Here is a 43,986-nt window from a genome sequence, read left to right as displayed (position 1 = left end):
CTATATTCCTGATTTTTGTTTTTGTCAATACCCTTAACTTATTGGCATTGGTTCATTTCTTCTCTTTTTTTATATTATATAACACTTTCTCTTGTATAATCTGTCAGGGTATCTGGCAGTTTTTCTAATAGATCATGGACACGATAGGTATGATCTACGATTGCTTGAAGTTCTTGATCCTGCATACCAATCAGCTGTACAAATTGTACTTTGCCATTTGGGGTATCAATTTCGCCTGCTTCATCTAAGGTAGTGATAAAGCCTGTAATCTTACTTTCAGCTTTTACATCCATACCGGTTTTCTGCCCTGTATAGATATATTCTTCAGGTTGAAAGATATCACCATGTTGAAAGGTTTCTCTGGCTAATGCCTGAAGGATACCACAGATGCCTTTGATTTCAGCTTCATCATCAGATAAACCTGCTTTTTTTAGTTTTAAGGTCAACTCAAAGCCATAACCGCTATATTCTTTATTTTCAAATTCTTTTTCATACAGCTCACTAAAACCATAGGTTACAAAGTGATAATAATCACTTGCTTCATAAATACTGATACCTTGTAAAGGATCATTGCCGCCTAATCGCCATGGAATCAAAACACCATAGTGTCTGGGATCCTTCTGATCTGGATAAAGCTTTTCAAAAGCTTGTGTAATTGCATGCCATCCAGTTGCATCCAATTCTTCATCTTTTACTTCTTCAACAGCAGGTTGTATTTCTTTTTTCGCTTTTTTCTTAGAAAACAGTCCCATAAGCTCCTCCTTATTTCTGATGAACCATATGTTCATCAATCAGTTGTTGAATATAAGCAGCGTCTGGATCGATATAAATAGTTTTATAGGTACTTAAAGATACAAAGCTGCCTTTACTGCCAGGTATTTTTTTCAATTGTTTTACTAAACAGTAATTCACAGGAACACTGGATGAAAAACGTCCTTTGCTATACCATGCCGCAAGCATGGCAGCATCACGAATCAACTGTTCATCTGGATCAGGGGTTGTGATAATCACATGGGCACCATGTAAATCTTTGGCATGAAACCATGTATCATTCTTTCTTCCAAGCTTCCATGTAACATATTCATTTTGCAGGTTGTTTTTTCCCAGATACAATGTAACGTCTTCAAACTGAAATGTATCATAATGGGGCAGTTCCTGTTTCTTCTTTTTACGTATCCGGCTCTTATATGCTTTTACATAGCCTTGTTTTGCCAGTTCTTCACGAATTTCGATGGCATCTTGTATACCAGCTTGCTCCAGTTGTACTTCCATAGCTTCAAAGTAGCGGATTTCTTTTTCACACAGTTCGATCTGTTCATTTAAAATACTCTGTGCACGTTTAAATTTATGGTATTTTTGATAAAATTTATTTGCATTGGTTTTTAAATCAAAACGCATATCAATCGGAATTTTTACATCTTCACCGGTTTCAAAAGAGGGAAGTACAATCGTTTTTTCTTTTTGCAGCGTATGTTGATAGGCAAATAATAAATCACCGTATTCACGATATTTATCGCAATCCAGTGCTTCTTTTAGACTTTGCTTCAGTTTTGGAAGCTTAGATTCATTTTTTCTTAATTCTTTACGACACGCTTTGAATAAATCTCCGCTTTGTTGTTTGATCCGCACTTTTTCTTCTTTATGATAAAATAAAATATCCATACCTTTCATCAAAGGGTACACACGATAATGTGCTCCTAAATGAAGCAAAGGAATACAATGGAAAAACATATTGTCCTCAACATCACTGATATATAATTGATTTGATGATGCAATTTCCTGCATGACTTCATCAAATGATTGACCTTGTTTTATACGATATTGCATTTCTTTACTCAACAATGGAGAAAATCCGTGAAACTGTTTTGTGAAAGATTCTTCAAGATCAAATGCTTCATGATGAAAGGGATCTTGTTTCCCAACATGGGGTGCAGGTAATACATAAGCTGCCCCAGGATGAATGGTACGACTATTGTTTTCAAAAGGCGGAATACGCTTTAGCGCATCAATAATGCGCATGTCCTCATCGACTAATACCACATTGGCATATTTGCCCATGAGCTCTACATAAAAATGTTTTACATGGATATCGCCCATTTCATTTCTGGCTTCAATTTCCATATGCAGGATACGATCTAATCCAATTTGTTCCATAGAACGAATAATACCACCATCTATCTGTTTTCTTAACAGCATCACAAAATTACCCGGAACTTCCAGCGTTGTATAAGATTCCTTCGTGATATTGATACGGTTATATACACTATGTAAAGAAATCATCAGTTTTTGATTACCTTGTTGTGTACGAAGGGTAAAAAGTAATTCCGTATCACTAACTGCCTGAATCTTTAAAATCTTTGCAGGTAGACAGGTATTGATTTCATGATACAGCTGTCTTAATAATAAACCATCTAATGCCATTTTCTCACCTCAATGCTCCTATTATAACATAAAAATGAAAATCTTTATGAAACTTGTTTGACATTGATGGTTCCAGCTAGTAAAATGTTTATAAAGATGTTGAGAGGTGAGCGTATGAAGAAAGGATTGTTGATCATCATCAGTGGCCCAAGTGGTGTTGGAAAAGGTACTATTCGAAGCTACTTTATGAATGATGAATCACTGAAACTGGCTTATTCCATATCTATGACGACAAGAAGTCCTAGAGTTGGTGAAAAAGACGGTGTTGATTACATATTTACAACGAAAGAAGCGTTTGAGGAAGCTATCAAGAACGGGGAACTGCTGGAATGGGCAGAATTTGTAGGTAACTATTATGGTACGCCTATGGAGGAAGTTGAAAAACTTCGTAATGAAGGTAAAAATGTTTTACTGGAAATTGAAGTACAGGGTGCAACGCAGGTGCGTGAGAAATGTCCTGACGCATTAACGATCTTTATCATACCACCAAACATGGAAGAATTGGAAAAACGTATCCGTGGTAGAAGAAGTGAACCAGAAGAAATCGTACAGCAGCGTTTAGCAAAAGCCAGCAAAGAAATGAAGATGATGGATAATTACAAGTATATTGTATGTAATGATGATCCAAAACTGGCTGCTGATTTGATTAGTTCTATTATTAAACGCCATATGGAAACAGAAGAGTAAACGAAAGTTGGAGTAGTGATCTGCTCCTTTTTTTGTGAATGAACATAGAAAAAACCGATGAATTTCATCGGTTTTCTTTACGTGTATTATACAATACCCTGATCAATCATAGAATCTGCGACTTTGATGAATCCAGCAATGTTTGCCCCAGCCATATAGTTGTCTGGCATGCCATATTCTTCAGCAGTTTTAGAAACTGTATCAAAGATGTTTTCCATAATGCCTTTTAATTTTTCATCAACTTCTTCAAATGTCCAGCTTAAACGTGCTGAGTTCTGTGACATTTCAAGTCCTGAAGTTGCGACGCCACCTGCATTGCTTGCTTTACCTGGGGCATATAAAATCTTGTTTGCCTGTAAAACTTCAATGGCTTCTGGTGTTGTCGGCATATTGGCACCTTCACATACAGCGATGACACCATTTTTTACCAATGTTTCTGCGTCTTCTTTTTTCAATTCATTCTGTGTAGCACAAGGTAATGCGATATCGCATGGTACATTCCAAATGCTTTCTTTAGCGTGGAAAGTAGCACCTTCAACTTTTTCAGCATATTCATGAATTCTGCCACGTTTTACTTCTTTGATTTCTTTCATTACATCTAAGTTGATGCCGTTTTCATCTACAACATATCCACTAGAATCACTCATTGCGATAACTTTTGCGCCTAATGTCATAGCTTTTTCTGCGGCATAGATAGCAACATTGCCACTACCTGAAACAACCACGTTCTTACCTTCAAATGATAAGCCTTTGTTTTTTAACATCGCATTTGTGAAGTAACATAAGCCATAACCGGTAGCCTGTGTTCTTGCTAAAGAACCACCCCAGTTTAAACCTTTACCAGTTAATACACCAGTAAATTCATTACGGATACGTTTGTATTGTCCAAACATATAACCAATTTCACGTCCGCCAACACCGATATCTCCAGCAGGTACATCGGTATCTGGTCCGATATATTTACATAATTCAGTCATGAAACTCTGGCAGAAACGCATGACTTCTGCGTCACTTTTACCTTTTGGATCAAAGTCACTTCCACCTTTTCCACCGCCCATAGGCAGTCCAGTCAGACTGTTTTTAAAGATCTGTTCAAATCCTAAGAATTTGATAATACTGATGTTTACGCTTGGATGGAAACGAAGTCCACCTTTATAAGGTCCAATTGCGGAATTGAATTCCACACGGTATGCACGATTCACCTGTACCTTTCCAGAATCATCGACCCATGGAACACGGAAGATGATTTGTCGTTCTGGCTCAATAATTCGTTCAAATACACCTTTTTCTATATACTCTGGATGTTTTTCAACAACTTTCTCAAGAGAAAGCATTACTTCATCCACAGCTTGAATGAATTCTGCGTCATTTGGGTTGCGTTTACGAACTGCTTCTTTTACGAAATCTAATTTAGCCATACAATTTCCTCCTTTAGCCTGCCTATATTATAAACGCAAATTACAAAAATGAAAATAAAAAATTTAATTTTTTCATATTTTATGAAAATATATTCATTCATAATGAAAAATATAACCAGAATCTATCGTAATATTGCGACTTTTTTTATGTTTTCTACATTGTATATTATGTATGGTGATAAAGATGAATGCAAGTGAAATGAGGGAACAGCAGCTATGTGAAGTTATAAGAGTACATATGGAGGAAGCAGATACCAAACGATTATTTTATCTAGGTATTTATGAAGGTGCAATCATCAGGCTGATACAAAAAGCGCCCCTTCAAGATCCTTATCTGTTTTATGTACAGGGAACACATCTGATTTTAAGAAAGCAGGATGCACAAAGAATTGAGGTGAAATGTTTATGAAGGAATATACAATTGCTTTTGTAGGAAATCCCAATGTTGGAAAAAGTGCATGGATCAATGCATTAAGTGATGCAGATTTTAAAGTCGGCAACTGGCCTGGTGTAACAGTAGAGCGTAAAGAGGCAACCATCAAATACCATGGGAATCTATATCATCTGATTGATTTGCCTGGCTGTTACAGCTTGAATAAACAAGAAAATGAAGAACGTATTACCAGTGATTTTCTTCAAAAGGAACAGGTTGATCTGATTGTGAATGTTGTGGATGCTAGTAATCTTTCTCATAACCTGTATCTAACGCTGTTGTTAAGGGAACTACAGATTCCCATGCTGATCATTTTTAACTTTATGGATGTAGTAGAAAAGTGTGCCATACATATCGACCATACCAGAATTTCCAAGCGTTTACAGATACCGATTCTGTGTGTGAGCGCATTTCGTAAAAAAGATAAACAACTTGTTTGGGATGCCATTTGTACACAGATTCATCAGGATGGATTTTATTATCCATTATTATCTAATGAAGATGTAGAAATCTATGTGCATGTATATAACTATCTGGATGATCATTTACCATCCTATGTTACATGGAATGAGCAACATCGTCATGTATTTACCTTACAGGTTTTAAAACAGGAGGAAACAGCATGGAAACAGTTGGAGGGATGGCAAATAGATCTGGAAGCTATCAAAGCACTGTCACAGGGAATGAATAAAGAGCGTATAGAAAAAAGCCGGTATCATGTGATAGCTTCTTTAATGAATTATGTAGAAGAAGATGAACAAAAGCGATTTGCTTTTACACGGAAAATAGATCGTATCCTGCTGCATAAATATTTTGGTCTGCCACTTTTTTTTGTGATCTTTACGTTTCTTTTATTATTTGTTTTTCAATTCAGTGCACCATATAATGCACTCATAGACTTTTTGATAAATGATATCTTGAAAAAATATCTTGCCCACGCAATTCTATCGTTTCCTATCGCATTTCAACATCTTTTGCTGGATGGTATATTAGCAGGGGTAGGTGGTGTATTGACCTTTGTGCCTTTAATGGCAATTCTGTATATGGTGTTATCCATTTTGGAAGAAAGCGGCTATATGAGCAGAATTGCTTTTCTATTAGACCGTATGATGCATACCTTTCATCTAAGTGGAAAAAGTTTTGTGTCATTATTATTAGGCTTTGGCTGTAATGTACCAGCCATTTATGCGACAAGAACTTTGGATAATGAACATCAAAAACGTTTAACCGCTGTCTTAGTACCCTTTATGTCCTGTGGTGCCAGACTTCCAGTCTATGTATTATTTGCATCTGCTTTCTTTCCACATAAAGCTTCTTTGATGATATTGAGTGTATATGGCATTGGCATCCTGATTGCCTTGATTCTGGCCTTTCTTTTAAGTAAACAGGAAGCATTTAAAGAGGATGGACTATTCGTTTTAGAGCTGCCAAACTATCATATGCCTAATTTTCATGTGGTATTTCATAAGGTCAAAGAAGAAGTGAAAAACTATGTAAAAAAAGCCTTTGGTATCGTCTTATGGGCAATGGTAATTTTATGGGGAATCAGTTATTTTCCAACTGGTAATTTATCTGAAAGCTATATGGCAACATTTGCGAAAACGGCCGCTCCCATTTTTGAACCGGCAGGATTTGGAAATCGTTGGGAATGTGTGGCATCGTTACCAGGAGGAATCATCGCCAAAGAAACCATCGTTGGCTATTTTGGAACAGTGTTAGAAGGAGATAAAGACGCAAAACCAGCGCCAATTGATTTAGAAAAAGATATACAATCCATCAAAGAGGAAACCCTGCATGCTATCAAAAGCAGTATTCACGATACGTTCTTTCCAAATGTAAAATTAAAATCTCAAGATCAGGGTGCTGTGATCGCTGTAAAAAACCTATGGCAGGATAAATACGCAAATTTAAGAGCTTTTTGTTTTATGGTATATGTATTACTATCTATTCCATGCATTATGACTTTACAAGCGCTCTATCATGAATATGGTAAAAAAATGTTGGCATTATCCATTGCGATGATGATCATCATTCCTTATGGCGTAGCAGTATTTTTATTTCAGTTCTTTTCATTTCTTTTATAATGTGATATCGTAAAAAAGTAATAAGAAATGAGGGAAGCATATGAAACTATTATTTAAACAAAGAATATTTAGCTGGTTTGACAGTTATGATATCTATAATGAAAATGGAGAAACGCTGTTTCAGGTAGAAGGAAAACTGTCCTGGGGACATAAATTATTGATCTATGATCAGATGCATTTACAGATTGGAGAAGTAAAAGAAGAAGTATTGACACTTTTACCAAAATTCATCCTATATGATCATGGTATAGAGATTGGAAAGATTGAAAAAGAATTTACATTCTTTCGTCCAAAATTTCATCTGACATGTAACGATTGGCGTGTAGAAGGTGATTTTATGGAATGGGATTATACCGTCTTAAATGATACACGTATTATTATGCAGGCTTCAAAAGAACTGTTTCACTTCAGCGATACTTACGTTTTGGATATTGAAAGAGATGAGGATGCCTTACTATGTTTGATGATCGTACTGGCAATTGATGCAGCGAAATGTTCAAGAGGTGATTAAGATAGATGGCAAACAGTTGTTAGAACGAATAGAAAATGGTGTGCTGCCTTATATATGAATGGATTTACCTGAAGAATGTGGTTATATATCTATCTATAAAGCATGAGTAACGAGAAATCGTTACTTTTTGTTTAAAATCAAATAAAAAAAGTCTATAATAAAGAAGTATAAAAATTTTTAAAGGAGATTTTCTATGGCAAGAGTTAGCGAAATGTTTATGCAGCAATTATCTGACATGCATGTTATGGATATCAAAGATCCAATCGTATTCGTTGTGGATATGATCAATGGCTTTATCCATGAAGGCGCATTGGCAGATGAGGCAATCAATGAAATCACGCAGAATATCATAGAGGTATTAGAAGCACTGGATACCCGTAATATCTTTATCGCAGATGCACATCCACCAAAAACAAGAGAGTTTCTATCATTTCCATCTCATTGTGTGATTGGCACAAGGGAAAGTGAAGTAGTCGAAGAACTACAGCCATATATTCATGAACTATTTCATAAAAACAGTACCAATACATTTACCTGTATGGATTTTCAATCTTTTATTGAAGAAAAACGTTTGGATGCTTATCAGGATATCATCATAATGGGATGTTGCAGTGATATTTGTATCTTACAGTTTGCGCTTTGTTTAAATGCGTGGTTCAATGAGCATAATATGGTTGATCATCGTATCATCATTCCAGTGAATACCATAGATACATATCATATAGAAGGCATCCATGATGCATATAGCTGTAACGAATTTGCAATCGCAAATATGAAAGCCAATGGAATCCTTATGGTGAAAAGTTTAAGAGAGGGGAAATAAACATGAATAGTTTAGATTATAAATTTGATTTTCGTGATGAACGCAACTTAAGTCTTGTCATGGACTTTTATGAACTCACAATGAGTCAGTGTTATTTTAATTCTGATCATCGTGATCGTATAGTAACGTTTGATTTATTTTATCGTAAAAATCCAGATGAAGGCGGTTATGCGGTATTTGCGGGATTGGAAGAAGTGATTGGATATATTCAGAATCTTCATTTTGAAGATGAGGACATTGCTTATCTTCGTTCATTACATAAGTTCAGTGAACCGTTTTTAAATTATCTGCGTCACTTTATTTTTACAGGAGATATTTATGCAATCAAAGAAGGGACACCTGTATTTCCATATGAACCTTTGATTCGTGTAAAAGCGAAAATCATAGATGCACAATTGATTGAAACAGCAATGCTATTATGTATCAATCATCAGACTTTGATTGCCACAAAGGCTAGAAGAATCGTAAAAGCCGCAAAAGGCAGGGCTATCATGGAATTTGGTGCTCGCCGTGCGCATAATTTTGACTCCGCAAACTATGGGGCACGTGCTGCTTATATTGGAGGTGTTGCAGGGACTGCGACAACCTATGCCGGTCAAAAGTTTGGTATGCCGGTACTTGGTACTATGGCACATTCTTTTGTCCAGTCTTTTGACAGTGAATATGAAGCTTTTTTAGCGTATGCGAAAACCTATCCAGACAGCTGTACTGTGCTTTTAGATACCTATGATACATTAAACAGTGGATTGATCAATGCGATACGTGTCGCAAAAGATTATTTAGAACCTAATGGCTATCGTATGCAGGGAGTACGAATTGATAGTGGTGATATGGCTTATTTATCAAAGAAAATTCGTAAAGCTTTGGATGAGGCAGGAATGCAGGACTGTAATATTGTCGTATCCAATTCTTTAGATGAATACCTGATTAAATCATTGATCGATCAGGGAGCACAGATCAACAGCATGGGTGTTGGGGAAAATTTAGTATGTAGTAAATCAGCACCAGTATTTGGTGGGGTTTATAAAATGAGCTCCGTGTATGAAAATGGAGAAATGATTCCTAAAATCAAGGTAAGTGAAAATGTAGAAAAGGTGACCAATCCAGGCTTTAAAGACTTATATCGTATTTATGATAAAGAAAGTGGCAAAGCGATTGGTGATTTGATGACGCTTCATGGAGAAGTGATAGATCCCAAAAAAGACTTAACGATCTATCATCAGATGAACAGCTGGAAGAATAAGACTATTCCAGGAGGCAACTATATTGTGAAAGATTTATTAGAACCAATTTTTGTAGAAGGACAATTGGTATATGATGTCCCAAAACTTGAAGAAATCCGTGCATATAGTGAACAAGAATTTCAATGTATGTGGGATGAAATCTTACGTTTTGAATATCCGCAGACTTATTATGTGGACTTAAGCAAAAAGCTGCTGGATTTAAAATTGAAAATGTTGGAGGATGTAAAACATGGATAAAAAAGAGACTTTCTTAAAGCGGGTCTTCCATATTTGTGTATTGATTTATGCCATTACACTGGTATTTAGTTTTTATAGAGGCATTACAAATGAGGATTGGAATGCTGTTGGAATGAGCTTTGTGGCTATTTTAACCCCATTGATCGTACCTGTAGCATTTAAAATATTTCATTTTCAACCAGTATATGAAATCTATATCGTATCTACGATATTTACCTACTTTGCGTCTTTGATTGGCAGTGGATTCCACTGGTATTCTTATACCGGATTTGATAAAGTACTGCATTTTTCAAGTGGATGGTTCATTACGACCCTGGCAGTCATTTTGTATTTCTTTTTGAAAAAAAGCAACAAATTCAAAGATCAAACAGATTATCATGTATTTCTGGTATTTATTAATGCTGTCAATATCGCAGTTGGTGAAATCTGGGAATTTTATGAATATGCCATGCTGGTATTCTTTAATAATGATTGTATTAATCATTATTCACAAGGGGTACATGATACGATTACAGATGTGATGTGCGCAACTCTTGCGGGTATCTTATTAACCTTGTTGATTATCCGTTATCACAAAACTGGCAAAGGCAATTTCTTTACCAACGTATATGAAAAATTCTATGAAAGAAATATAGCACCCCATAAATAAAATAAAAGAAATCAGTTAGAAGACTCCTCTTCGCTGATTTCTTTTTCATTATCCATATGCATCGCTCTTTGTTTTTCTAAAAGCTCTTCCATGATATCTTTTGCCATCACTATTTCCTGATCGCCTAAAATCTGTTTTTTCAAAAAGGCCTTCATGAGGATATAACATTCCCAATTGACTTTTTCATCCATCAACAAACGATGATGCCCTTCATGTAGGATTACCATTTTCTTATGATCATGAGGTATTTTATCATATGCCCATAAAGAACTTTTGATAGAAATTACTTCATCCTCATCTCCATGCAGGATCAAGACAGGACATTCTACATCGGTAATATATTTCTTCAGATTCTTCACAATATCTGTGAAGGCACTATAAAACGAGGAAGGAAGCTTGATTTCTTCTTTTTTCTCATTTGACCAAAGACTGGCGGCTGTTTTACTGATCACACCACCAACAGAATCCATATTAATATAACTAAATGCAGGAGCCATTAATACCAAACGATCCACCTGGAAGGTCGCCGCTAGATAACTGGCAATGACACCACCCATGGAAAAGCCAACCAGATAGATGGGGCGTTTTGTTTTCTTATATTCTTTGACTACATCTTTTGCCCGTTGCAGCCAGGTTTTCCAATCACAATCAGATGCATCGAATATATCATACATATCAAATGTAATTATGGTGAAACCATCTTTTTCTCCCCACAATTTAAAATTATCAAACTCATGTTTTGTACGTCGTCCATAACCATGAATTGTAATGATGACAGGTTCAGAAACTGTCTGGTTTTCATTTTTCTGGAAGTATTGTTTTAATTTTTCAAACATAAAATGCCTCCTTTCTACCTCATTATATCATAAAAAACATACCATTCTATGTGAAATTGTCTTATAATAAAGATAAGCGATTAGGAGAATGCAAGTGAGAAAAAAAGCAACATTACTGATTACCCATATACATAAATTATATACATGTAAAGAAATTGGCCATCATATGGTGGTTTTATCGAATGCCTATGTTGGAATCTATCATGATTTCATTATTGAAGTAGGTGTGAAGGATTATTCCCATTTAATCGATAAAGATACGCGTGTTGTGGATGCGACAGGACATATCATGGTGCCTGGATTTATTGATGTTTGTATGAATCTTCCCAAATTACATCGATTTGATGAAGCCAGAATCCTGCAGGAAACAGCGATTTCCTATATGCGTCATGGTGTAACCAGTTTATATATCGAAGAACCAAAGCCAATCTGGTATTGTGAATCATTTATTTATGAAATATACTGGCAAAGAAAACAGGCAAATGGATATCCCATCATGGACTTAGAAACAATATTAAAACAAAATCAAAAACGCAAACACTTTTGTCTAAGTGCTGGCTATAACAGTGAAAATCCTTTATTAAGTGCGCAGATGTATCATATCAAACAGCAGATATCCTGTGTCACCTTATTGAATGCATTATGTAAATATCCCGCGAAACGTCTGCGGTTAAAACATGTCGGTATTATTGATACAGGAATGCAGGCAGATATGTTATTGGTAAACGCCTTAGATTTAGAGGAAATGTTTTCCAGTCTGCAGGATCAAAAAATTTATCAGGTGATTAAAAAAGGTGTACGAATTTATCCAAATGTGATTGTCTGATACAAAGTTCGACAGTTTTTCACAATGATATCATATAGTATGGTATAGAGGTGAAAAACAATGGAGATACTGCAACATGAACATAATAGAAACAATATCCTGTTAACCAATGATTACTGTCCCAATCAGGCGATGATCAATGAATTTCAAACGATTTTCTTTACTTGTAAATTAACCCAGATAGAACTTGCGGGTAAAGAAATTGATGATTTTATCGTTGATGATGGCGCACAGTTTTTGATACTGCATCTAAAGGTAACCAATATCACAAATGAGATATTGACTATGTATAAGGATGATTTTATGATCACCTTTGATCAGGATGGCCCTTATGAAGCAGAAAATAATTTTGGTGTCAGAAATCAGTTTCCAGATGAATATGCCCTGAAACCTCAGGAGTCAAAAAGCGGTAAACTGATTTTTATTATATCAAACAGTGCTACGAAGATCATGATGACATATACAGAATATTTTGATGATGAAAGTGAAGGTAAAACATATAAATTAAAATATAAAATAAAATGAAAGCAGAGAATATCCGCTTTCATTTTTTATGGAAATACGCAAAGAAAATAAATGGCCGCAAAGATAGTGAATAGATAAAATAAACCATCTAATATAATAAAATATTTTAAAATAGTCATTGCGGTTTTCTTCCATCCTTCATGATATCGATCAAACATATGCTTACGTTTCAATAATACATATACAACAATGGCCACAATGATCATAAAAACAGCCCAACCGATATAAATTGGCACCAATAATTTTAACACTTCTAAAGTAAAAACGATGCCAAGCATTGGTAAAATCAAAAATAAAGAAATAAATGCCATAGAAATTCCCCTTTCTTGTAAGAATTATCCCATGTTTTCCATGAATTGCAAGCTGCTTTTTAAAATGTAAAGTTTTGTTTGCAAAAAATGACAAGTTTTATTGACAATTAATAATTTTACCGCTATATTGTAAGTGAAGAAACTGGGAGGCATGACCTATGGAAAAAGATAAAATTTTAGCTTTAAGCAGAGAAGAAAATAAGAAACGTGATGAGGGAAAATTGTTTGTGGAACGCCAAAGTTATGCGAATGGATTTATCGCGATACAAGTTTTGGTTTGTGTATTTTATTTATACCGGATATTATTTTTTGAAGATGCGAAACAGGCTCATTTTCTGTTTGGACCAAGTATTTTAGGATTATGTATTTATCAAGTCACAAGTTATTATTACACACGAAAAATCGCAAATTTAATTGGTGCTTTATTTTTTGGATTTGGGGCAGCTATATTTATTTTTAAATTGTTTATGGGAACTATTTAGGGATGTCATTATGAATGAAAAGTTAATGTTTAAAAATCATATCAGAGAAGCTCGTAAAGAAAAAAAGTTATCACAGGGAGAATTAGCAGAGATGGTCGGCGTATCTCGCCAAACGATCTCATCGATTGAAACTGGTTTATTTCATCCAACCGCAAAGCTTGCGTTGATCTTATGTATTGCCTTAGATCAAAAGTTTGAGGATATGTTCTATTTTGAAGAAATTGATTGATATCTATACATGCTACGTATATCAAATCATGCTGGATAGGCATTAGACATTTTGAATTGGCAGTATTAGAATAGAGGTATATAAAGGAGGCATCATTATGGAATTTCAAGAAGTTGTGAAAAAGCGTTATGCATGTAAAAGCTTTGATGGTACATTAGTGGATCAAAAGCAATTGGATATCATTTTAGAAGCTGGAAGATTAGCACCAACTGCTAAAAATCTTCAGGAGCAGCGTATTTATGTTGTTCAATCTCAAGAAGGATTAAACAAAATTGACAAGGTTACACCATGTCGATATGGGGCAGCCACCGTGATCATTGTGGCATTTGATAAGCATCATGTCTTTACATATCCTGGCGAAAAACGTGATTCCGGTATTGAGGATGCGACAATTGTGGCAACTCATATGATGCTGGCAGCACACTCAGTTGGTGTAGATAGCTGCTGGGTTAACTTTTTTGACCCGGAAATTGTCGCAAAAGAATTTGCACTTCCAGATAATGAAGAAGTGTTGATGATCTTAGATCTAGGGTATGCCAGTGAAGGCACAAAACCTCTTGCCAATCATGAACTAAGAAAAGCATTATCTGAAACAGTAACATATCTATAAGAGGAGGTGTTTGTTATGAGTCATACTTTGGTAGCATATTTTTCCGCAAGTGGAGTTACTGCAAAATTAGCTAAAAGATTGGCCTCTTTGACAGATGCAGATGTACATGAAATCATACCAGAAGTTCCATATACATCAAAAGATCTGGATTGGATGGACCATAATAGCCGCTCTTCTATTGAGATGAAAGATAAGACTTATCGTCCAGCAATTGCAAATAAGGTAGAAAATATAGATCAATACGATATGATTTATATAGGATTTCCTATTTGGTGGTATGTAGCACCAACCATTATCAATACGTTTTTAGAACAGTATGATTTAAAAGGTAAAACAATCATTCCATTTGCGACATCCGGCTCTAGTCAGATGGGAAAAACCAATGAGGAATTAAAACCATCCTGCCCAGGTGCTGTATTAAAAGAAGGAAAACGTTTTGATGCAGATGCGAGTGATGAAGAATTAAAAGCGTGGATTCAGCAATTATAACAAAAGAAGCCTCATTTCTTACCTGAAATGGGGCTTTCTTAATTGTAAACACACAAAAGAAATGATAAAATAAACACAACGAAAGGCAGGTGGTCTGTATGAAAAATCATAATATACTACAAAGGAAAAATACAGCACACCTGATGAAGAAACAGTAGCTGGGTATCCTTTGGGATACTTTTTTTCCTTTATCTGCAACTTCAATTGTATAAAAGGAGAGGAAAACATGAACATAATGAAATGCAACAAAGAATGGATGAAGGTCATGATTCAGATGCCTTCATCAAGCATCCAGCAAAACAAGTCGCTTGCGCAAAATTTAGAAGAAGGATTACCATTAGAAAACTGTTATATCGCGATAAAAAATAAACGCTGTGTTTGTAGAATCGTGGTGTTTCCACAAATGAAGTATCTTGGCTATTTCACAATTGAAGATATTTCTCAAGATGAAACAGATCAGTTTATGAAAACTGTTTTATCACATTTGGATACCACGATAAACTGGAGAATAGATTTATATGGAGATAAAAAGAATTATCAGAAAATTTATACTACGTTAAGAAAGTATTTTCAAACAGAAATCAAAAGAGAGAGTTATACCGTAACATGCCATTTACAGGAATCAGATGATCATTTATTTCAAAAAGCAGATAAGCTTCAAAAGGAAGAAATTATCTCAATCATTCAACGTGTGAATGAAACAACATATGATCGATTGATTTTAAAAGGGCACAGGCAAGATGGCGCAAAGCAGTTGTATGAGGAAATGCGGCAGGAGAAGGATTTGTTTCAGGTGCTTGTGATAAAAGAGAAACCTATTGGTTTTGTTTGCGTAAACAGACTTTTAGAAGATATTGGAGGAATTTATTATATTGGTGTTGATCCTGTTTATCAGGGACATCATTATGGTGAATTATTATTGAAAAAAGCAATACATATGGCGTATCTGGCACAAATACATACATTGATTGCGGATATTGATGAACATAATATTTACATAAGAAAACATCTGAAAAGTTGTGGATTTATGCTTGATTGTAAGGAAAGTGTATTCCTGCTACATGAAAATGAACAAAACGGTTGACAAAAACAAAAAAATCAAGTAATCTTTTTTGTAGATACAAAATGACGTTGAAAAGAAGAGTAAACAGGGAAGACTTATACAGAGAGTTCTCGTATGGTGAAAGAGAAAGAAGAAACTGCCTGCTGAAAATGGTCTTGGAGTCGCGTAGTCGAGAGCCAGCTTTAGATTACGACGTGTTCGCCCGTTAAAGCGATAGAGTATAATCTGGTAAACAGACGTACTTGATGAGATCATAACTGTGAAGTTGTGATGAAGATAGGTGGTAACACGAATGCAGCTTTCGTCCTATGAGGATGGAAGCTTTTTTATGTGATAGGAGGTTAAAGGATGATTAAATTACAAAACATCAGTAAAACATTTACGGTAAATGGAAATGATGTCCATGCGGTAAAAAATGTAAATCTGGATATTCAGGATGGTGAAATCTTTGGTATCATCGGATTTAGTGGAGCTGGTAAATCAACGCTTGTTCGCTGTATCAATCTATTGGAACGACCAAGTGAAGGAAGTGTCATCGTCAATGGGCAGGATTTGATGCGCTTGGATGCGAAAGCATTACGTGAAGTAAGAAAGAAGATTGGTATGATTTTTCAGCATTTCAATCTGATGCGTTCACGTACAGTATATCAAAACGTGGCGTTTCCATTAAAACACAGCAAGTTGTCAAAAGAAGAATTAGATAAGAAAATTCTATCTTTATTGGAGCTTGTCGATTTGAAAGAAAAAAAGGATGCATATCCTTCACAATTAAGCGGTGGACAGAAGCAGCGTGTCGCAATCGCAAGAGCACTTGCCAATGATCCTGACGTCTTGTTGTGTGATGAAGCGACCAGTGCACTGGACCCACAAACAACGCAGGCAATTTTAAAACTATTAAAACAGGTAAATGAAAAGCTGGGAATTACAATCGTATTGATTACCCATGAGATGGGTGTCATTAAAGATATCTGTGATCGTGTTGCGGTAATGGAAAATGGAGAAGTAAAAGAAATGGGAGATATTCTGGAAATCTTTGCTCATCCACAAGCACCAATTACAAAGAATTTTATCGAAACCGCAAGCAACGTTAATAAAATCTATGAACTGATTGAGGCAGACAGTGAAATCACTAAGCTGAAACCTGGTGAAAAAATGTTAATGTTGACATATGCCAATGTAGAAACAAAAGAGCCTTTGATTTCTGCGATATCCCGTAAGTTTCATGTGGACGCAAGTATCATCTTTGGCAATGTAGAGGTCTTAAAACATTCGCCATTGGGAAAACTTGCCATTATCTTAAGCGGAGATAAAGCAGATATTGAACAAGCACAGGAATACATTGTAGCTTGTGGCATTGAAGTGGAGGTGTTGAAAGAATGTTAGATTTTCTATATACCTTAGCTCCTAATTTAGAGCTTTTAGGCGAGGAATTATGGAAATGTACCATAGAAACCTTGCAGATGGTATTTGTATCCGGTATCATCAGTTTTATCTTTGGTATCATCTTTGGTGTGATTTTAATCGTCACAAGACCTGGTGGTATTTTAAGAAATAAAGTAATTTACAATATTTTGGATAAACTGATTAATGTGATTCGTTCAGTGCCATTCTTGATTCTGATGGTATTATTGATTCCTGTATCCCGTGCAATTGTAGGGACTGGTTCAGGTGTACAGGGTGCTTATGTTGCCCTGATTGCTGGTACTGTGCCATTCTTTTCCAGACAGATTGAAACGGCAATATCAGAAGTAGACACCGGTTTAATTGAAGCAAGTCAGGCAATGGGGGCTACACCATTTGAAATCATTACACGTGTATATTTACGTGAAAGTATTCCAAGTATTGCCCGTGTTACCATGATTACCGTTATCAATTTGATTGGGTTAACCGCAATGGCCGGAGCCATCGGTGCAGGTGGATTAGGTGATTTCGCAATTCGTTATGGATATCAGATGAACTATACCGATATGATCTGGTGTACCATCTTAATTATTCTAGTATTGATCAGTGTAATTCAGCTGATTGGTAATCTGATTATCAAAAAAACAAGTCATTAATAAATAAAAAAGGAGAGAATAAATTATGAAAAAGTTATTGACAGCAGTATTAAGTTTCACATTACTTGTAGGTTTAGCAGGATGTGGAGGAAATGACAGTAAAGATGTTACGACTGTAAAAGTTGGTGTTGTAGGGGAATACAATGCGCAATGGGATACGGTAAACAAATTATTGGAGAAGGACAATATCAAAGTAGAATTAAAGAAATTCACTGATTATGCTGCACCTAACAGAGCGTTGAATGATGGTGAAATCGATTTGAATGCTTTCCAGACAAAATCATATCTAGCAAAGAGCGTTGAAGATTTTAAATATGATATCGAAGCAATTGGTGATACCATTGTGGCACCTCTTGCCATCTACAACAATAAAGATAAAGTATCAAAAATTGAAGATATCAAAGATGGTGCTGTGATTGGTATTCCAAGTGATCAAATCAATGGCGGCCGTGCATTGAAACTATTAGAAAAAGCCGGACTGATCGAATGTGATCCAGCGAAAAAAGATGTACCATCCAAAGCAGATATCACAAAATACAATAAGAAAATTGAAATCAAAGAAGCAGAAAGTGCAACCTTAGCAAAATTATTGCCAGATATGGATGCTGCAGTTATCAATGGTGGAAATGCCATTACAGCTGGTTTAAATCCAAAAGATGATTCTATTTATATTGAAGATGTGAACTTGGAAACTGCTGGGGATATCGTAAATGTTATTGTCGCAAGAACAAAAGATAAAGACAATGAAGTATATAAGAAAGTTGTGGATGCATATCACAGTGCAGAAGCAAAGAAAACCATTGATGATACATATAAGGGTGCATTTATCTGCGCATGGTAATGCTTTATGAATATCAAACCCTATGTATTAGATGAAAAAGAGCATTTAATTGCATTACGACGTTATTTTCATGCACATCCCGAGCCTAGTTTAAAAGAATTTCATACAGCTGAAAAAATTGAACAGGAATTAGATGACTGTGGAATCAAGCATCAAAGAATCGGGGAAAGTGGCGTATATGCATGTATCAAGGGTAAAAAAGGTATGGGACATGTCATTGCGCTTCGTTGTGATATAGATGCTTTGGCAATGGATGATTTAAAAGATGAGGATTATCGTTCTGTTAATGAAGGATGTGCCCATGCCTGTGGTCATGATGCCCATACTGCCGTTTTATTAACTGTGGCAAAGATACTAAAAGCAAAAGAAAATGAATTCTCTGGGGAAGTTCGCTGCTTTTTCCAACAGGCAGAAGAAATCGGACAGGGTGCTAGACAATTTGTTGATGCCGGCTTGTTAGAGGGTGTGGATCGTGTATATGGTGCACATATGTGTAGTAGTTTAGATGTAGGAGATGTATCTTTGACACCAGGTCCTATGAATGCCAGTTGTGATTACTTCAAGATTGAGGTAAAAGGCAAAGGTGCCCATGTTTCTACACCACAGTTAGGAATTGATGCTTTATATATTGCCAGTCAGATCGTTGTGAACCTGCAAACTATCGTATCAAGAAATACAGCACCTGTAGATAGTGCGGTGGTCGGTGTAGGTGTTCTTCGTGCTGGTACACAATATAACATTGTGGCTGAGGATGCCGTATTAGAAGGTACAACCCGCAGCTTTACACCACAACAAAGAGCCTTTACCAATCAAAAAGTAGAAACGATTGCCACACAGACAGCAGCTTTATTTGGCGCAAGTGCAACGGTAACATTTAAAGATTATGCAGCACCGCTTATCAATGATGAAGATATCGCAAATGAGGTAAGTAAAATCGCAGAAGCCATTGTTGGTCCATCGCATGTGATCCATAATCAGACAAAAATGCTGCAGGCAGATGATTTTGCGGATTATCTGGCAAAAGTAAAAGGAGTCTATGCATTTATCGGCTCCAGAAATAAAGCATATCCCAATACATGTGTTGCGCTTCATCATGGATTATTTGATATAGATGAAGATGCATTATTGATTTCATGCAATTTATTTGTGGATTATACCTTAGATTATTTGAAGTAGACGGGTGAGCTTCCCGTCTTTTCTTTTTTATAAAAGGAAATTTACTATTGTAAAATACAACAATCTATTATAAAATAAAAACAACATATACTATATGTAAGCATATGCATGGATACAGTGGTATTTTGTTTGGGAAAACAGTATAATAAAAAAGATAGAAAGAAGGCGATGATGAGTGGAGTTTATAAAGAGAAATTTATTCTTTGTGATTCTATGTGTTGTCTTTTTAAGTATCGCTTTAGGACTTGGCGGTTATAAAGTATATACGATTTTAGCTAATCAGGAAGTATTTCAGATTGAACATAAAGATCCGGATACAGGGGAAGAGCCTGCAGAAAAAGAAGTAACTGAATTTACATATTTCAGTGGGGAATATGAAAGAAACAGTGGTGAAATCTTTTTTAACTGGACATTGAATAAAGCAGACAGTACTGTGGATAGCATCTTCTTATATTATGTAGATCCCATGGACAATAAAGAATCAGAATTGTTAGATGTAAGTGATTATTCCAGTTATCGGATCAATGCCAGTATTTATCAGATATTACCAGGATCTAATACATTTAAAATCAAGGCAGTCTTATCTAATGGGAAAACACTTGAGAAAACAACAACAGTGAAATTGCCATTGGTACTAGATGTGACACAGACGATCAAAGATGTAAAACCAGGAGAAGCAAAACTGACATTGTCTTATAAATATGGAAAAAACAATGAAGTAAAAGAACCACGAATTTTGATTTATAGCGATATCACTATGAATTACAAAGTCACAAAGACGGATACCAGAGTCAATGATAAATATGTTATCGTGACACAGGAATATACGTTTACATGGGATCAGTCACAAACAATCACACCGTTTACCATTCGCTGGTATTTTGCGGACATTGAATTAAACAAAGATTTTACAGCAGATTTTTCAAAGAGCGAGTAGAAAGCAGATAAAAATCTGCTTTTTCTATCTGGAGAGGAGATATATATGCGTATACTACATACAGCAGACTGGCATTTGGGCATTGATTTACATCGAATGTCTTTATTAGAAGATCAAAAATACTTTTTTCAACAATTACAAGCCATCATCAAAGAAAAACAGGTAGATGTTATCATAATCGCAGGAGATATCTATGATACTGCCCTTGCGAATAAAGAGGCAATCCGTTTGTATGATCAAATGATGAGCTGTTTATGTCTGGAAATGAAAAAAGAAGTTATTGTGATTGCGGGAAATCATGATTCCGGAGAGCGTTTATCATCATTAAAAGATCTGGTAAAGCCTATGGGATTGCATATATATGGGCGCATGGACCAGGAAGTAGAACCATTGATCATACAAAACTGTGCATTTTATCCTATACCTTTTTTTCATTTAGAAACTATGCGCAATGTTTATCAGGCAAAGGTAAAAAATCTAGATGAAGCTTTTGCGATGATATTGGAAAGAGCTAAACAAAAGACGGTAAATATATCCACCCATATCGCGATTGCGCATACTTTTTGTGCGAATGCAAGCGTCAGTGAAAGTGATCGTTTTGCGAATGTCGGCGGTTCTGATTTGGTATCGGCAGATGTTTTTTCAGATATGCAGTATACAGCACTTGGACATTTACATCGTAAACAAAAGCTACACCACCATGTTTACTATAGTGGCTCTCCCTTAGCTTATTCTTTCTCAGAAGCCCAATATAAAAAAGCTGTCTTGATTTATGATAGTGAAACAGATGAGGTAGAAGAAATAACAATCCATCCACTTCATCCCCTAATCAGCCTACAAGGCAATTTTGATCAGATACAAAAAATTATACAAGAAGGCCTAGATACCAATGCTTATTACAAAATAGAACTTCAAGATCAAAGTGTACAGTATGAAATGATGGATTATTTCCGTGAGCATGTGGAAACACTATTACAATTAAGTGGCAAGAATGCTTTACAAAACCAAAATGTCAGTATCGCATTGGATGAGATGGAAGAAATGAATGATTTAGATATTGTTTCCCATTTCTTTCAGGATTATTATGATGAAGTATTAGATGAAGAAGAAACAGGCTGGTTTTTAGAAGCCAGTCAGATGGTAGAGGAGGTGTAGGCCATGTTACCTGAAAAACTCACGATGCAGGCCTTTGGTCCCTACGTAGATAAACAAGAAATCGATTTTGATAATTTTTCACATCTGTTTTTGATACGGGGAGAAACCGGCAGTGGAAAAACCATGATTCTGGACGCAATGACCTATGCATTATATGGAAAAAGCAGTGGGGGACAGCGGGAAGAATTAGAGAGTATGCGTTCACGCTTTGTCAAAGATGATACACCTACCATCATTGATTTTACATTTGCTTTGCATGGAAAACATTATCGTTTTATGCGAAAAGTAGAAGTAAAAGAAAAACGCAATAAAGATAAGACAATAAAAGTAAGTGTTGATGCAGGAGAGATGCTCGATGATCAATTCTATCCATTCTTTGAAAATCCAAAACTTAGAAATATCGAAGAAAAAGCTATAGAATTAATCGGATTAACGCATGAACAGTTTATTCAGGTCATGGTACTTCCACAGGGCAAATTTGAGAAGCTGTTGACGAGTAAAAGCGAGGAAAAACAAGAAATTCTGCGTACCCTGTTTCAAATGGACAAGTGGGAAAATATTACGATTTATCTAAGTGATAAAGCCAACCTGATGAAAAAGCAGATGGATGAAAAAAAACAGCGCATGGATGCATTGTATCAGGGCGCCATGGTAAAAGATCAAGAAGATGTCTTATGTCAAATACAGGAAAAAGAAGCAGTTCTTCAAAAGATGGAAGAAAAATCTTTGATTTTAGAACATGATCTTACAAAACTTCAGGATATCCTAAATGAACAAAAAATGCTTCATGATCTGGTTGTGGAGCAACAAACATTATTAAAGAAACAAGGCCAGCTGCACCAACAGAAACAAATTATTGAAAAAATAAAACAGCGTATAGAAGAATATCATCAGGTAGAAATGATTCTGCCTTATTTTCACAGTTACAAGAAAAGTCAGATGGAACATCTAAAACGACAGGCAGACTTACAAAAGGCACAACAGCAGTGGAAGATCATGCAGGAAAAAATGCGTCACTTAGAAGATATGCGCAAGGATAATGAAAAAGGTATGATCATTTATCAAAACCTGCAGAATGAAGCGACATCTCTTCAAAACTGTAAAGAGGCATTTTTAGAATTGCAGCAGTTGCAAAAGCAGAAAAATCTATATCAGAATAAACAAAAAGAAATCAAGCAGCGCATGGAAGCACACAGCTTACAGTTAAAAGCTATTGAGGAGCAACATGAAACTATGTATCAGGCCTATTTGAATGATACGGCAATGCAGTTAAGAGAAACGTTGCAGGATCAAAAACCATGTCCTGTATGTGGGTCACTACATCATCCCTATGAAAAAATGATGACGAATCAATATGTAGATGTGATGGCATTAAAAAGCCTGAAAGAAACATTAGAACAGGAGAAACAAAAACAGTCAGAACTAGAAAAGCAATGGATAAAAATAAGCACAGATTATGATCATTACATCCATCAATATGCACAACAAAAAACTAGCTATCAAACAAAATTTTCTGCCTACGCATCACTTGATACTATTGAAAAATTACAAAATGAAGAAAAAAACTTAAAACAGAAGCTTTTGACAATTTATCAAAAACAACAACAGCAGCAAAAAGAAATTGAAAACATTTTACTAAAACACAAAGAAGCACAGGGCAAACTGGAAACAGCCAAAACAGAGATCATACGGGCACAAGATATGGAAAAAGAAGCACATATGGCATACCTTGCCCATTGCACAGAGGATATGAAGGAAGAAGTTTTACTACATCAGCCAGATGCCGCACAAATAAAAAAAGATGAAAAACAAATAGAAGAATATCAGACAATGATGATTAAAACAGCATCCCGCATGGAAGAAGTAACTCTGCAGTTAAAAAATAAAAAAATAGAAGATCTACAGATGCTGAATCAGGATATGATCAGGCTTCAACAGGAAAGAAAAGCACATATGCAAATGATGGCAGATGTAAAAAGCCGGATCGAGCTTTTAAAGGATATCCAAAAACAGGGCGCCAGCATGAGTGAGGAATATGAAAAACTACAGCCAAGTTATCAGAAACTTCTGCATTTTTCAAGGGCAATGCGGGGAGATAACAGCGTTGGTATTGAACGTTATGTATTGGGAATCATGCTTTCCAACATCACCGCAAATGCCAATCAGTTGTTAGCTGGTGTACATCATGGTAGATATCAAATCTATCGAAGCGAACATGCCAGTGGGAAAACTCGTAAAGCAGGACTTGAATTTTCAATATATGATGCCTATTCCTGTTCCATGCGTAATGTTGTTTCCTTATCAGGAGGAGAAAAGTTTTTAGTATCCCTGGCATTATCTCTTGCCTTATCTATGAGTGTACAGGCAAGAAATGGAGGAATCAGCTTTGATTGTATGTTTATTGATGAAGGCTTTGGCACATTAGATGAACATAGTATTGCGGATGCATTATCCATACTTGAAAAAATGAGTAAACAAAAAGGGAAAATTGGAATCATTTCCCACGTGGAAGTATTAAAAGAAAATATTCCAGGTGGAATCGAGGTTGAAAAAACACGAAATGGTAGTACAATCATAATCAGAAAGGACTGATCTAAATGTATGAAGAATTAAAAAAAGTAATTGAAGAAAGCAATCATATCGTATTTTTTGGAGGCGCAGGTGTCAGTACAGAAAGCAATATTCCTGATTTTCGTTCACAAAGTGGGATTTATAGTAAGAAAACCTATCCTTATCGTGCCGAAACAATGATTTCACACGACTTCTTTATACGCCATACCAAAGAATTCTATGACTTTTATTTCCATGAGATGGTGTATGAAAAAGCTATGCCAAATCCTGCGCATATCGCATTGGCAAAACTGGAGGCGCAAGGGAAACTAAAAGCCGTTATCACGCAAAACATTGATGGTTTACATCAAAAAGCAGGAAGTAAAGAAGTGCTGGAGCTACATGGCAGTATCCATCGCAATCGCTGTGTGGATTGTCATAAATTTTATACCTTGGAAGATATCTTATCTCAAAAAGATGGTGTGCCAGTATGTCCTGTTTGTGGCGGTATCATCAAACCGGAAGTTGTTTTATATGGAGAAAGTTTAGATATGGATGTCATGGAAAAAGCTGTATCTTATATTGAACAGGCAGATACCATGATTGTTGGAGGAACCAGCCTTGTCGTATATCCTGCGGCAGGATTACTCCAGTATTTTCATGGAAAACATTTGGTTTTGATCAATAAAGAAGCTACATCAGTGGATTCTCAGGCAGACATTGTCATACATGATCCTATCGGACAGGTGTTAAAAACGGTTGTAAAATAAAACGGATGAAAAATTTCATCCGTTTTTTAACGTTTTCTTTTGTGATGTTCTTTAATAACACTGAACAATAACCAGAATCCTAAACATAAAGCAGTCACATAACCGATAAAGCCGATGGCAGGAATGCCAAATACCTTTGGTGTCATCTCTGTTGTACATAACAGGGAACTGGCCATTAATAAACCAGCTGATACAATTCCTACGGTTAATTTATTTACCATATGATTGATGGTATTTAAAGGCACTGTAGAATCCATAACTTCCAGATTGATTTTCATTCTGCCTTTTAAACACATCTGAATCAATTCATTCAAATGCACAGGAATCTGTATACCATTGTTTCCAGCTTCCAAAATCTTTTGACTGGTGGAAGCGAATTCTTTCTTTAAGTCCATATGTTTCAGTTTATTCTCACTGACATGGTTTGCGGCAATGGTAATAATATTGATATCAGGATCTAATACTGTCATCGTGCTTTCAATTGTGACCAGACCTCTTGCCAGCATACTGATGCCTTTTGGCATGGAAATACGATGCTTATGCGCAATGGTAAATACCTCCTGAATCGCAAATCCAAGATTGATATCCTTTAGATCCAGATTGATATATTTATTCATAAAGGTTTCAATATCACAATACAGACCAGTATAATCAATGCGATCATCATGAACACCCAATACCAAGATAACATCCACTAGTTTCTGTGCATTGCTGCTGGCAATCGCAATCACGGCTTTTTTCATCAGGTCCTTATCCTGTCTTGTCAAAGTACCCATCATACCAAAATCAATCCATACGATCTGTCCATCACGGATACGAATATTACCAATATGGGGATCCGCATGGAAGAATCCATCATCTACGATTTGCTTGATATAATTTTCTGCCAGTTTTTCTGCGATTTCTTTACAATCATATCCATTATCTTTTAATGCTTCAAAGTCATCAATCTGATATCCATCAATATACTCCATAACGAGTACCTTGCTAGTACTATAATCAGTTTCTATCTGAGGATATCCAATATATGTAATGCTGTCATTTAAATCCGCAAATCTCATCGCAAAATGCGCTTCATTTAAGAAATCCATTTCCTGTTTTGCGGTATACCAGAATTCATCCAATACGATATTTAAGTCAACAACACTGCCCAGCACTTCATTCAAACGCAATATCTTTACAGCACGACGTACCAAAGAGATATCACGTTCCATCATCTGATAGATATGAGGACGCTGTATTTTTGCGACAATGGATCTGCCATCTTTTAATGTTGCTTTATGTACTTGTGCGATAGAAGCACTCCCAAGCGGCTTTGGATCCATCTGTGGAAATATCTCAGCACGACTAACCCCATATTCTGCCTCTATCACCTGTTCAACAACAGAGAAGGGCATAGGGGCAACATTATCGCGCAATTTGACTAATTCCTTACAATAACGTTCACTGAACATATCCTGTCTACTGGACATGATCTGACCAATCTTTACAAACGTCGGTCCCAGATCTTCTAATATTTCTCTAAACTTTACAGGATCAATGCCCTGTGTTAAATGATGTTTTTTTAAAATACCAATGATTTGGGCAAGCCGTTTTTTACTGCTCAGGGTGCTGTTTTGATTATTCGCCATCCTGGCCAGGAGCAGATGGTTCTTCTTCATCCATTCCCTTTTCCAATTCTTCAATCTTCGCTTTCAGTTTCGCAAGGTCATCCTTGCTTACTTTTTCTAAGTCACGGCTGATTTCATCAGCATTTGCCGGTGTTCTCAGCTTTTCTTTAATGTTGTGTTTCAATTCTTCATTTAAGACTTTGCCTTGTTCAACCGTAATTTCACCTTTCTTTACCAGCTGATCAACAACCTCTTTGCTTTTTTCAGCCGTTGTTGCCGCAGCGCCGATACCTGCAAGAATGATTTTCTTCATTTCATCACCAAGATTATTCATGTGTGATTCCTCCTTTGTATATATATGTATATTTTATCACGAATCATCAAGAAAGTAATGTAAAAATACATTCTTTCACAAGTTAATCGCATCTCCTTAAAGAAAAAAACAGCTAAAATATGAATAACTGAAAAAAGTTTACTTTTATAAAGACAAATTTGTTTAATATGTGTATACGATATATACCAATTATGGCGTTATAACCCTTAAATGTTTACATTTGCATTAGTGAACATTATAAGGCAATAAAAGAATTGATTTAAAAGAAAGGACAAATGTTTATGAAATTATTCATATCATTTAGGAGAATCGCTTTAATTATATAATGCATTTTGCCATAATATGATGATAAACTAATAAGTTAAGATAATCTGGCTTACTACATGTCATTTGCCTTATAATGCGAGTGGGGATTATGTTATGAAAAAAAATAAGCATTTTAATAATGTTATTGTTCCTATCATCTTGTGATTTGAATAAAAAAAAGAATATTCAATGACGTAAACTTAAAGACATTTATAAGAATAGTGGTGTATCAAAAAGAGCACTTTTTGTATTGATTTTACTTTATCTCGGTGAATAGTAACAAATTTGTGCAAAAAAAATAAAAAAGTTTAAAAAAAGGGGTTTACAAAACGATGGGGATAGGTTATAATATGACTCGCTTACAACACATGGCGGATGTGGTGAAGTGGTTAACACAGCGGGTTGTGGTCCCGTCATGCGTGGGTTCGATCCCCATCGTCCGCCCCATATAAAAGTAAGCAACTGGCGTATGCCAGTTTTTTTATATATTGATGAAATATATAAAAAAATGATTGACAATTGCTTTAAAATCTGTAAAATTATAGAAGTGACTTGGATAAAGTAATTTTGGAGCGTTGGCCGAGCGGTTTAAGGCACCATCTTGGAAAGGTGGCGTAGTGAAAGCTACCGTGAGTTCGAATCTCATGCGCTCCGCCATAGGAAATCAAACGTCTATATACAGACGTTTTTTTGTTTTTATGCATGAGATGAGCAGGAAAGTCACTACGCGTTTAAAAACCGCATAAATGAATGGAAGTTCATCATTTACTTGGTTGTATTTATGATGAAAAATTGTTATAATTTCTAGTAAGGAGTGATTATATGAAAAACATCGCTTTACTATGTGATTCTAGCGCAGATATCACAAAACAAGAGGCAGAAGAACTAGATATCCATGTCATTCGTATGCCGATTACGATTAATGGAAAAGAATATATTGAAGAAGAAACGATATTCGATCAGGATATCATTGAAGCATTAAATAAAGAAGAACAAGTAAAAACAGCACAGCCAGTCATTGGCGATATTGTGAAAACCTGGGATCATCTGTTGGAAACTTATGATGAGGTTTTTTATCTGCCATTAAGCAAAGCTTTATCTGGTACATGTCATGTAGCGATTGGACTTGCGAAACAATACAATGGACGTGTAACTGTTGTGGATAGTGAATATGCCTGCTATCCAATCGTAAAACAATTACTGGCAGCAAGAGCTATGTTTGAAAAAGGCTATGATTGTGCAACCGTGAAAAAGAAACTGGAGGAAGAAACCAATATGTTTGCGATTCTGATTCCAGAAACCTTGACTGCTTTAAAAAATGGGGGAAGAATATCCCCAGCAGCAGCTGCATTAGCAGGCTTGTTGAAGATTCAGCCACTTTTGAAAGTAGATCATGGCGCAATTGATTTGGTTGATAAAGTACGTACGCTGAAGAAAGCATATAAAGAAGGTATTCGTGTTGTTACAGAGGGCATTAATCCTGAAGAATATGACTGGATGATCATTGATGCCTATAATCGTTCCATGAGTGATGAATTAAAAGAAATGCTGGAAGAAGCAACCGGACAGCCTGTGGAACAGCATGTGTTCAAAGCAGTTATCATGTCCCATACAGGACCTGGTACGATTGGTTTTGGCAGAATCAAGAAATTGAAATATTAAGAGGTTATGAACATGATAGATGCACATGTGGCGCTTCCACAGCCATTTACTTATGAAGCATTAAAAGCATATATTGATGTGGCAGTTTCTAAAGGACTGGATGGAATCGTGATTTTAGAGCCTACTTATAAATTTCGTGAATTGAAATCCATGTATCGTGAGGTATGTGCAACATATCCTTATCAAAAGACATGGTTTCAAAAGGTGAATACAGCTTCATTAAAAGAGTATCAGGATTTTATCACAGAAATGCGAAAAAAAGAATTTCCTATTGATGTGAAATTTGGATTAGAAGCATGTTACTTCACACAGCATGAAAGCTATATTGCTGGTATTAAAGAAGCGTTTGATTATGATGTGTTTATTGGACGCATTCATTTTCTTGATAATATCGCCTTTGACTGGCCAAAGCATTCTCGTGAAATGATGTGGGATAAATATAACGCAGGTTATTTGTATCGTCGTTATTATGAAATGATGAATGCAATGCTGACATCCCATCTATTCGATGGTATTGCCGGTTTTGATAATATCAAGCTGATGAATGTGAAATGCCCTTTTAAGATGGATCATACATATCATAAAATGGCAACGTTGTTAGCGAAAAATCATATTTATGTAGAAGATGATGCCAGCATTGATTATCGCTTTCATCATGTGGATAAAGGTTTAAGCAAAGCGTTTCTTGCCATGTGTGAACAGCAGGGTGTAGAAGTCAAACGTGTAAGTCATGCAAGAAGTGCAGAAGAAGTTGGAAAATTTGAATAAGAAAAAATGTGCGAAAACAATTAATTTCGCACATTTATTTTGCTATATTTTGGATAGATTGTGTATTTTGCAGCAAGGCATCCGTTAATGCAGTATTGTTGTCACTTACCTTCCAATCGCCATGCTCTTTTACTAAGTCAACAGTGACATGAATTGTTTTATCTTTAGAAGCTTTTGCCATATTGTCAAATAAAACGGTTAAGATTTGTTTCTGAATTTCTTTATCATCTACATCACTTTTTTTACTTAATTCATCAGCTTTTTTGGCAGCTTCCTTCATACCTTTATCCATAACGGCTGAAAAATCATACATGGTCAGTGTAACTTCTACACTGGCTTTATCCTCATCAATGGTTTCTTTTTCTTCCTTATGAGAGAAATCAAGCATCATATCATATACTTTTTTCTGCAGCTGTTGATCGACATCTTCCATATAATCTTCATCACGTAGTTCAAGAGCGGTGGCATCATAATCTTTCCATGTACTGTTGGCTGCGATTTTCGTATTGTCACGATCATGATAGCCATCCAGGAATTCTTTGACGGTTTCTGTTGGTGTAATACTGTTTGATGTACATCCCTGCAAGGTGACTGGCATCAGTACCAAACCAGCGATTGCCAATAATTTTTTTATATTCACGAGTCTTTTACCTCCATTTTTTCTTTATTTTATCATTAATTTAAAAAAATTCAAAATTTTTTAGGAATTTCACATCAAAAAAACGTATGTATATATATGAGGAGGTGTTTTATCCTTTCTTGTCGAATCAGGTATGCCCATTGCTTCAATTACATAAATTGATATGGGAGGTGTACGATGAATCAGAAACGTATGATTATTATTTCAGCACTTGTTTTCTCTATATTGTTTACTGGATTTTATTATCTATTGTTTTCTTATACCACACAAAATGAGGATATCCTACATAAGACATTATATATGAACCAGGTAGGTTTATATAAACAAGAGGATACCTTAAAGAAAATGCAGAAAAAATTAAAAGACCAGGGTATTGTTTCCTATACGTGGAAACAAAAAGATGTAACAGCAATCGTCTGTTATATTTCCACCAATATCGATGATACCAAAAATGGCCAGGATAAATTAAAATCTCTAGGGATTAATTATATTCAGAAAACAGCTGATATCGAAAGCAATGAAGTGGCAAAACTGATCGATGAAAAGAAATACCAGGAGGTACTGGAAAGGATCGCGGAATGAAAGTAAAAGATATGAATAAGGAACAACGTCCCAGAGAACATGCATTACAGGATGGTATTGAGGCACTTAACAACCGGGAGCTTGTGGCAATATTATTACGAAGTGGCAGTAAGACGCGCTCAGCACTAGAAGTCGCTGATGAAGTACTAGCAAAAATGGAACATTTAGGAGAGTTAGGTGTAGCACAATTAAATGATTTGATGGAAATTGATGGGATTGCACAGGCGAAAGCATTGGAGCTACAGGCAGCTTTTGAACTTGGCAGACGCATTGCTTTTGATAAAGTCAAACAGATGCATTGTATTAATAGTCCCAAGGATATTGTGGACTGGTTGAATCAGCAAATCGGTTTTATGAAACAGGAGCATTTTCTGGTACTCTTTTTGAATCATCATAACCAGATTGTTAGTTATCGTACGATGTTTAAAGGTTCTATGACATCAGCAAGTGTACATCCAAGAGAAATCTATAAAGAAGCTTTGGCCAGTGGCTGTGCAAAGATCATCTGTGTGCATAATCATCCTTCTGGAAATGTAGAACCCAGTGAAGCTGATATCTTATTGACAGAAGCTATTGATGCCTGCGGGAAGATGACGTGTATTCCTTTGGTGGATCATATCATTGTAGGAAAAAATTCTTATACAAGTTTGCGACAAAAGCAATTAATTGATTGAACTATTTTCGATTAGCCTTTATAATAATAGCAGTAAAGTTGGTGATAGCATGTCAAAATTAAATCGATTACAAAAAATACTGCTGGGATTGATCGCAGTATTTCTAATACTAGGTGTGATTCTGCGCAGTATGAGTGGTAGTCTGAGTGGAAATCTTGCATATGATGGTGTCAGTATGCTGAAATATGGATTGATTGATCAGCCACTTCAAACATTAAAAGGATGGATGAAAGATTTTTCTGATTTATGGGCGGTCAAGGATGAAAATGACAACTATAAATATCTGATCAGCACCATGCCAAGTATACAGGCACAAAATGATGAACTGATAAGAGAAAATACGGAATTAAAAGAACTGCTAGATTTACAAAAAGATGAAACTGCATATAAATTAACATATGCGAAAGTAAAAAGTCGTGATCAGGCATACTGGAACAATCAGTTAACAATCAATAAAGGTAAAAAAGATGGTATCAAAGAAGGAATGGCAGTAAGAACCGCAAAAGGCTTAATCGGCAAGATTTCTGAAGTTAGTGAGTATTCCAGCACTGTGAAGCTTTTGACGAGTGAAGATAAACAAAACAATGTCATTATTAAGGTAAGCATTTCAGATAAAGAAGCCGTGGATGGTGTTTTACAAAGCTATGATGCAAGTAAAGGACGATACGTGGTTCAATTGTTTGATACATCAGATAAGATCAAGCAGGGACAACAGGTCATCTCCAGTGGAAAAGGGGAAGGATATCCAGGGGGTATCTTTATTGGTACCGTGGACACTGTGCAGGCTTTGAATAATCAGACAGGACAGACTGTTTATGTAAAACCAGTGGATGATTTCCAAAGTTTTGAAACGGTTGCTGTTGTGACAGGTGAGAAATAATGTTGACGCATGCAGTATTTGTATTCATCTGTTTTATACTGGATGAAATATTGATGGTATTGTTTCCTGGCAGTTATCTGTTGAATGATTTGTTGTTTATCGCAAACCTTGGCTTTTGCGCCATGATTCTGACAATTCGTAAATTTGATTTCTTAGACTCTGTATTATTTGCTGTTTTATGGGGGATGTATTATGACTTCTTCTGCGCAAATACATTCTTGGTATATGCCATTGTCTATGGTATTGTCGCATGTTTATTGCGTTTATGGAGTAAACATATGACAGAAACATTAATTGAATCCTTAGTATTATGTATTGTGACAATTTTCGCCAAAGATCTTTTGGTATACTTTTATATGTATTTCCAAAGAGTGACAGCACTTACGTTTCTGGAATGGGCAGAACGCTTTGAATTGTTAACGCTGTTAGCGAATGCAATTCTGGTTATGATCATCGTTTTCCTAATGAGAATCAAAGATGATTATCTGTTTATGAAAGAAAAACGGATAAGAAGGAGCGAAAAGGTCGAATGGTTCAGATTAAAATCAAAGGATTAAAAGATGGCTTGCATCTGTTTGCACAATTTGATGATGAAACAATATTTTTAAAAGAATTAGAGAAAAGACTCAAAGCAATTTCAATGTATGGAAAAGCGATTGAGGCTTTTTTTCATATACCCGATGTCTGTGATGATACCTTATTATCATTATTTGCCATCTGTGAAAATAATCATATACTGATTAAAGGATTTGATGAAATAGTTGAGCGAAAACAACAAATCAAAGAAGCAACTTTGTACAATGGGCAAATCATCACATTAACAGAAGATACCTTATGGATAGGGGATATGCGAAAAGGTGCCTATGTGCATGCTATGGGAAATTTATATGTGATTGGACATGTGGAGGCAGTGATTGATCTTTGGCATAAAGAAGATGTACTTGTGGCCTCCTCTATTACTTCCAAGGTGCGCATTTGTGATAGTGCATTTCAAAATGTGACAAGTTTCGCACCCATAAAAGCTTACTATAACAGGGAAAAAGTATTACTGAAAGCAGTAAAAGGAGGAGCTTTATGGGAGAAATCATTGCCGTTGCATCAGGAAAAGGCGGGGTTGGAAAAAGCAGTATCGTATTGAATCTTGGTGAAATGCTGGGAAACATGGATAAGAAAGTATGTTTGATTGATATGGATCTGGGATTAAAAAATCTGGATTATATGATGGGACTTGAAAATCGGGTATTATACGATTTAAAAGATGTCATGGAAGGGCATTGCTCCTTACGGAAAGCGATGCTGCAGGATAAGTATTGTAGAAATGTTTATCTGATTCCTGCCTGTAAAAGTGTTCAGATTCATGATTTTTCAAAGGAACAGTTGAAATTGATTGTAGAGGAGTTGGCAGGACAGTTTGATTATGTGTTCTTAGATGCCCCAGCAGGTATTGAAAAAGGTTTTGCATGTTCCATGTATTGTGTTGATCAAGTCATTGTTGTGACGACACTGGATGTGACAGCGTTACAGGATGCTGATCGCATCATCGGTATTTTGATGCAGGAGGGAAAAGAAGAAATATCCTTTCTTGTGAATCGTTATTCACCCAAAGCCATAGAAAAAAAGATTGCGATTCCTTTAGAAGATGCGAAACGCTGGCTGGCGGTTGAATTTTTAGGATATGTATTTGAAGATGAAGAAATGCGAAGAGCAGGGAATATTGGAAAGCCAGCAGTTATCAAACGCAATCAGCCTGTTTATGAATGTTTTATGGCAATTGCAAAACGCTTACAGGGCGAATATGTAAATCTGCCAAAGCTTCATAAGGAAAGCTTTCTTTCAAAACTGTTTGGCTGACTGGTTTTTTTCATGCCAGTATGTTAAAATAAACCAGAAAGAAAGCTGGTGAATGGATGTTTAAGAAACTACTACAAAAATTTGACGACCATTGTTCCTTATACGTACTGTTAAAAATCATTGGTGTTCTGATGATTCTTTATCTGTTGATACGTACGCAAAGCGTATGGGGAAGCTGGGCTTCGATGCTTGTTTCTATCATGACTCCGTTTGTGACTGGCTTTGTGATTGCGTATATCATGAGCCCGCTGGTGGAATTTTTGAAAAAGAAAGGGATACCGAAAAACTTTTCAATATTAGCCATCTGGGTCTTATTGATCATATTAATTATCGTATTGATCGTGATGCTGATACCAGCACTGTATACAAAAGTGAATTCCTTTATTATGAGTATTATAGAAGGGGTACAGTGGATCAGTAATAAAATCAAAGAAGTTGGAAACTTTAAAGATTTTTCGGTTGTGAATTCTATTCAGGATAGTATTATCAAACTATTGGAGGGCTATGATGACTGGCTGCCACAGCTGCTTGGCAATCTGCCAAACTGGATGACGATGGTATTGGATTACTTAACGAATATCCTGTTTACGATCATTATCGCAATTTATATGATGTTTGATTTTAAACGTATTAAGAACTACATAAAAAAAGGCATTCGTTTCTTCTTCCCTCATTGTGATCATTATCTTACCAAGATGGATGAGGATGTGTATGTATATATCAAATCTTTGATTATACTGGTATTTATCCGATTGATTGAATATTGCGCATTTTATTTTCTGGTGGGACATCCCGACTGGCTGATTATTGGTATCATATCTGCCCTTGGTACGATTGTTCCATATATTGGTGGAACGATTGCCAATGCCATTGGTTTATTGACAGGGTTGACCCTTCCAACACCAAATCTGATTGCGTTATTGATTGGTATTTTGATTTTAAGTAACGTGGATAACTATGTCATTTCCCCCATCGTACATGAAAAACGAAGCTCACTTGGACCATTGCTTACAATCTTTGTGATATTTGCGGGTGGTGTGATTTATGGACCAATTGGCATCATGTTGTCCGTACCGGTTACGATAATGATCAAAACAGGAATGGTAATTTATAAACAGGAACATAAAGACGATATTGAGAATCCTTAAGAACAGGCTGCCTGTTCTTTTTTTTCGTATACAGGCATATGTTGTAGTAACGAGGAGGGAAGCTTGTGGATGATCTGCATAAAGTGAGAAGAAGAATTGCCCAGCGAAGAATTGGATTTGAAGAAGAGGAACATAGGAAGGGTCCGCATATATTTCGCTTTTTATATCATACAGTGATGTTGATGATGTTTGTATGTGTGGCGGTGTTAGCGTTATTATTGAATGAGAAATTACATCTGGTTGAAATGCCTGCATTTATGAAAGAACTACATTTAGAAGAGCTGTCATCATGGTTGCCGTTAGAAGATTTTCTTGAGTTGAAAGATCAAAGTGTCAGCTCGCCTGTTTCTTATACCAAAGTGAAAGAAGATACGTATCGTAACGATACCAATACGGTGAATAACCTGTATGATGGTGTGGTATTGCATATTCAGAAAATGGAAAATCAGGATGTTAGTATCGTGATGAAACAGGATAATGGAGTTGTGACCACATATGAAGGGGTAAAAGATGTCAGTGTCAAAGAAAATGAACGTATCTTAAAAGATAAGGTGTTAGGGACTTATCAAGATCAAATCATGATCAGCTTTATGAAAGATAATCGCAAGCTGGATATGCATGAAGCTACGCAAGATTAAGGTTTCCTGGTTATGGATACCTTTTCTTTTCTTGTGTGCATGGCTGCCGGTTTATAAAATACTGTGTTTTATCTTTTTGATCATGAGCATGCATGAAGGCGCACATGTATTCATCGCATATCTGTTTCATTATCCCATACGAAAAATCATTATATATCCATTTGGCCTATGTGCCATCATAGAATCCATTGGCTATCGAAGTGGCTTAAAGGATCTTTGTGTCCTTATCGCAGGCCCTCTAACACACCTTTTTGAACCGGTATTATTATATCTTTTTGTAGGTACCCATATCATTTCCTATACCTTTTACGAGTATTTATGTCTGATGAATGCTTCGATACTGGTTTTTAATATGCTGCCAATTTATCCTTTGGATGGTGGACGGATATTAGAGTTATGTTTACAGCTTTTCTTTCGTTATGAAACAGCTGCCCGCTTATTGCATGTGCTATCAATCATATGGCTGTTGATGTTAGGATACTTTCAGATACTACATGGCATCAGTGCCATGATGGTGATTGTCTTATTGGTTATGGAAAACATCATGGCATACTACACCATCAGATATCGTAAATTGGTATTCTATCGCTATCGCAGAAGGCATCCTGTTTCTTATCCAGTACGCATGAATAAAGGACATGATTTATATCGCTTTTCCTATAATGTGATGTATGTGCATGGCGCATGGATGGAGGAGGAAAAATGGCTATCGATTTTTCGATTATGAGTAGGCGCATGAAAAAAATTATGATATAATTTAAAACAAGGAGGATGAAAGTTATGAAAAAACTTCAATCTTTTCTTGTCATCATGTTATGTGCGTTATTTCTTAGCGGATGCAGTGAAGAACACCCAAAGGTTGCCACAACCATTTATCCATTAACTTATCTTGTGGATCGTATCGCAGGCAATTATGTAGAGGTGGAAAATATCAGTACAGATACATTGGTACAACGTGCACAACTGAAAGAAGATTATAAAAAAACATTAAAAAACAGCGATATTTTGTTTTATATTGGTGGATTAGAACCATATATGGATATCTATTATGATGATATCCGTTCCACAAAAGTAAATATGGTCAATCTGGAAACAAAGAGTGCCGTATATAAATTTGAACGTTATACAACGACAACCATCAATGGTATTACCACAGGGGTGGAAGCACCTTATTATGATGGGGATGCGTTCAAAATGCTGGATTTATATGATTCCGACCCAATGCTTTGGATGGATCCAGTCGCTATGACTTCTATGGCACATGATATTTGTACATCTTTGAGTAACCAATATCCGGAATATAAAAAAATATTTCAGTCTAATTATAAAAAACTGGAAGTAGATCTGGCACGTTTGGATGCGGATTATCAAAAGATACCGGAAGAACATATGCAGATTTCTTTTGTGTCCATGACGCCAAGTTTCGGCATTTGGCAGAAATCCTATGGTGTCAATGTATATCCTGTATGTTTAAGTAAATATGGGGCATTGCCTACCAAAGATCAGTTAGAAGCAATCAAGAGCCGTATTCGTGCAGATAAAGTACGTTATATGGTGCTGGAACAAAATTTACCAGAAGACATGGCCAAGTTACAGCAGCAGCTGATTGATGAATTAGGATTAACACCTATTAATATGAGCAATCTGTCTAGTATCAGTGAATCAGATCAGAAAGCTACCAAAGATTATCTTACAATTATGTATGAAAATTTGAAAATGCTGGAAAATATGGCTTCATAAAGGTCGCAAGACCTTTTCTTTTTGATTTATGTGTAAAGTACGCGTGATTTATTGAAAACTGTGGTAAAATAAAGTACAAATGGAGGTTATTTTATGAAAAATCTATTATTAATTGACGGAAATTCCATGTTGTTTCGTGCTTACTATGCGACATTATATGGAAGAATGATGAAAACCAGCAATGGGATCCCTACCAATGCGGTATATGGTTTTATCACCATGATCAATAAAGCACTGGATATGGTAAAACCAGATGCAGTATTTGTGGCATGGGATGCTGGAAAACCAACCTTCCGTCATGAAACATATACAGAATATAAAGGGACAAGAAAACAACTGGATCAGGAATTGATCGTACAGTTTCCAATTGCCCGTGAATACTTAGATAGTTATGGTATCACTCGCTATGAATGTGAAGGCATTGAGGCAGATGATATCATAGGCTCACTTGCGAAAAAATATCCGGATGTAAATATCCATATCCTTTCCAGTGATCGTGACTTATTACAGCTGATTGATCCTACCACAGATGTTTATCTGATGAAAAAAGGAATCACGGAAATGGAAGTCATGAACGAAGAAAAATTAATGGAAACCATGGGCATTAAGCCATGTCAGATCATTGATCTAAAAGCGTTGATGGGAGATAGTGCAGATAATATTCCAGGTGTTAAGGGAATTGGTGAAAAAACAGCATTAAAACTGTTGAATGAATATGAAACAGTAGATAATGTATATGAACACATTGATGAAATTAAAGGCAAGCTGAAAGAAAAACTGGTAACCGATAAAGAAAAAGCATTTTTATCAAAATATCTTGCGACAATCAAAACGGATGCGGATATTCCATTTACCATCGATGAAATCGCAATGCCACAACCAGGCGATACCTTGCATGATTTTTATGTAAAATATGAAATGAACAGCTTTGCGAAAGCTACTATGAATACCGATAAAGTAGAAAAACATAGTACACGGGAAGTTGTACATATCATTAGTAAAGATTTATTATGCGATGATTCCGTTGTCTATGCGGATGTCGACAATGAAGCCTATTATGATGCACAATTATATGGCTTCGCCATTGGAAATGAAACGAAAAACGAATACATCACCTTATCGGATGCTTTACAAGATGAAGCTTTCTTACAATATATCAAAGAAGATAATCATATGGCGGTCTATGATGCAAAGAATTTCTATCATACCTGTCATAAAAATAATATCCCATGTGGCAATATTGCATTTGATATCATGATTGCGGCATTCTTAGTAGATGGAACGATTTCAGATTATGATAAGCTGCAGGAGAAATATAACTTTGATCGCAGTATTCGTAAAGAAGATGTATATGGCAAACGTGGCAAACCAAAACTGGTTGATGAGCAACAGCAACAAAACTATGCGCTGATGCAGGTAGATGATCTATCAGATCTGATTAAGCCGTTAAAAGATGAATTGAATAAAATGGAAATGATGGATCTGTTTATGAATATTGAAATGCCATTAACACGTGTGTTATATGCGATGGAAAAAGAAGGCGTTTATACAAGTTTGCAAACATTAGATGAAATCGCTGCGGCAACCGCAAAGAAAATTGATGATTTAAGCAGACAGATTTATGAAATGGCAGGTATGGAATTTAATATCAATTCCCCAAAACAGCTGGCAGTCATCTTATATGATGAATTAGGCTTAAAAGCCGGCAAGAAACGCAGTACTGCCGCAGATGTATTAGAGAAACTGATTCATGTACATCCTATCATTCCATTACTGCTGGAGCATCGGAAATATCAGAAAATTTATAGTACCTATGCAGTTGGATTGAGTAAACATATCCAAAGCGATGGAAAAATCCATACGATTTTTAATCAGATACAGACCCAGACAGGGCGTTTATCCAGTAGTGAACCAAATCTTCAAAACATCAGTGTTCGTGATGAAGAAGGCAAAGAAATACGTAAAGCATTTGTGGCCAGTCCCAACCATGTATTGTTAAGTGCGGACTATTCACAAATTGAATTAAGAATGTTAGCACATATGGCAAATGAGGAACAGATGATTGATGCCTTTAATCATGGTATTGATATTCATACCAAAACAGCCATGCAGATTTTTGATGTTGACCATGATGCGGTAACTTCCAACATGCGAAGAAGCGCAAAAACAGTTAATTTTGGTATCGTGTATGGACAAAGTGATTTCGGCTTAAGTGAACAGCTGGGTATATCCAGAAAAGAAGCACACAGCTTTATTGAAAAATACTTTGCGTCTTATCCAGCCATCAAAACCTTTATGGATGCGACAATTGCCTATTGTGAAGAAAATGGCTATGTAAAAACTATCTTTAATCGAAGAAGATATATTCCAGAAATCAGCGATAAGAATTATATGATGCGTGAATTTGGAAAACGCGCTGCCATGAATGCTCCTATCCAGGGAAGTGCTGCTGATTTGATCAAGATGGCAATGATTTCTATTTATGACACCATGCAGAAACGGGGCGTGAAATCACGCATGATCTTACAGATTCATGATGAATTGATCTTTGATGTATGTGAGGATGAAATCGAATTAATGAAAGAACTGGTAGAAGATGGTATGCAGAATATCATGAAGCTGAAGGTTCCTTTGATTGCGGAAGCAAGCATAGGCAAGAACTGGTATGAGGCAAAATAATGCCAGAACTTCCTGAAGTAGAAACCGTTCTTCGTACCTTAGAGCATCAGTTGAATCATCCCGTTATTGAAAATGTAGAAGTCTATTGGACACGTATCATCGCCTATCCTGATGTTGATACTTTTATAAAACAAATCAAAGGCAGAAAAATACTGGCATATGAACGCTATGGAAAGTTTCTTATCTTTGATTTAGATGATATGGTATGGATCGTTCATTTGCGTATGGAAGGTAAATTCTATGTACAACGACCATCTGAGGCATACGATAAACATACGCATGTGATATTTACCTTAGATGATGGGCGGCAATTACGATATCATGATACACGTAAATTCGGCAGAATGTGGCTGTATCCTAAAACAGATGAGCAACGATATCCCTGTTTTGAGAAATTTGGCTATGATGTATTTGATGAACGATTAACCTCAGATTATCTGTATCACCGCCTGCATCATAAAAAAACAGCCTTAAAAGCTGTTTTGTTAGATCAAAGTATTATGTGTGGTATTGGTAATATCTATGCGGATGAAATATGTTTTGCGATGAAGATGCATCCAGAAACTATGATCAATCATTTGCGTAAAAAAGATTTTGAAGAATTGATCTATCAAACAAGAAGAATCATGAATGGTGCCATCCGTTCTGGTGGAACAACCATTCGTTCCTATACATCCTCCTTAGGGGTGGATGGAAGATTTCAGTTGAAACTGAAAGTACATGCGAAAAAAGGAGAAAAGTGCAGTGTCTGTGGCACGGAAATCAAAAAGATCCAAGTCGCACAGCGAGGAACGTGCTACTGTCCTGTATGTCAGAAAAGGAAATGAAAAAGATTGGATTAACAGGTGTGATGGGCGCTGGGAAATCCAGTGTAATCGAAATACTGAAAGAAGCAGATGTTACTGTATTAGATTGTGATGCCATCAACGCCGACTTATTAAAAAAAGGAAACAAAGGATATCAAAGACTGGTAGAAGTATTCTCTGATGATATTTTAAATGAACAAAAAGAATTAGATAAACAGAAAATGAGTGATCTGATATTCTCAGATCCGATAAAGAAAAAACAAGCAGAGGGTATTTTGCATCCTTTGATCAAAGAAGAAATCTCTAACTGTCTAGATACATTAAAAAATCAAAAGCTGGCAGTTGTAGAAGTACCATTACTATTTGAGGTACATTGGGAAAGCTTCTTTGATGAAATATGGGTTGTGGCAGCAGAACGTGATATCATCTTACAGCGCTTGATGATGTATCGCCATGTATCCCAAAAAGAGGCAATTAGACGATTAGATGCCCAGATGCCCCAGGAAGAAAAGATTAACAAAAGTGATGTCGTATTCTGGAATAATGGAGATAAAAAAGCTTTGAAACAGCAGATTCATGATATACTGAATAAAGAATAGAGGTGGTTTGGATGCTGATGAAGGAAGATAAATGCAAAATAGAAATCTGTGGGGAAATCAGCAATGAAACACTTGCATCATTTACCATGCTGTATGCCCCCCTTATCAAACAGGATGCAGTTACTCTGTATCAGACCCTGCTTGCCATCGGCACCCGCCATGCGAAAATAAAAAACCATTTGTTAATTGCCAATATCACTGGCTTAAGCATGGAAGTCATAGAAAAAAATAGACGCATTCTAGAACAGTATCTGTTAATGAAAACCTATTATGACGCCTTACATAATGCTTATATCTATCAGGTGTTCATGCCTAAAAAAGGCAGTGAATTTCTGCGTCATGAAGTATTTGGCAGACTATATATGAAGGAAATGGGGAAACAGGTCTATGAATTCAATAAACTCTGTTTTGCCCCAGCCATCGAGGATAAAAAAGGCTATCAGGAAATCACGATTCCTTTTGAAAACGTATTAAAAGAAGATTGGGAGGATAGTCAGGAAGAACTGTTTAAAAAGATGAAACCAAAGCAGGATATCTTAACCCAAAATGATATCCCGCTCAGCTTTAATTTTGATCGGTTCTTAACTGGATATTCTACAATGATATTCCCTTTAAAGGCAAGAAGTGGAGAAAATCTGCATGCCATAGGGGAGCTTGCGACCATTCATGGCATATCAGAAATGGAAATGCGCAAGCTGGTTTCCCAATGTATCGATTTAAAAAATGGGCGGTTAAATCTGGAAGCGTTAAAGAAAAAATGCCGAAATGCCAAACCTGTCTATGAAGAAAAGCAACAAGATCCTTATGGGCTACCGCCAGTTATTTTCTTACAAAAGAAACAACGCGGTGTAAAAGTTAGTCATGCGGACAAGTTTTTAATAGAGAATTTGATCACAGATTTCAAGATGAAACCAGAAGTTGTGAATGTATTGATAGAATATGTATTAGAAACCACCAATCAGCGTTTTACCAGAAACTATGTAGAAAAAGTAGCTGGTGTATGGGTGCGCTTAGGTATAGATACCAAAGAAAAAGCATTGGCGCAGATAGAAGAAGAAAAGCAAAAAGGAAAACCGAAACCAAATGTCGAAAAGAAACAGTTGCCTGCATGGTATCATGATCAGGACAGTGTACAAAGCAATCAACAGGTGGATGAGGAAGCATTAGAAAAAATGTTGAAAGAACTGGAAGGTGAGCAGCATGGATAAAATCAGTTTTCATTATGAATTAAGCGAAGAACAAAAAGTAAAAAAGAAACAGCTGGTAGAAAAACTGCTGGCTCATCCTTACATCAAAGAATGGCTGAAAAAGCAACAATTAGATGAACACTTTGTGGAAGAACACAGCGGTAAATTCTCTGACTGGGTAAAGGTCAAAGAAAAATGTGAGCATTGTGAAGGACTGATGTTTTGTCGTCAGCCACAAAAAGGTGCTTATCTTGATTTGTATGTAGATGGTTTCTTACAAAATCGCTTAACACATTGTGCATATGTAATACAAAGAGAAGAACAGTTTGCTCATAAAAAATACTATCGCCAGGCAGATATGAATGAAGAAATGCTGTCTGTCAATATTGCACGTCTGGATTTAAAAAAAGAAAGTGCAGATTACAAATCAGTCGTCATGTCGATTACCCAGAATCTGATGGATGAAACAAATGACAAAGGGGTATACTTATGGGGAAAACCAGGTGTGGGAAAAACTT

The 43,986-nt window shown here is 36.1% G+C and carries 47 protein-coding genes, 2 tRNA genes and 1 other annotated feature (1 of these 50 only partly in view); of the genes, 41 read left to right on the top strand and 8 right to left on the bottom strand.

Translation table 11 applies throughout. The features are described 5' to 3' along the window. Positions 1–74: 74 nt before the first annotated feature. Both DW114_RS03810 and DW114_RS03805 read right to left on the bottom strand, forming a co-directional pair. Complete coding sequence (locus tag DW114_RS03810; RefSeq protein ID WP_117452466.1) at positions 75–752, bottom strand: suppressor of fused domain protein; 678 nt, start codon at positions 750–752, stop codon at positions 75–77. Positions 753–762: 10 nt separating this feature from the next. Next, positions 763–2,421 carry an Rqc2 family fibronectin-binding protein gene (locus tag DW114_RS03805; protein WP_117452465.1) on the bottom strand — a complete coding sequence of 553 codons (1,659 nt, stop codon included), beginning with the start codon at positions 2,419–2,421 and terminating at the stop codon, positions 763–765. A 114-nt stretch (positions 2,422–2,535) separates the two neighbouring features. Here DW114_RS03805 and gmk point away from each other — a divergent pair, with 114 nt between their 5' ends. After that, positions 2,536–3,108, top strand: a complete 573-nt coding sequence (gmk, locus tag DW114_RS03800; protein ID WP_117452464.1) for a guanylate kinase — start codon at positions 2,536–2,538, stop codon at positions 3,106–3,108. Between the two features lie 86 nt (positions 3,109–3,194). On the opposite strand, the gene gdhA is transcribed toward gmk, so the two are convergent. Continuing rightward, positions 3,195–4,526 carry an NADP-specific glutamate dehydrogenase gene (gdhA, locus tag DW114_RS03795; RefSeq protein WP_117452463.1) on the bottom strand — a complete coding sequence of 444 codons (1,332 nt, stop codon included), beginning with the start codon at positions 4,524–4,526 and terminating at the stop codon, positions 3,195–3,197. 184 nt (positions 4,527–4,710) lie between these two features. Here gdhA and DW114_RS03790 point away from each other — a divergent pair, with 184 nt between their 5' ends. From DW114_RS03790 to DW114_RS03765, 6 genes are all read left to right on the top strand, one after another. Next, the gene (locus DW114_RS03790; protein ID WP_117452462.1) at positions 4,711–4,935 is read left to right on the top strand and encodes a FeoA family protein; all 225 of its coding nucleotides are present in this window, start codon (positions 4,711–4,713) and stop codon (positions 4,933–4,935) included. Then, entirely contained in the window at positions 4,932–7,043 is a 2,112-nt protein-coding gene (feoB, locus tag DW114_RS03785; RefSeq protein WP_117452461.1) for a ferrous iron transport protein B, read from the top strand. Before DW114_RS03790 ends, feoB begins: the two co-directional genes overlap by 4 nt. A gap of 40 nt (positions 7,044–7,083) precedes the next feature. Then, the gene (locus tag DW114_RS03780; protein ID WP_117452460.1) at positions 7,084–7,554 is read left to right on the top strand and encodes an LURP-one-related/scramblase family protein; all 471 of its coding nucleotides are present in this window, start codon (positions 7,084–7,086) and stop codon (positions 7,552–7,554) included. 193 nt (positions 7,555–7,747) lie between these two features. Then, positions 7,748–8,377: a cysteine hydrolase family protein gene (locus tag DW114_RS03775; protein WP_117452459.1), complete on the top strand. Its 630-nt coding sequence runs from the start codon at positions 7,748–7,750 to the stop codon at positions 8,375–8,377. Positions 8,378–8,379: 2 nt separating this feature from the next. Further along, a complete protein-coding gene (locus tag DW114_RS03770) occupies positions 8,380–9,858 on the top strand; it encodes a nicotinate phosphoribosyltransferase (protein WP_117452458.1) in 1,479 nt (492 codons plus the stop codon). Next, positions 9,851–10,507, top strand: a complete 657-nt coding sequence (locus DW114_RS03765) for a hypothetical protein (RefSeq protein ID WP_117452457.1) — start codon at positions 9,851–9,853, stop codon at positions 10,505–10,507. The genes DW114_RS03770 and DW114_RS03765 overlap by 8 nt, the downstream gene beginning before the upstream one ends. Positions 10,508–10,518: 11 nt before the next feature. Here DW114_RS03765 and DW114_RS03760 read toward each other — a convergent pair whose 3' ends face one another. Beyond that, positions 10,519–11,343, bottom strand: a complete 825-nt coding sequence (locus DW114_RS03760; protein ID WP_117452456.1) for an alpha/beta hydrolase — start codon at positions 11,341–11,343, stop codon at positions 10,519–10,521. 94 nt (positions 11,344–11,437) lie between these two features. Here DW114_RS03760 and DW114_RS03755 point away from each other — a divergent pair, with 94 nt between their 5' ends. Both DW114_RS03755 and DW114_RS03750 read left to right on the top strand, forming a co-directional pair. Further along, positions 11,438–12,169: an amidohydrolase family protein gene (locus DW114_RS03755; protein ID WP_158552154.1), complete on the top strand. Its 732-nt coding sequence runs from the start codon at positions 11,438–11,440 to the stop codon at positions 12,167–12,169. Between the two features lie 60 nt (positions 12,170–12,229). Continuing rightward, on the top strand, positions 12,230–12,694 hold the full coding sequence (locus tag DW114_RS03750) for a DUF4352 domain-containing protein (protein WP_117452454.1): 465 nt from the start codon (positions 12,230–12,232) through the stop codon (positions 12,692–12,694). Positions 12,695–12,720: 26 nt separating this feature from the next. Here DW114_RS03750 and DW114_RS03745 read toward each other — a convergent pair whose 3' ends face one another. Next, entirely contained in the window at positions 12,721–13,005 is a 285-nt protein-coding gene (locus DW114_RS03745; protein WP_117452453.1) for a hypothetical protein, read from the bottom strand. Positions 13,006–13,163: 158 nt separating this feature from the next. On the opposite strand from DW114_RS03745, the gene DW114_RS03740 reads away from it, so the two are divergent. From DW114_RS03740 to DW114_RS03680, 13 genes are all read left to right on the top strand, one after another. Continuing rightward, positions 13,164–13,487 carry a DUF6442 family protein gene (locus tag DW114_RS03740; protein WP_117452452.1) on the top strand — a complete coding sequence of 108 codons (324 nt, stop codon included), beginning with the start codon at positions 13,164–13,166 and terminating at the stop codon, positions 13,485–13,487. 10 nt (positions 13,488–13,497) lie between these two features. Next, positions 13,498–13,716 carry a helix-turn-helix transcriptional regulator gene (locus DW114_RS03735; protein ID WP_117452451.1) on the top strand — a complete coding sequence of 73 codons (219 nt, stop codon included), beginning with the start codon at positions 13,498–13,500 and terminating at the stop codon, positions 13,714–13,716. A gap of 97 nt (positions 13,717–13,813) precedes the next feature. Continuing rightward, positions 13,814–14,326 carry a nitroreductase family protein gene (locus tag DW114_RS03730; RefSeq protein WP_117452450.1) on the top strand — a complete coding sequence of 171 codons (513 nt, stop codon included), beginning with the start codon at positions 13,814–13,816 and terminating at the stop codon, positions 14,324–14,326. A gap of 15 nt (positions 14,327–14,341) precedes the next feature. After that, on the top strand, positions 14,342–14,815 hold the full coding sequence (locus tag DW114_RS03725) for a flavodoxin (RefSeq protein ID WP_117452449.1): 474 nt from the start codon (positions 14,342–14,344) through the stop codon (positions 14,813–14,815). 226 nt (positions 14,816–15,041) lie between these two features. Beyond that, positions 15,042–15,899: a GNAT family N-acetyltransferase gene (locus DW114_RS03720; RefSeq protein ID WP_117452448.1), complete on the top strand. Its 858-nt coding sequence runs from the start codon at positions 15,042–15,044 to the stop codon at positions 15,897–15,899. Between the two features lie 38 nt (positions 15,900–15,937). Continuing rightward, positions 15,938–16,190, top strand: a binding site (T-box leader). 36 nt (positions 16,191–16,226) lie between these two features. Further along, positions 16,227–17,261 carry a methionine ABC transporter ATP-binding protein gene (locus DW114_RS03715; protein WP_117452447.1) on the top strand — a complete coding sequence of 345 codons (1,035 nt, stop codon included), beginning with the start codon at positions 16,227–16,229 and terminating at the stop codon, positions 17,259–17,261. Further along, the gene (locus DW114_RS03710) at positions 17,255–17,935 is read left to right on the top strand and encodes a methionine ABC transporter permease (protein ID WP_117452446.1); all 681 of its coding nucleotides are present in this window, start codon (positions 17,255–17,257) and stop codon (positions 17,933–17,935) included. Before DW114_RS03715 ends, DW114_RS03710 begins: the two co-directional genes overlap by 7 nt. 25 nt (positions 17,936–17,960) lie before the next feature. Further along, positions 17,961–18,776 (top strand): MetQ/NlpA family ABC transporter substrate-binding protein, encoded by an 816-nt coding sequence (locus DW114_RS03705; protein ID WP_117452445.1) that lies wholly within the window; start codon positions 17,961–17,963, stop codon positions 18,774–18,776. Positions 18,777–18,782: 6 nt separating this feature from the next. After that, positions 18,783–19,952 carry a M20 metallopeptidase family protein gene (locus DW114_RS03700; RefSeq protein ID WP_117452444.1) on the top strand — a complete coding sequence of 390 codons (1,170 nt, stop codon included), beginning with the start codon at positions 18,783–18,785 and terminating at the stop codon, positions 19,950–19,952. Positions 19,953–20,127: 175 nt separating this feature from the next. Continuing rightward, complete coding sequence (locus DW114_RS03695; RefSeq protein WP_117452443.1) at positions 20,128–20,889, top strand: hypothetical protein; 762 nt, start codon at positions 20,128–20,130, stop codon at positions 20,887–20,889. A 45-nt stretch (positions 20,890–20,934) separates the two neighbouring features. Beyond that, positions 20,935–22,044, top strand: a complete 1,110-nt coding sequence (locus DW114_RS03690) for a metallophosphoesterase family protein (protein ID WP_117452442.1) — start codon at positions 20,935–20,937, stop codon at positions 22,042–22,044. Between the two features lie 3 nt (positions 22,045–22,047). Then, complete coding sequence (locus DW114_RS03685) at positions 22,048–24,636, top strand: AAA family ATPase (protein WP_117452441.1); 2,589 nt, start codon at positions 22,048–22,050, stop codon at positions 24,634–24,636. 5 nt (positions 24,637–24,641) lie between these two features. Next, complete coding sequence (locus DW114_RS03680; RefSeq protein ID WP_117452440.1) at positions 24,642–25,364, top strand: NAD-dependent protein deacylase; 723 nt, start codon at positions 24,642–24,644, stop codon at positions 25,362–25,364. A 26-nt stretch (positions 25,365–25,390) separates the two neighbouring features. Here the strand turns inward: DW114_RS03680 and DW114_RS03675 are convergent, their stop codons facing one another. After that, the gene (locus tag DW114_RS03675) at positions 25,391–27,025 is read right to left on the bottom strand and encodes an ABC1 kinase family protein (RefSeq protein ID WP_243205879.1); all 1,635 of its coding nucleotides are present in this window, start codon (positions 27,023–27,025) and stop codon (positions 25,391–25,393) included. Beyond that, the gene (locus DW114_RS03670; RefSeq protein ID WP_255411891.1) at positions 26,985–27,332 is read right to left on the bottom strand and encodes a phasin family protein; all 348 of its coding nucleotides are present in this window, start codon (positions 27,330–27,332) and stop codon (positions 26,985–26,987) included. Before DW114_RS03670 ends, DW114_RS03675 begins: the two co-directional genes overlap by 41 nt. 653 nt (positions 27,333–27,985) lie before the next feature. Between DW114_RS03670 and DW114_RS03665 the strand changes: the two genes are divergently transcribed. From DW114_RS03665 to DW114_RS03650, 4 genes are all read left to right on the top strand, one after another. Next, positions 27,986–28,061 (top strand) — tRNA-His (locus DW114_RS03665). A 122-nt stretch (positions 28,062–28,183) separates the two neighbouring features. Next, positions 28,184–28,271: transfer RNA gene (locus DW114_RS03660), tRNA-Ser, on the top strand. Positions 28,272–28,436: 165 nt separating this feature from the next. After that, positions 28,437–29,276: a DegV family protein gene (locus DW114_RS03655; RefSeq protein WP_117452437.1), complete on the top strand. Its 840-nt coding sequence runs from the start codon at positions 28,437–28,439 to the stop codon at positions 29,274–29,276. Between the two features lie 12 nt (positions 29,277–29,288). Further along, positions 29,289–30,044, top strand: coding sequence for a PHP domain-containing protein (locus DW114_RS03650; RefSeq protein WP_117452436.1), 756 nt, complete (start codon positions 29,289–29,291; stop codon positions 30,042–30,044). Positions 30,045–30,078: 34 nt separating this feature from the next. Here DW114_RS03650 and DW114_RS03645 read toward each other — a convergent pair whose 3' ends face one another. After that, complete coding sequence (locus DW114_RS03645; RefSeq protein WP_117452435.1) at positions 30,079–30,684, bottom strand: HAMP domain-containing histidine kinase; 606 nt, start codon at positions 30,682–30,684, stop codon at positions 30,079–30,081. A 177-nt stretch (positions 30,685–30,861) separates the two neighbouring features. Here DW114_RS03645 and DW114_RS03640 point away from each other — a divergent pair, with 177 nt between their 5' ends. From DW114_RS03640 to DW114_RS03570, 15 genes are all read left to right on the top strand, one after another. Further along, the gene (locus DW114_RS03640) at positions 30,862–31,266 is read left to right on the top strand and encodes an SPOR domain-containing protein (RefSeq protein ID WP_117452434.1); all 405 of its coding nucleotides are present in this window, start codon (positions 30,862–30,864) and stop codon (positions 31,264–31,266) included. Next, the gene (gene radC, locus DW114_RS03635; RefSeq protein ID WP_117452433.1) at positions 31,263–31,940 is read left to right on the top strand and encodes a RadC family protein; all 678 of its coding nucleotides are present in this window, start codon (positions 31,263–31,265) and stop codon (positions 31,938–31,940) included. Before DW114_RS03640 ends, radC begins: the two co-directional genes overlap by 4 nt. Positions 31,941–31,989: 49 nt before the next feature. Then, the gene (gene mreC / locus DW114_RS03630; RefSeq protein WP_117452432.1) at positions 31,990–32,820 is read left to right on the top strand and encodes a rod shape-determining protein MreC; all 831 of its coding nucleotides are present in this window, start codon (positions 31,990–31,992) and stop codon (positions 32,818–32,820) included. Then, positions 32,820–33,377 carry a rod shape-determining protein MreD gene (locus tag DW114_RS03625; RefSeq protein ID WP_233509524.1) on the top strand — a complete coding sequence of 186 codons (558 nt, stop codon included), beginning with the start codon at positions 32,820–32,822 and terminating at the stop codon, positions 33,375–33,377. The genes mreC and DW114_RS03625 overlap by 1 nt, the downstream gene beginning before the upstream one ends. After that, on the top strand, positions 33,350–33,958 hold the full coding sequence (locus DW114_RS03620; RefSeq protein WP_117452431.1) for a hypothetical protein: 609 nt from the start codon (positions 33,350–33,352) through the stop codon (positions 33,956–33,958). The genes DW114_RS03625 and DW114_RS03620 overlap by 28 nt, the downstream gene beginning before the upstream one ends. Then, the gene (gene minD, locus DW114_RS03615; protein WP_117452430.1) at positions 33,895–34,671 is read left to right on the top strand and encodes a septum site-determining protein MinD; all 777 of its coding nucleotides are present in this window, start codon (positions 33,895–33,897) and stop codon (positions 34,669–34,671) included. Before DW114_RS03620 ends, minD begins: the two co-directional genes overlap by 64 nt. 56 nt (positions 34,672–34,727) lie before the next feature. After that, positions 34,728–35,819: an AI-2E family transporter gene (locus DW114_RS03610; protein WP_117452429.1), complete on the top strand. Its 1,092-nt coding sequence runs from the start codon at positions 34,728–34,730 to the stop codon at positions 35,817–35,819. 65 nt (positions 35,820–35,884) lie between these two features. Beyond that, positions 35,885–36,457, top strand: a complete 573-nt coding sequence (locus DW114_RS03605; RefSeq protein WP_117452428.1) for a peptidoglycan DD-metalloendopeptidase family protein — start codon at positions 35,885–35,887, stop codon at positions 36,455–36,457. After that, positions 36,438–37,184: a site-2 protease family protein gene (locus tag DW114_RS03600; protein WP_117452427.1), complete on the top strand. Its 747-nt coding sequence runs from the start codon at positions 36,438–36,440 to the stop codon at positions 37,182–37,184. Before DW114_RS03605 ends, DW114_RS03600 begins: the two co-directional genes overlap by 20 nt. Positions 37,185–37,237: 53 nt before the next feature. Further along, the gene (locus DW114_RS03595) at positions 37,238–38,197 is read left to right on the top strand and encodes a metal ABC transporter substrate-binding protein (protein ID WP_117452426.1); all 960 of its coding nucleotides are present in this window, start codon (positions 37,238–37,240) and stop codon (positions 38,195–38,197) included. 93 nt (positions 38,198–38,290) lie between these two features. Then, the gene (polA, locus tag DW114_RS03590) at positions 38,291–40,876 is read left to right on the top strand and encodes a DNA polymerase I (RefSeq protein ID WP_117452425.1); all 2,586 of its coding nucleotides are present in this window, start codon (positions 38,291–38,293) and stop codon (positions 40,874–40,876) included. Next, positions 40,876–41,703, top strand: coding sequence for a DNA-formamidopyrimidine glycosylase (mutM, locus tag DW114_RS03585; RefSeq protein ID WP_117452424.1), 828 nt, complete (start codon positions 40,876–40,878; stop codon positions 41,701–41,703). Before polA ends, mutM begins: the two co-directional genes overlap by 1 nt. Then, positions 41,700–42,281, top strand: a complete 582-nt coding sequence (gene coaE, locus DW114_RS03580) for a dephospho-CoA kinase (protein ID WP_117452474.1) — start codon at positions 41,700–41,702, stop codon at positions 42,279–42,281. The genes mutM and coaE overlap by 4 nt, the downstream gene beginning before the upstream one ends. Positions 42,282–42,292: 11 nt before the next feature. Continuing rightward, positions 42,293–43,489, top strand: a complete 1,197-nt coding sequence (locus DW114_RS03575; protein ID WP_117452423.1) for a DnaD domain protein — start codon at positions 42,293–42,295, stop codon at positions 43,487–43,489. After that, positions 43,482–43,986 carry the 5' portion of an ATP-binding protein gene (locus DW114_RS03570; protein ID WP_117452422.1) on the top strand. 410 nt of this gene lie beyond the right edge of the window, so 505 of the gene's 915 nt are visible here — the first part of the coding sequence; the start codon lies at positions 43,482–43,484; its stop codon lies off the right edge, out of view. The genes DW114_RS03575 and DW114_RS03570 overlap by 8 nt, the downstream gene beginning before the upstream one ends.

The organism is Absiella sp. AM09-50 (genome assembly GCF_003433845.1).
Taxonomy (GTDB): Bacteria; Bacillota_I; Bacilli_A; order Erysipelotrichales; family Erysipelotrichaceae; genus Hoskinsella; species Hoskinsella hominis.
Note: the sequence above shows the minus strand (reverse complement) of the source record. Positions and strands in the feature narration are given on the sequence as shown.

What these genes read in the sequence shown, in the direction of transcription:
- DW114_RS03810 (WP_117452466.1), bottom strand. Translation starts at nt 752, where the DNA reads ATGGGACTGTTTTCTAAGAAAAAAGCGAAAAAAGAAATACAACCTGCT.
- DW114_RS03805 (WP_117452465.1), bottom strand. Translation starts at nt 2,421, where the DNA reads ATGGCATTAGATGGTTTATTATTAAGACAGCTGTATCATGAAATCAAT.
- gmk (WP_117452464.1), top strand. Translation starts at nt 2,536, where the DNA reads ATGAAGAAAGGATTGTTGATCATCATCAGTGGCCCAAGTGGTGTTGGA.
- gdhA (WP_117452463.1), bottom strand. Translation starts at nt 4,526, where the DNA reads ATGGCTAAATTAGATTTCGTAAAAGAAGCAGTTCGTAAACGCAACCCA.
- DW114_RS03790 (WP_117452462.1), top strand. Translation starts at nt 4,711, where the DNA reads ATGAATGCAAGTGAAATGAGGGAACAGCAGCTATGTGAAGTTATAAGA.
- feoB (WP_117452461.1), top strand. Translation starts at nt 4,932, where the DNA reads ATGAAGGAATATACAATTGCTTTTGTAGGAAATCCCAATGTTGGAAAA.
- DW114_RS03780 (WP_117452460.1), top strand. Translation starts at nt 7,084, where the DNA reads ATGAAACTATTATTTAAACAAAGAATATTTAGCTGGTTTGACAGTTAT.
- DW114_RS03775 (WP_117452459.1), top strand. Translation starts at nt 7,748, where the DNA reads ATGGCAAGAGTTAGCGAAATGTTTATGCAGCAATTATCTGACATGCAT.
- DW114_RS03770 (WP_117452458.1), top strand. Translation starts at nt 8,380, where the DNA reads ATGAATAGTTTAGATTATAAATTTGATTTTCGTGATGAACGCAACTTA.
- DW114_RS03765 (WP_117452457.1), top strand. Translation starts at nt 9,851, where the DNA reads ATGGATAAAAAAGAGACTTTCTTAAAGCGGGTCTTCCATATTTGTGTA.
- DW114_RS03760 (WP_117452456.1), bottom strand. Translation starts at nt 11,343, where the DNA reads ATGTTTGAAAAATTAAAACAATACTTCCAGAAAAATGAAAACCAGACA.
- DW114_RS03750 (WP_117452454.1), top strand. Translation starts at nt 12,230, where the DNA reads ATGGAGATACTGCAACATGAACATAATAGAAACAATATCCTGTTAACC.
- DW114_RS03745 (WP_117452453.1), bottom strand. Translation starts at nt 13,005, where the DNA reads ATGGCATTTATTTCTTTATTTTTGATTTTACCAATGCTTGGCATCGTT.
- DW114_RS03740 (WP_117452452.1), top strand. Translation starts at nt 13,164, where the DNA reads ATGGAAAAAGATAAAATTTTAGCTTTAAGCAGAGAAGAAAATAAGAAA.
- DW114_RS03735 (WP_117452451.1), top strand. Translation starts at nt 13,498, where the DNA reads ATGAATGAAAAGTTAATGTTTAAAAATCATATCAGAGAAGCTCGTAAA.
- DW114_RS03730 (WP_117452450.1), top strand. Translation starts at nt 13,814, where the DNA reads ATGGAATTTCAAGAAGTTGTGAAAAAGCGTTATGCATGTAAAAGCTTT.
- DW114_RS03725 (WP_117452449.1), top strand. Translation starts at nt 14,342, where the DNA reads ATGAGTCATACTTTGGTAGCATATTTTTCCGCAAGTGGAGTTACTGCA.
- DW114_RS03720 (WP_117452448.1), top strand. Translation starts at nt 15,042, where the DNA reads ATGAACATAATGAAATGCAACAAAGAATGGATGAAGGTCATGATTCAG.
- DW114_RS03715 (WP_117452447.1), top strand. Translation starts at nt 16,227, where the DNA reads ATGATTAAATTACAAAACATCAGTAAAACATTTACGGTAAATGGAAAT.
- DW114_RS03710 (WP_117452446.1), top strand. Translation starts at nt 17,255, where the DNA reads ATGTTAGATTTTCTATATACCTTAGCTCCTAATTTAGAGCTTTTAGGC.
- DW114_RS03705 (WP_117452445.1), top strand. Translation starts at nt 17,961, where the DNA reads ATGAAAAAGTTATTGACAGCAGTATTAAGTTTCACATTACTTGTAGGT.
- DW114_RS03700 (WP_117452444.1), top strand. Translation starts at nt 18,783, where the DNA reads ATGAATATCAAACCCTATGTATTAGATGAAAAAGAGCATTTAATTGCA.
- DW114_RS03690 (WP_117452442.1), top strand. Translation starts at nt 20,935, where the DNA reads ATGCGTATACTACATACAGCAGACTGGCATTTGGGCATTGATTTACAT.
- DW114_RS03685 (WP_117452441.1), top strand. Translation starts at nt 22,048, where the DNA reads ATGTTACCTGAAAAACTCACGATGCAGGCCTTTGGTCCCTACGTAGAT.
- DW114_RS03680 (WP_117452440.1), top strand. Translation starts at nt 24,642, where the DNA reads ATGTATGAAGAATTAAAAAAAGTAATTGAAGAAAGCAATCATATCGTA.
- DW114_RS03675 (WP_243205879.1), bottom strand. Translation starts at nt 27,025, where the DNA reads ATGAAGAAGAACCATCTGCTCCTGGCCAGGATGGCGAATAATCAAAAC.
- DW114_RS03655 (WP_117452437.1), top strand. Translation starts at nt 28,437, where the DNA reads ATGAAAAACATCGCTTTACTATGTGATTCTAGCGCAGATATCACAAAA.
- DW114_RS03650 (WP_117452436.1), top strand. Translation starts at nt 29,289, where the DNA reads ATGATAGATGCACATGTGGCGCTTCCACAGCCATTTACTTATGAAGCA.
- DW114_RS03640 (WP_117452434.1), top strand. Translation starts at nt 30,862, where the DNA reads ATGAATCAGAAACGTATGATTATTATTTCAGCACTTGTTTTCTCTATA.
- radC (WP_117452433.1), top strand. Translation starts at nt 31,263, where the DNA reads ATGAAAGTAAAAGATATGAATAAGGAACAACGTCCCAGAGAACATGCA.
- mreC (WP_117452432.1), top strand. Translation starts at nt 31,990, where the DNA reads ATGTCAAAATTAAATCGATTACAAAAAATACTGCTGGGATTGATCGCA.
- DW114_RS03625 (WP_233509524.1), top strand. Translation starts at nt 32,820, where the DNA reads ATGTTGACGCATGCAGTATTTGTATTCATCTGTTTTATACTGGATGAA.
- DW114_RS03620 (WP_117452431.1), top strand. Translation starts at nt 33,350, where the DNA reads ATGGTTCAGATTAAAATCAAAGGATTAAAAGATGGCTTGCATCTGTTT.
- minD (WP_117452430.1), top strand. Translation starts at nt 33,895, where the DNA reads ATGGGAGAAATCATTGCCGTTGCATCAGGAAAAGGCGGGGTTGGAAAA.
- DW114_RS03610 (WP_117452429.1), top strand. Translation starts at nt 34,728, where the DNA reads ATGTTTAAGAAACTACTACAAAAATTTGACGACCATTGTTCCTTATAC.
- DW114_RS03600 (WP_117452427.1), top strand. Translation starts at nt 36,438, where the DNA reads ATGAAGCTACGCAAGATTAAGGTTTCCTGGTTATGGATACCTTTTCTT.
- DW114_RS03595 (WP_117452426.1), top strand. Translation starts at nt 37,238, where the DNA reads ATGAAAAAACTTCAATCTTTTCTTGTCATCATGTTATGTGCGTTATTT.
- polA (WP_117452425.1), top strand. Translation starts at nt 38,291, where the DNA reads ATGAAAAATCTATTATTAATTGACGGAAATTCCATGTTGTTTCGTGCT.
- mutM (WP_117452424.1), top strand. Translation starts at nt 40,876, where the DNA reads ATGCCAGAACTTCCTGAAGTAGAAACCGTTCTTCGTACCTTAGAGCAT.
- coaE (WP_117452474.1), top strand. Translation starts at nt 41,700, where the DNA reads ATGAAAAAGATTGGATTAACAGGTGTGATGGGCGCTGGGAAATCCAGT.
- DW114_RS03575 (WP_117452423.1), top strand. Translation starts at nt 42,293, where the DNA reads ATGCTGATGAAGGAAGATAAATGCAAAATAGAAATCTGTGGGGAAATC.